The organism is Aureimonas phyllosphaerae (genome assembly GCF_900113065.1).
Taxonomy (GTDB): Bacteria; Pseudomonadota; Alphaproteobacteria; order Rhizobiales; family Rhizobiaceae; genus Aureimonas; species Aureimonas phyllosphaerae.
The window spans coordinates 57,672-112,881 of record NZ_FOOA01000005.1; the positions used below are offsets into that span (position 1 = coordinate 57,672).

General features: G+C 70.1%; 54 protein-coding genes (2 of these 54 only partly in view). 20 read left to right on the forward strand and 34 right to left on the reverse strand.

From position 1 onward, the window contains the following. From gltB to BM175_RS08620, 3 genes are all read left to right on the forward strand, one after another. Positions 1–645 carry the end of a glutamate synthase large subunit gene (gltB, locus tag BM175_RS08610; protein WP_244545941.1) on the forward strand. 4,014 nt of this gene lie to the left of the window's left edge, so the window shows 645 of its 4,659 coding nt (coding positions 4,015–4,659); its start codon lies beyond the left edge, outside the window; its stop codon occupies positions 643–645. A gap of 218 nt (positions 646–863) precedes the next feature. After that, positions 864–2,318, forward strand: a complete 1,455-nt coding sequence (locus BM175_RS08615) for a glutamate synthase subunit beta (protein WP_090962042.1) — start codon at positions 864–866, stop codon at positions 2,316–2,318. Positions 2,319–2,382: 64 nt separating this feature from the next. Beyond that, positions 2,383–3,102 (forward strand): ceramidase domain-containing protein, encoded by a 720-nt coding sequence (locus BM175_RS08620; RefSeq protein WP_090962045.1) that lies wholly within the window; start codon positions 2,383–2,385, stop codon positions 3,100–3,102. A gap of 63 nt (positions 3,103–3,165) precedes the next feature. Here BM175_RS08620 and BM175_RS08625 read toward each other — a convergent pair whose 3' ends face one another. Next, the gene (locus tag BM175_RS08625; RefSeq protein ID WP_090962048.1) at positions 3,166–3,936 is read right to left on the reverse strand and encodes a L,D-transpeptidase; all 771 of its coding nucleotides are present in this window, start codon (positions 3,934–3,936) and stop codon (positions 3,166–3,168) included. Positions 3,937–4,174: 238 nt separating this feature from the next. Between BM175_RS08625 and BM175_RS08630 the strand changes: the two genes are divergently transcribed. Both BM175_RS08630 and BM175_RS08635 read left to right on the forward strand, forming a co-directional pair. Next, a complete protein-coding gene (locus BM175_RS08630; protein WP_090962051.1) occupies positions 4,175–4,579 on the forward strand; it encodes a MerR family transcriptional regulator in 405 nt (134 codons plus the stop codon). Positions 4,580–4,664: 85 nt separating this feature from the next. Beyond that, positions 4,665–5,162: an MmcB family DNA repair protein gene (locus BM175_RS08635; protein WP_090962054.1), complete on the forward strand. Its 498-nt coding sequence runs from the start codon at positions 4,665–4,667 to the stop codon at positions 5,160–5,162. A 7-nt stretch (positions 5,163–5,169) separates the two neighbouring features. On the opposite strand, the gene BM175_RS08640 is transcribed toward BM175_RS08635, so the two are convergent. From BM175_RS08640 to BM175_RS08655, 4 genes are all read right to left on the reverse strand, one after another. Continuing rightward, positions 5,170–5,730 carry an ActR/PrrA/RegA family redox response regulator transcription factor gene (locus BM175_RS08640; protein WP_090962057.1) on the reverse strand — a complete coding sequence of 187 codons (561 nt, stop codon included), beginning with the start codon at positions 5,728–5,730 and terminating at the stop codon, positions 5,170–5,172. Positions 5,731–5,828: 98 nt separating this feature from the next. Continuing rightward, positions 5,829–7,226, reverse strand: a complete 1,398-nt coding sequence (locus BM175_RS08645; protein ID WP_090962341.1) for an ActS/PrrB/RegB family redox-sensitive histidine kinase — start codon at positions 7,224–7,226, stop codon at positions 5,829–5,831. A 68-nt stretch (positions 7,227–7,294) separates the two neighbouring features. After that, a complete protein-coding gene (gene hrpB, locus BM175_RS08650; protein ID WP_090962060.1) occupies positions 7,295–9,772 on the reverse strand; it encodes an ATP-dependent helicase HrpB in 2,478 nt (825 codons plus the stop codon). A 44-nt stretch (positions 9,773–9,816) separates the two neighbouring features. Continuing rightward, a complete protein-coding gene (locus BM175_RS08655; RefSeq protein ID WP_244545933.1) occupies positions 9,817–10,494 on the reverse strand; it encodes a DUF1345 domain-containing protein in 678 nt (225 codons plus the stop codon). Between the two features lie 140 nt (positions 10,495–10,634). Here BM175_RS08655 and BM175_RS08660 point away from each other — a divergent pair, with 140 nt between their 5' ends. Then, positions 10,635–11,396, forward strand: coding sequence for an SDR family NAD(P)-dependent oxidoreductase (locus BM175_RS08660; RefSeq protein WP_090962347.1), 762 nt, complete (start codon positions 10,635–10,637; stop codon positions 11,394–11,396). A gap of 12 nt (positions 11,397–11,408) precedes the next feature. On the opposite strand, the gene BM175_RS08665 is transcribed toward BM175_RS08660, so the two are convergent. The 8 genes from BM175_RS08665 to dnaK all read right to left on the reverse strand — a co-directional run bounded on the left by BM175_RS08665 (position 11,409) and on the right by dnaK (position 20,985). Then, positions 11,409–11,981 (reverse strand): HdeD family acid-resistance protein, encoded by a 573-nt coding sequence (locus tag BM175_RS08665; RefSeq protein ID WP_090962063.1) that lies wholly within the window; start codon positions 11,979–11,981, stop codon positions 11,409–11,411. 58 nt (positions 11,982–12,039) lie between these two features. Further along, entirely contained in the window at positions 12,040–12,621 is a 582-nt protein-coding gene (locus BM175_RS08670) for an NADPH-dependent FMN reductase (protein ID WP_175526804.1), read from the reverse strand. Continuing rightward, the gene (locus tag BM175_RS08675) at positions 12,618–13,232 is read right to left on the reverse strand and encodes a class I SAM-dependent methyltransferase (RefSeq protein ID WP_090962069.1); all 615 of its coding nucleotides are present in this window, start codon (positions 13,230–13,232) and stop codon (positions 12,618–12,620) included. The genes BM175_RS08670 and BM175_RS08675 overlap by 4 nt, the downstream gene beginning before the upstream one ends. 59 nt (positions 13,233–13,291) lie before the next feature. After that, complete coding sequence (locus tag BM175_RS08680) at positions 13,292–13,927, reverse strand: class I SAM-dependent methyltransferase (RefSeq protein ID WP_244545934.1); 636 nt, start codon at positions 13,925–13,927, stop codon at positions 13,292–13,294. A gap of 40 nt (positions 13,928–13,967) precedes the next feature. Then, positions 13,968–15,107 carry a molecular chaperone DnaJ gene (dnaJ, locus tag BM175_RS08685; protein ID WP_280141101.1) on the reverse strand — a complete coding sequence of 380 codons (1,140 nt, stop codon included), beginning with the start codon at positions 15,105–15,107 and terminating at the stop codon, positions 13,968–13,970. Positions 15,108–15,285: 178 nt separating this feature from the next. Then, positions 15,286–16,374: an acyltransferase family protein gene (locus BM175_RS08690; protein ID WP_090962075.1), complete on the reverse strand. Its 1,089-nt coding sequence runs from the start codon at positions 16,372–16,374 to the stop codon at positions 15,286–15,288. 101 nt (positions 16,375–16,475) lie between these two features. Next, positions 16,476–18,671, reverse strand: a complete 2,196-nt coding sequence (locus tag BM175_RS08695; RefSeq protein WP_090962076.1) for a methyl-accepting chemotaxis protein — start codon at positions 18,669–18,671, stop codon at positions 16,476–16,478. 169 nt (positions 18,672–18,840) lie between these two features. Further along, entirely contained in the window at positions 18,841–20,985 is a 2,145-nt protein-coding gene (gene dnaK / locus BM175_RS08700; RefSeq protein ID WP_280141094.1) for a molecular chaperone DnaK, read from the reverse strand. A 213-nt stretch (positions 20,986–21,198) separates the two neighbouring features. Here dnaK and BM175_RS08705 point away from each other — a divergent pair, with 213 nt between their 5' ends. Genes BM175_RS08705 through BM175_RS08715 form a run of 3 tightly spaced genes read left to right on the forward strand, consistent with a single transcriptional unit; the run spans position 21,199 to position 23,479 of the window. Further along, positions 21,199–22,041, forward strand: coding sequence for a hypothetical protein (locus BM175_RS08705; RefSeq protein ID WP_090962080.1), 843 nt, complete (start codon positions 21,199–21,201; stop codon positions 22,039–22,041). Continuing rightward, on the forward strand, positions 22,038–22,433 hold the full coding sequence (locus tag BM175_RS08710; protein ID WP_090962082.1) for a phage holin family protein: 396 nt from the start codon (positions 22,038–22,040) through the stop codon (positions 22,431–22,433). The genes BM175_RS08705 and BM175_RS08710 overlap by 4 nt, the downstream gene beginning before the upstream one ends. After that, positions 22,430–23,479 (forward strand): DUF3618 domain-containing protein, encoded by a 1,050-nt coding sequence (locus BM175_RS08715; RefSeq protein ID WP_090962084.1) that lies wholly within the window; start codon positions 22,430–22,432, stop codon positions 23,477–23,479. Before BM175_RS08710 ends, BM175_RS08715 begins: the two co-directional genes overlap by 4 nt. A gap of 63 nt (positions 23,480–23,542) precedes the next feature. On the opposite strand, the gene BM175_RS08720 is transcribed toward BM175_RS08715, so the two are convergent. Together BM175_RS08720 and BM175_RS08725 are read right to left on the reverse strand one after the other, a co-directional pair. Then, positions 23,543–26,173: a transglycosylase domain-containing protein gene (locus BM175_RS08720; RefSeq protein ID WP_090962085.1), complete on the reverse strand. Its 2,631-nt coding sequence runs from the start codon at positions 26,171–26,173 to the stop codon at positions 23,543–23,545. Between the two features lie 276 nt (positions 26,174–26,449). After that, positions 26,450–27,280, reverse strand: coding sequence for a MipA/OmpV family protein (locus tag BM175_RS08725; RefSeq protein WP_090962350.1), 831 nt, complete (start codon positions 27,278–27,280; stop codon positions 26,450–26,452). A gap of 238 nt (positions 27,281–27,518) precedes the next feature. Between BM175_RS08725 and BM175_RS08730 the strand changes: the two genes are divergently transcribed. Together BM175_RS08730 and BM175_RS08735 are read left to right on the forward strand one after the other, a co-directional pair. After that, complete coding sequence (locus tag BM175_RS08730; protein ID WP_090962352.1) at positions 27,519–28,490, forward strand: Bug family tripartite tricarboxylate transporter substrate binding protein; 972 nt, start codon at positions 27,519–27,521, stop codon at positions 28,488–28,490. 76 nt (positions 28,491–28,566) lie between these two features. Next, on the forward strand, positions 28,567–28,914 hold the full coding sequence (locus BM175_RS08735; RefSeq protein WP_090962087.1) for an arsenate reductase: 348 nt from the start codon (positions 28,567–28,569) through the stop codon (positions 28,912–28,914). Positions 28,915–28,928: 14 nt separating this feature from the next. Here the strand turns inward: BM175_RS08735 and BM175_RS08740 are convergent, their stop codons facing one another. The 3 genes from BM175_RS08740 to BM175_RS08750 all read right to left on the reverse strand — a co-directional run bounded on the left by BM175_RS08740 (position 28,929) and on the right by BM175_RS08750 (position 31,160). Further along, positions 28,929–29,618: an endonuclease III domain-containing protein gene (locus BM175_RS08740; protein WP_090962088.1), complete on the reverse strand. Its 690-nt coding sequence runs from the start codon at positions 29,616–29,618 to the stop codon at positions 28,929–28,931. Between the two features lie 71 nt (positions 29,619–29,689). Next, positions 29,690–30,598: a methylated-DNA--[protein]-cysteine S-methyltransferase gene (locus tag BM175_RS08745; protein WP_090962355.1), complete on the reverse strand. Its 909-nt coding sequence runs from the start codon at positions 30,596–30,598 to the stop codon at positions 29,690–29,692. A gap of 82 nt (positions 30,599–30,680) precedes the next feature. Continuing rightward, entirely contained in the window at positions 30,681–31,160 is a 480-nt protein-coding gene (locus tag BM175_RS08750; RefSeq protein ID WP_090962090.1) for a DUF2244 domain-containing protein, read from the reverse strand. A gap of 75 nt (positions 31,161–31,235) precedes the next feature. Here BM175_RS08750 and nth point away from each other — a divergent pair, with 75 nt between their 5' ends. Next, the gene (nth, locus tag BM175_RS08755; RefSeq protein WP_183193301.1) at positions 31,236–32,081 is read left to right on the forward strand and encodes an endonuclease III; all 846 of its coding nucleotides are present in this window, start codon (positions 31,236–31,238) and stop codon (positions 32,079–32,081) included. Here nth and BM175_RS08760 read toward each other — a convergent pair. Beyond that, positions 32,042–32,839, reverse strand: coding sequence for a sulfate transporter family protein (locus tag BM175_RS08760; protein ID WP_090962093.1), 798 nt, complete (start codon positions 32,837–32,839; stop codon positions 32,042–32,044). The two genes, nth and BM175_RS08760, sit on opposite strands and share 40 nt — an antisense overlap. A 140-nt stretch (positions 32,840–32,979) precedes the next feature. Between BM175_RS08760 and gshB the strand changes: the two genes are divergently transcribed. Then, on the forward strand, positions 32,980–33,918 hold the full coding sequence (gene gshB / locus BM175_RS08765; protein WP_090962095.1) for a glutathione synthase: 939 nt from the start codon (positions 32,980–32,982) through the stop codon (positions 33,916–33,918). Between the two features lie 99 nt (positions 33,919–34,017). Next, a complete protein-coding gene (locus tag BM175_RS08770) occupies positions 34,018–34,677 on the forward strand; it encodes an SH3 domain-containing protein (RefSeq protein ID WP_175526805.1) in 660 nt (219 codons plus the stop codon). 51 nt (positions 34,678–34,728) lie between these two features. Here BM175_RS08770 and BM175_RS08775 read toward each other — a convergent pair whose 3' ends face one another. Then, positions 34,729–35,427, reverse strand: coding sequence for a hypothetical protein (locus tag BM175_RS08775; RefSeq protein ID WP_090962099.1), 699 nt, complete (start codon positions 35,425–35,427; stop codon positions 34,729–34,731). Between the two features lie 172 nt (positions 35,428–35,599). On the opposite strand from BM175_RS08775, the gene BM175_RS08780 reads away from it, so the two are divergent. Further along, positions 35,600–37,132 (forward strand): YifB family Mg chelatase-like AAA ATPase, encoded by a 1,533-nt coding sequence (locus BM175_RS08780; RefSeq protein ID WP_090962101.1) that lies wholly within the window; start codon positions 35,600–35,602, stop codon positions 37,130–37,132. 207 nt (positions 37,133–37,339) lie between these two features. On the opposite strand, the gene BM175_RS08785 is transcribed toward BM175_RS08780, so the two are convergent. The 8 genes from BM175_RS08785 to BM175_RS08820 form a co-directional block, all read right to left on the reverse strand. Further along, positions 37,340–38,338, reverse strand: coding sequence for an adenosine kinase (locus BM175_RS08785; RefSeq protein ID WP_090962103.1), 999 nt, complete (start codon positions 38,336–38,338; stop codon positions 37,340–37,342). A gap of 29 nt (positions 38,339–38,367) precedes the next feature. Then, positions 38,368–38,745 (reverse strand): YraN family protein, encoded by a 378-nt coding sequence (locus BM175_RS08790; protein ID WP_090962105.1) that lies wholly within the window; start codon positions 38,743–38,745, stop codon positions 38,368–38,370. Then, positions 38,742–39,665, reverse strand: a complete 924-nt coding sequence (gene rsmI, locus BM175_RS08795) for a 16S rRNA (cytidine(1402)-2'-O)-methyltransferase (protein ID WP_090962107.1) — start codon at positions 39,663–39,665, stop codon at positions 38,742–38,744. Before rsmI ends, BM175_RS08790 begins: the two co-directional genes overlap by 4 nt. After that, positions 39,662–39,988 carry a YnfA family protein gene (locus BM175_RS08800; RefSeq protein ID WP_090962109.1) on the reverse strand — a complete coding sequence of 109 codons (327 nt, stop codon included), beginning with the start codon at positions 39,986–39,988 and terminating at the stop codon, positions 39,662–39,664. Before BM175_RS08800 ends, rsmI begins: the two co-directional genes overlap by 4 nt. Then, the gene (gene hemW, locus BM175_RS08805) at positions 39,985–41,184 is read right to left on the reverse strand and encodes a radical SAM family heme chaperone HemW (protein WP_090962111.1); all 1,200 of its coding nucleotides are present in this window, start codon (positions 41,182–41,184) and stop codon (positions 39,985–39,987) included. Before hemW ends, BM175_RS08800 begins: the two co-directional genes overlap by 4 nt. Beyond that, positions 41,181–41,834, reverse strand: a complete 654-nt coding sequence (gene rdgB, locus BM175_RS08810; protein WP_090962114.1) for an RdgB/HAM1 family non-canonical purine NTP pyrophosphatase — start codon at positions 41,832–41,834, stop codon at positions 41,181–41,183. The genes hemW and rdgB overlap by 4 nt, the downstream gene beginning before the upstream one ends. A gap of 32 nt (positions 41,835–41,866) precedes the next feature. Then, positions 41,867–42,586: a ribonuclease PH gene (rph, locus tag BM175_RS08815; protein WP_090962115.1), complete on the reverse strand. Its 720-nt coding sequence runs from the start codon at positions 42,584–42,586 to the stop codon at positions 41,867–41,869. 110 nt (positions 42,587–42,696) lie between these two features. Continuing rightward, positions 42,697–43,440: an alpha/beta fold hydrolase gene (locus BM175_RS08820; protein ID WP_090962117.1), complete on the reverse strand. Its 744-nt coding sequence runs from the start codon at positions 43,438–43,440 to the stop codon at positions 42,697–42,699. A 181-nt stretch (positions 43,441–43,621) separates the two neighbouring features. On the opposite strand from BM175_RS08820, the gene hrcA reads away from it, so the two are divergent. Beyond that, positions 43,622–44,749 (forward strand): heat-inducible transcriptional repressor HrcA, encoded by a 1,128-nt coding sequence (hrcA, locus tag BM175_RS08825; protein WP_090962119.1) that lies wholly within the window; start codon positions 43,622–43,624, stop codon positions 44,747–44,749. 233 nt (positions 44,750–44,982) lie between these two features. Beyond that, entirely contained in the window at positions 44,983–45,612 is a 630-nt protein-coding gene (grpE, locus tag BM175_RS08830) for a nucleotide exchange factor GrpE (RefSeq protein WP_425285267.1), read from the forward strand. 193 nt (positions 45,613–45,805) lie between these two features. On the opposite strand, the gene folD is transcribed toward grpE, so the two are convergent. Beyond that, positions 45,806–46,708, reverse strand: a complete 903-nt coding sequence (folD, locus tag BM175_RS08835; RefSeq protein WP_090962123.1) for a bifunctional methylenetetrahydrofolate dehydrogenase/methenyltetrahydrofolate cyclohydrolase FolD — start codon at positions 46,706–46,708, stop codon at positions 45,806–45,808. A 161-nt stretch (positions 46,709–46,869) separates the two neighbouring features. On the opposite strand from folD, the gene BM175_RS08840 reads away from it, so the two are divergent. Genes BM175_RS08840 through BM175_RS08850 form a run of 3 tightly spaced genes read left to right on the forward strand, consistent with a single transcriptional unit; the run spans position 46,870 to position 49,149 of the window. After that, positions 46,870–47,649 carry a 3-hydroxybutyrate dehydrogenase gene (locus BM175_RS08840; protein ID WP_090962357.1) on the forward strand — a complete coding sequence of 260 codons (780 nt, stop codon included), beginning with the start codon at positions 46,870–46,872 and terminating at the stop codon, positions 47,647–47,649. 23 nt (positions 47,650–47,672) lie between these two features. Continuing rightward, positions 47,673–47,810, forward strand: a complete 138-nt coding sequence (locus tag BM175_RS08845; protein WP_090962125.1) for a DUF3096 domain-containing protein — start codon at positions 47,673–47,675, stop codon at positions 47,808–47,810. Positions 47,811–47,856: 46 nt separating this feature from the next. Beyond that, the gene (locus BM175_RS08850) at positions 47,857–49,149 is read left to right on the forward strand and encodes an NAD(P)/FAD-dependent oxidoreductase (protein ID WP_090962128.1); all 1,293 of its coding nucleotides are present in this window, start codon (positions 47,857–47,859) and stop codon (positions 49,147–49,149) included. A 4-nt stretch (positions 49,150–49,153) separates the two neighbouring features. Here the strand turns inward: BM175_RS08850 and cobO are convergent, their stop codons facing one another. The 5 genes in view from cobO to BM175_RS08875 are tightly spaced (at most 4 nt apart) and all read right to left on the reverse strand, a layout consistent with a single transcriptional unit that may run on beyond the window. Further along, a complete protein-coding gene (cobO, locus tag BM175_RS08855; RefSeq protein WP_090962130.1) occupies positions 49,154–49,795 on the reverse strand; it encodes a cob(I)yrinic acid a,c-diamide adenosyltransferase in 642 nt (213 codons plus the stop codon). Further along, entirely contained in the window at positions 49,792–53,505 is a 3,714-nt protein-coding gene (gene cobN / locus BM175_RS08860; RefSeq protein WP_090962132.1) for a cobaltochelatase subunit CobN, read from the reverse strand. The genes cobO and cobN overlap by 4 nt, the downstream gene beginning before the upstream one ends. Before the next feature lies 1 nt (position 53,506). Then, positions 53,507–54,583 (reverse strand): cobalamin biosynthesis protein CobW, encoded by a 1,077-nt coding sequence (gene cobW, locus BM175_RS08865; protein ID WP_090962134.1) that lies wholly within the window; start codon positions 54,581–54,583, stop codon positions 53,507–53,509. Positions 54,584–54,587: 4 nt separating this feature from the next. Continuing rightward, entirely contained in the window at positions 54,588–55,100 is a 513-nt protein-coding gene (gene cobU, locus BM175_RS08870; protein WP_090962136.1) for a bifunctional adenosylcobinamide kinase/adenosylcobinamide-phosphate guanylyltransferase, read from the reverse strand. Beyond that, positions 55,097–55,210, reverse strand: the end of a protein-coding gene (locus tag BM175_RS08875; protein WP_090962138.1) for a CbtA family protein. Its footprint extends 600 nt past the window's final position; 114 of the gene's 714 nt are visible here — the last part of the coding sequence; its start codon lies beyond the right edge, outside the window — the gene reads right to left on this strand; it ends in the stop codon at positions 55,097–55,099. The genes cobU and BM175_RS08875 overlap by 4 nt, the downstream gene beginning before the upstream one ends.

Below are 55,210 nucleotides of genomic sequence, written 5' to 3' on the forward strand. Positions count from 1 at the left end.
GACTATGTCGGCAAGGGCCTGTCGGGCGGCAAGATCATCGTCCGGCCGCGCGCCAACACGCGCATCGTGCCCGAAGAGTCGATCATCGTCGGCAACACGGTGCTCTACGGCGCGATCGCCGGGGAGTGCTACTTCCGGGGCGTGGCGGGCGAGCGCTTCGCCGTGCGCAACTCGGGCGCCATCGCGGTGGTCGAGGGCGTGGGCGACCACGGCTGCGAATACATGACCGGCGGCGTGGTGGTGATCCTCGGGCATACGGGCCGCAACTTCGCGGCCGGCATGTCGGGCGGCATCGCCTATGTCTACGATCCCGAGGGCAACTTCGCCAAGCGTTGCAACATGGCGATGGTCGAGCTGGAGCCGGTGCCGGAGGAGGACGATCTCCTTGAGAAGCTGCACCACCACGGCGGAGACCTCCAGCACAAGGGACGCGTCGACGTCTCGTCCAACATGACCGGCCACGACGACGAGCGGCTGTTCCAGCTGATCTCCAACCATTTCCACTACACGGGCTCGACCCGCGCCAAGGAAATGCTGGATCACTGGGAGACCTACCGCCCGAAGTTCGTGAAGGTCATGCCGGTGGAGTACCGCCGCGCGCTTCTCGAAATGGAGCGCATGCGCATGGGCGTCGCGGCCGAGTAGGCCGCCGCCTTCCGGAGCCCGCGAAACGTCGGGCCGCCCCTCGCGACGAGGCCGGCGGCCCGGTCGCGGGTCCCGGCTCGCGATCGCGAAGTTTGGACGCGTTCTATCCTCGCGGAAATTGGTGTAAGGCGAGCCCGGTCGGCAGACGTCCGATCGCTCGCATGAGGGGTGGGTTCGCGCGCTAACGTAGAGCGCCGCCGCCCGGACGGAGGGGCATTATGGGCAAGGTCACGGGCTTTCTCGAGATCGACCGGCAGACGGCGAAGTATCAGCCGGCGTCCGATCGCATCCGGCATTTTCGCGAGTTCACGCTGCCGATGTCCGACGAGGAGGTCGGCAAGCAGGCGGCGCGCTGCATGGACTGCGGCATTCCCTTCTGCCACGGGCCGACGGGCTGTCCCGTCCACAACCAGATCCCGGACTGGAACGACCTCGTCTATTCCAACGACTGGGAGGGCGCGATCCGCAACCTCCACTCGACCAACAACTTCCCCGAGTTCACCGGCCGCATCTGCCCCGCCCCGTGCGAGGAAGCCTGCACGCTGAACCTTGAGGACACGCCGGTCGCCATCAAGACGGTGGAGCAGGCGATCGCCGACAAGGCCTACAAGCTCGGCCTCATCAAACCGCAGCCGGCCGAGACCAAGACCGGCAAGCGCGTCGCCGTCATCGGCTCGGGGCCTGCCGGCATGGCCGCCGCCCAGCAGCTCGGCCGCGCCGGCCACGAGGTGCATGTCTTCGAGCGCGAAAGCCGCGCCGGGGGGCTCCTTCGCTACGGCATTCCCGACTTCAAGATGGAGAAGCACTTCATCGACAAGCGCGTCGAGCAGATGGAAGGCGAGGGCGTCACCTTCCACTACGGCGTCAATGTCGGGAAGACGAAGCCGCTCGAGGAACTGCGCGCCGAGTTCGACGCCGTGCTCTACTGCGGCGGTGCCGAGCGCCCGCGCGACGCCGGCATCCCCACCAACGGCCTCTACGGCATCCACGACGCCATGCCCTACCTCGTCCAGCAGAACCGCCGCGTCGGCGGCGAGCCGGTCGAGAGCGCGGGCTGGAACGCCGGCGAGATCTGGGCCGGCGGCAAGCATGTCGTCGTCGTCGGCGGCGGCGACACGGCGTCGGACTGCGTCGGCACCGCCTTCCGGCAGGGCGCGGTGAAGGTCACGCAGCTCGACATCCGGCCGCAGCCGCCGAAGATGGAGAACAAGCTCGAGGTCTGGCCCTACTGGGCGACCAAGATGCGCGTCTCCTCCTCCCAGGCCGAGGGCGCTATGCGCGAGTTCCAGGTCGCGACGCTCGAGTTCATCGGCGAGGACGGCCAGCTCACCGGCGTCAAGTGCGCCGAGGTGGACGAGCGCCGCAAGCCGATCCCTGGCACCGAGTTCGTGATCCGCGCCGATCTCGCCTTCATCGCAATCGGCTTTGCCGGCCCCTTCACCGACGCGCTGGTGGCCGAGGCCGGCGAGGCGCTGGCGATGAAGCGCGACGCGCGCGGCAACGTCGCCGTCCAGGCCGACGATAAGGCCTATGCGACCTCGATGGACGGCGTCTATGCCGCCGGCGACGTGCGCCGCGGCCAGTCGCTGGTGGTCTGGGCAATCCGCGAGGGCCGGCAGGCCGCGCGCGCGATCGACCTCGCGCTCACCGGCCAGACGACGCTGCCGCGCTGACGCCGATCCCTGGCGCCGGGTCCGCCCGGCGCCCGTTCGCCTGCGTCGGCCAAGGGGAGGCGAGATGGACTGGTTCGCGCCGATCGACGCCTATTGCGAACGGCTCGGGCCGGGCGTCTGGGCCGAGCCCCTGAACGCCGCGACCAACCTCGCCTTCCTCCTTGGCGCGGCAGTCGCGTGGCAGGCGTGGCGACGGGCGTCCCGTCGCGACGGCGTCACGCTCGCCTTCATCCTCCTCGTCGCGGTGATCGGGCTCGGCTCGTTCCTCTTCCACACGCTCGCCAACGGCTGGTCGCTTCTCGCCGACGTCATCCCGATCGCCGTCTTCATCTACGGCTTCTTCGCGCTCGCGCTGTTCCGCTTCGTCGGTCTTCGACCGGCGCTGGCCGTCACGGGCACGATCGGATTTGCCGTCGCGGCGCAGGTCGTCGAGCGAATGGCCGGACCCGTCCTCGGCTCCTCCGCCTCCTACCTGCCGGCCTTGCTGGCACTCGGCGGCATCGGCGGCGTGCTCCTTGCCCGGCGCCACGGCGCCGGCCGGTGGCTGCTCGGGGCCGCTGCCGTCTTCGTCCTGTCGCTGACCTTCCGCACGCTGGATGCGCCGCTCTGCGATGCCCATCCGCTCGGCACGCATTTCCTCTGGCACGTCCTCAACGCGGCAACGCTGACGCTCTGCCTCCTCGCGGCCATCCGTTACCCCGCCGAGTCCGAAGGACTTCGGCCCGCCGGGCCCGCAGGACCTCGGACTACCGGCAGCGCATCTGATCCGGTCCGCCGCCCATGAAAAAGGGCCGGGCACTTCCCCCGAAGCGCCCGGCCCACGGCGTCCCCCGCCGTGAAACTTAGATTAGCTCTGCGGAGCCTTCATGCGGCGTTCGGCTAGGCGTTCCTTGCCCTGGAGCACCACGACGCGGGCGTTCATCGGAACGCGCTCGTAGAGATCCACGATGTCCTGGTTCATCAGGCGGATGCAGCCCGACGAGACCGACTTGCCGATCGACCACCACTCCGGCGTGCCATGCAGGCGGTAGAGCGTGTCCTTGTTGCCCTGATAGAGATAGAGCGCGCGGGCGCCGAGCGGGTTCATCAGGCCCGGCTCCATGCCGACCTCGTTGCCGTAGGGCTTGAGTTCGGGGCGACGCGCGATCATCTCGGCCGGCGGAAACCACTTCGGCCAGTGCTGCTTGTCCTTGATGTCGGCCTCGCCGGCCCAGGAGAAGCCGGCCTTGCCGACGCCGATGCCGTAGCGCATCGCGGTGCCGCGGGGCTCGACGACGTAGAGGAAGTGGTTGGCCGTATCCACCACGACGGTGCCCGGCTCCATGCCCTCGCTCGCGTAGAACACGCGCTGGCGGCGATATTTCTCGTCCACCTTGGAGATCGGGATGGCGGGCAGCTTGAAACCGCCGTCCTCCATCGCGGCATAGGCCGTCAGTTCGACCGGGCCGAGCGGACCGCCGGAGACGATCGTCTCGGCCGGTGCCACGTAGGCCTGCGCCATCGGCACCGGGGCCGGATTGAGCGAGGCGCGCTGCTGGGTCTGCGTGGTGCAGGCGCCGAGCGTGGCGAGGGCGGCGAGCGCGACGCCGAGAAGGAGGGTGTTCGAGCGGGTCTTCATGGAGCGTCCGGTGCGACTGCGAGGGCATGACGGCCAGGCATGACGGGCTCCCAGGACAGGCAGTCCCCCATCGGAGGCCACCCTCTGGTACGCCGCGGCGAGTCGCCTGGCAACGCGGTCAGTAGACCCTAGTATGGTTAAGATTGTCCTTGTTGCCGCACCACAACAGTTGACGCGGGGGAGACCCGTTCCACTTCAGGTTGACGGGGCGAAGTTCGAGCAAAACCGGGGACTTCGGATGAATATCGGCGAAGCTGCACGTCGTTCGGGCCTGCCGCCCAAGACGATCCGCAACTACGAGGACCTCGGTCTCGTGTCGCCGGCGCGCGCGCCCAACGGCTACCGCGACTATTGCGATCGGGACGTGCATATCCTGCGGTTCCTGCAGCGTTCGCTCTCGCTCGGGTTCGACGTGTCGGAAACCCGCCGGCTCCTCGCCGCCTATGCGCCGGGCGCCCGTCGTGACGAGGCGCGACGGCTGGCGGAGCGGCGTGCGGTCGAGATCGATCGCAAGATCCTCGAACTCCACAGCCTCCGCCGCGCGCTGGCCGACCTGATGGACGAAAGGGACGAGCCCTGCGGCTGGCCGGTGCTCGAAGAGGTGCCGAACGAGGGAGCCCGCGTGGCACGACCTGCGCTCTGAGAGCCGGCCGCGCTGGGCGAGTGTTTCCGATTCGTTTCGCCGCACCCCTTGATTCGGCTCCGCTTTCCCCGCTACTCCGGCAGCCATGCCGATCGTTTCTCCCTTCCGCCGCGATCCTCTCGTCGACGGCCGCCAGTCCGAACGGGCCATGCTGGTGCGTCGCGGCGTCCAGCGCCTGATGATCCAGATGCGCGTGTCGGTCCTGCCCGAAATCCCGCTCGTGTCGGGCCGGCGTGCCGATCTTCTCTGTCTGTCGGAAAAGGGGGAGTTCTCGATCGTCGAGATCAAGTCCTCGATCGAGGACTTCCGGGTTGATCGCAAGTGGCCGGACTACCGGCTGCATTGCGACCGACTGTATTTCGCGACGCATCCGGGCGTGCCGGTCGACATCTTCCCGGAGGACTGCGGGCTGATCCTGTCGGACGGCTACGGCGCCGAAATCCTGCGCGAGGCGCCGGAAACGCGGATGGCGTCGGCCACCCGCAAGGCGCTGACGCTGCGCTTCGCGCGCCTCGCCTCCGACCGGCTACTCCAGGCGGAGTGGGTCGCCAATCCCTACATGACCGGCGACGCCGCCGACTAAACGCGCCTCAGCGCGGCGCGCGCTTGGCGAGGATGCGCTGCAGCGTGCGGCGGTGCATCGACAGGCGGCGCGCCGTTTCCGACACGTTGCGGTCGCACATCTCGTAGATGCGCTGGATGTGCTCCCAGCGGATCCGGTCGGCCGACATCGGATTCTCGGGCGGCTCGGCCTTGATTTCGGGATCCCGCGTCAGCGCGGCGATCACCTCGTCGGCGTCCGCGGGCTTGGCGAGATAGTCGATCGCCCCGAGCTTCACCGCGTTCACCGCGGTTGCGATGTTGCCGTAGCCGGTCAGCACCACGGCGCGCGCGCCCGGCCGCTGGCGTCGCAACGCCTCGATCACGTCGAGCCCGTTGCCGAGCCCGAGACGCAGGTCCACCACGGCATAGGCCGGGGCGCCGGTCTTCAGCGCGGCCAAGCCTTCGGACACGGTTTCAGCGGTGCGGACCTCGAATCCGCGTTGTTCCATCGCGCGGGCGAGACGCCCGACGAACGGACGGTCGTCGTCCACGAGAAGCATCGTCTTGTCGTCGCCCGCCTGCGGGGCAGCCATCTGATCTGTCGCCATGAGATCGTTCCTTCCTTGACAGGAAAGATACGTCGTCCGGGCGGCTTATCAACTGGCGTGCGAGACGATCGGTCGCGCAAATCTTGCCAAAAAGGGTGTCAGGCCAACTGTGGCGGCAGGTCGAACGCCTCTTCTTCGCGATCGGTCTCGCCGACGGGTTCGATCGTCAGGCGCCCGAAGCTCTCGACCGGCCACGACACCGTGATACGGGCGCCCGAGCCCTGCGCCTCGCTGCGGTTCTCGAAGCGGATGCGCGCGCCCGAGCGCTCGATCAGCGTCTTGGCGATGAACAGGCCGAGGCCGAGTCCGCCGCCCGACTGGCGCTGCTCGGCGTCGCGCACCGACATGTAGGGATCGCCGATCCGCTTCAGGACGTCGGGCGGGTAGCCGGGACCGTCGTCGCAGATCTCGATCGCGATGCGGCCGCTGTTCCAGGACAGGCCGATCTCGACCTCGCCGCTCGCAAAATCCACCGCGTTCTCGATGAGGTTTCCGAGACCGTAGATCACGCCGGCATTGCGCCGCATCACCGGTTCGGGGCCGGATGCCTCCTGCACCCGCACGCGGATGTCGACGCCGAAATCGCGGTGCGGGGCGACGGCCTCCTCGATCAGCGAAGACAGGGGCATCTTGGCCAGATGCTCCTCGGACGTCGACGACAGGCTCGCGAGCTGCCCGAGAATGGCACGGCAGCGGTCCGACTGGCTGACGAGAAGCTCGATGTCCTCGCGCAAGGTGGCGTCGTCGGGGGCCGCGCGGCGCATCTCCTTGGCGACGAGCGCGATCGTGGCGAGCGGCGTGCCGAGCTCGTGGGCGGCGGCGGCCGCCAGCCCGTCGAGCGCCGACAGGTGCTGCTCGCGCTGGAGCATGAGTTCGGTTGCCGCGAGCGCGTCCGACAGCGCGCGGCTCTCGGCCGCCACGCGGTAGATGTAGAAGGTCGAGAAGATCAGCGTCGTGACCAGCGCGAACCACATGCCGCCGAGATAGGGGAAGGGCAGCTGCAGGCTGTGGCCGGCCGGCCAGGGGATCGGATGGTGGAGGAAGGCGATCGCGGTGGCGCACAGGACCGCGAGGACGCCGATCCCGACCGCGATGCGGGCCGGCTGCGTTGCCGCCGCGATCATCGCGGGAACCACCAGGAAGACCGCGAACGGGTTCTGGATGCCGCCGGTCAGGAACAGGAGGCCCGTCGGCTGCACGACGTCGAAGACGAGGATCAGCGAGGTCCGCCGCTCCGACAGGCGCTCGGCCTTGGAGTAGCGGGTGGACAGCCAGACGTTGAGCGCCACCGACACGCCGATCAGGAGAAAACAGGCCCAGACGGGATAGGGGTACCAGAGGCCCCAGGCGACGAAGACGCAGGCCGCCGACTGGCCGGCGATCGACAGCCAGCGCAGACGCGTCAGCGTGGCGAGACGTACGCGCTGCCCTTCGCGCGACAGGCGGCGTTCGGGCGGCAGGTCGGCGTCGAGGTCGAGGCCCTTGGCGATGGTCATCATGACAAGCGAATTAGGTGCCGTCCCGCATCCGCACAGGTGCGGCGCGGCAGCACAGCGCTGCCGTGTCAGCCGCGCGGCTTTGCCCGGTTGGTGGCGGGCGCCGTGGTCGGGTCCTCAGGCCAGGGATGGCGCGGGTAGCGGCCGCGAAGGTCCGCGCGCACGTCGGCCCAGGAGCCCTTCCAGAAGCCCGGCAGGTCGCGCGTGATCTGGATCGGCCGGTGCGCCGGCGACAGGAGCTCGAGGATCAGTGGTAGGTGCCCGCCCGCGATCGCCGGATGCCGCGACAGGCCGAAGAGTTCCTGGACGCGCACCGCGAGCACCGGCCCCTCCGCCTCATAGCGGATCGGCAGGTGCGAACCGGTCGGCGCGGTGAAGTGCGAGGGGGCGAGGTCGTCGAGCCGCCGCGCCTCGCCGGGCGGCAGGCGGGCGAGGAGCGCCTCGCGCAGCGCTCCCTCGCCGATCTGCGCAAGGGTTGAGACACCCGGCACGAAGGGCAGGAGCCAGCCTTCGAGGTCGGCCAGCAGCGCCTCGTCCGTGAACGCGGGCCAGCCCGACTCGGCGCCGTAGGCCGGATGGAGGAAGCGCAGCCGCGCCAGAAGCCGCTCGCCGTCCTTGCCCCAGGGCAGGCGCGCTAGACCGATGTCGCGAAGGCCCGCCATCAGCGCGCGTCCCGTCGCCTCTCCGGCAGGCGTCGGCAACGGCGCTTCGGCAAGGACCGCGCGGCCGAGGCGGCGCACGCGGCGCGCCCGCACCGAACGGCTCGCCGGATCGAACTGAAGCGTGTCCTCCTCGACGATCCGGGCCACGAGTAGCGCGTCGAGGCGCGCCTTGTCGATCGCCGCGGCGCTGCGGATGCGGCCCGTGCGCTGCGCGGCGCCGGTCGAAACGCCCTGGAGGTCGGCGACCACGAGCGCCGGCTCGCGCGATAGGGCATGCTCCCGTTCCAGCGTCCCCCCGCGCCCGTTCGACAGGAGGAAGCTGCCGGGCGCGCCGCGCGCCAGCGCCACGCGGTCGGGATAGGCGAGCGACAGGAGCGCGCCGGGATCGTCGTCGTCCAGATGGTCGCCGAGATCGGACGGCGCCATGCCGGCGATCCGGCCGGCGAGCCCCTCGGCCGCGCGGGCACGGGGCGAGCGATCGGCCCGCCACAGGCGTAGGCGCTCGGCAAGGTCCACGGAGGGGCCGCCGAGGCCGGGTTCGCTCAGGAGGACGGCAAGGCGCGCCGCGATGCGCCGGGGCTCGCCGGGGGCGGCGCCCACCACCATGCGCGCGAGGCGGGGCGCCAGCGGCAGCGCGCGCATCGCCTCGCCGGTCGCGGTCATCCGGCCGGTCTCGTCCAGCGCGCCGAGGTCGCGCAGGAGCGCGCGCGCTTCCGCGATGGCCAGGCCGGGCGGCGGATCGAGGAAGCGCAGCGAGGCGGGATCGGAGACACCGAAGGCGAGGGCGTCGAGCACCAGTGCGGAGAGGTCGCTGACCAGGATTTCCGGCCGGTCGAAGGCGTCGAGCGCCGCGGTCTGCTCGGCGCGCCACAGGCGGATCGCCTCGCCGGGCGCCGTTCTCCCCGCGCGGCCTGCCCGCTGGTCGGCCGAGGCGCGCGACACGCGCACGGTCTCCAGACGCTGCAGCCCCGTCGCCGGTTCGAAGACCGGGGCGCGCTTGAGGCCGGAATCGACCACCGTCGTCACGCCGTCGATGGTGATCGAGGTTTCCGCGATCGTGGTGGCAAGCACGACCTTGCGACGGCCGGCCGGCGCCGGGCGAATGGCGAGGTCCTGCGCCGCCCCTTCCAGCCGGCCGTAGAGCGGGGCGAGGATCACGTCGGCGGCCACCCGGCCCTCCAGCCGCTCCAGCGTGCGTTCGATCTCGCGCTGGCCGGGCAGGAAGGCGAGGATCGAGCCGGAGCCTGCGCGGAGCTCCTCGCGGACGGCCGCGGCGACGGCGTCCTCCACGGCTTCGCCCGGGGCGCGGTCGCGATGGCGGATCGTCACCGGAAAGGCGCGGCCCTCGCTCTCGATCACGGGCGCATCGCCGAGAAGCGTCGCGACGCGTGCGCCGTCGAGCGTCGCCGACATGATGAGGAGCTTCAGGTCCGGCCGCAACGCCTCGCGAATGTCAAGCGCGAGCGCCAGCGCGAAGTCGCCGTCGAGCGAGCGCTCGTGAAACTCGTCGAAGAGGATCGCCGCGACGCCGGACAGTTCGGGGTCGGACAGGATCATGCGCGTCGCGACGCCCTCGGTCACCACCTCGATGCGCGTCGAGGCCGAGACGCGGGTGTCGAGGCGCATCCGCCAGCCGACCGTCGCGCCGGGTGCTTCGCCGAGAAGATCGGCCATGCGCGTGGCGGCGGCGCGGGCGGCGAGGCGCCGGGGTTCGACGAGGATAATCCGCCCTGTGGCAATGTCACCGAGAAGATGCAGCGGCACCAGCGTCGTCTTGCCCGCGCCAGGCGGCGCCACGAGCACGGCGGCGCCCTGGTCCCCGAGCGCTTCGCTGAGGTCGGGAAGGACGTCGGAGACGGGGAGGCGGGGCAGGCTCGCACGCATGGCTCGTCTTGCCCGAGCCGCCGACGCCTTGTCCAGCGGCCGCGTCAGATCACGCTGGCGCCGACGTTGACGGCCAGCGCCAGCACGGTCGTGTTGAACAGGAAGGCGAGGATCGTGTGGGCGAGCACGAGCTCACGCATGCCCTTGGTGGTCACCTCGACGTCCGAGGTCTGGCAGGCGGCGCCCATGGTGAAGGCGAAATAGAGGAAGTCGCCGTAGCCCGGCGTCTTGTCGCCGCCGGGAAAGTCGAGGCCACCCTCGGCATTCGGCCGGCCATAGAACTCGCCGGCATAGTGCAGCGCCATCATCACCTGCGTCACGACCCACGACAGGAGAATCGTGAAGCCGGCAAGCGTCAGGCGCCAGGGGTTGGGGTCGTGGTCGCCGATGCCGTGCAGTTCGGCGGCGATGGCGCCGAAGCTGGCAGCGATCGCAAGGCCTGTGAGAAGAAGGATCGCGCGCCGCCCCTCGTCCTGCCGGCGGGCGCGGCGGCGCAGGTCGCCGGCATCCTCGGACTTCACCATCATGCGGGCGATCACGGCGAGGTAGAACAGGACGCCGGCATCCCAGCCGATCAGGATGCGCGTCGACAGGTCGAGCGAGCGGGGGCTGAGAAGTGCGAGCGCGACCGCGACGCCCGCTGCGATCAGGAGGCGCGGCCGGGCGCGCATGCCGCGGATGAAGGCGCGGTGAAAGGTGTGGGATCCCGGTTTGCCGCTCATCGCTCAAGTTGCCTTCCCGATGCCTTGCCGGCTGAAACACTCGCCGCGCAATGATGGTTCGCACGCTTGGCGCGGATCGGTTAAAGGATGATCCGATCCGCCGCCAGATCCCGGACGGCGCAGCCTTCGCGAGTGACACGATGTCCGATGCCGCCACCCCCGCCGACGCCCGTCCGACGCTGGTGCTGACCGGTGCATCGCGCGGCATCGGCCATGCCACGGTGAAGCGCTTCTCGCGCGAGGGCTGGCGCGTTATCACCTGCTCGCGCCAGGATTTCGCCGCCGACTGCCCGTGGCCGGCCGGCCCCGAGGATCACATCAAGGTGGACCTGTCGGACCCCGAGGACGTCGGCTATGCCGTGTCCGAGATCCGCCAGCGGCTGCAGGCGAACGGCGGCAAGCTGCAGGCGCTCGTCAACAACGCGGCGATCAGCCCGAAGGCGGGCAAGGGCGCGCGGATGGATTCGATCCGCACCCCGATGCATGTCTGGCGAGACGTCTTTCAGGTGAACTTCTTCGCGCCCATCATGCTGGCGCGCGGCCTTCACCAGGAACTGGCGAGCGCGAACGGCGCGATCGTCAACGTCACTTCCATCGTCGGCAGCCGTGTCCACCCGTTCGCCGGAACGGCCTATGCGACGTCGAAGGCCGCGCTCGCCTCCCTGACGCGCGAGATGGCGGCCGATTTCGGGCCGGACGGCATCCGCGTCAACGCCATCGCGCCGGGTGAGATCGACACCGCGATCCTGTCGCCGGGCACCGAGAAGATCGTCGAACAGATTCCCATGCGGCGGCTCGGAAAGACCTCCGAGGTCGCCGACATCATCTACTTCCTGTGTTCGGGACAGGCGTCCTACGTCAACGGCGCCGAGATCCACATCAACGGCGGCCAGCACGTCTGACCCCGGCCGGCGCTATCGCGCCCGCAGCGCCGCGAAGAGGAGGCTGGTGCCCGAGCTGATCAGCGAGATGCCGAGGAACAGGCCGATCGCCCAGATCGCGGTGCCGGGAAGGCCGATGACGAGGAAGAGCGCGAGGCCGATATTGATGATGCCGGCCAGCGCCAGCAGCCAGAACTGGCCGCCCGACACGCGGAACGCATTGGCCATGGCGAAGGTCGCAAGGCCAAGGAGCAGGAAGTAGACCGCGAGAAGCGTGGTGAGCGCGACGGCCCCCGCGAAGGGATCGGCGAGGATCAGGATGCCGAGGAGCAGCGTCACGACGCCGATCAGAAGCCCGGTGCCCCGCCCGCCGAACTCGCGGCCGGCGCGGACCGTGGCGACGAGCCCGACGATCCCGAGGATCACCAAGAGCCAGCCGAAGAACAGCGTCGAGGCGAGGGTCGCGGCAAACGGCACGAGGATCGCGAGCGCGCCGGCTGCGATCATCAGCACCGCCTGCACTGTGTAGCCCTTCCAGTGGCTGTGCAGGTGGCGCTGGACGTCGCGCTCGAGGTCTCCGGATTGGGTTAGGCCTGCACGCGACATCCGGAAACTCCTCGGCGATGAATAGCCGCCGAACGTTCCCCTCGGGTTAAGGTTCCGCTCAGGCGCCCTGCCGGCCGAGCGCGCGGGACGTGTCGAGCAGGCGGTCGACGAGATCGTCGAGCCGGGCGCGGTCACCGGCCTCGGCGAGGCGGCCCTTTGCGTCGAACGCGGCTTCGGCGGCCGATAGCCGGAACTCGGCGGTCAGCACCTCGGCACCGAGGGCGGCCAGCGTTGCCCGCATCTGCCAGAGCGCCGACCGTCCGTCCTCGCGCCCGGAGCCTGCCGAGGCCAGCGCCACGACGAGCCGGGCGAAGGGCGGGCGCGCCGCCCGGTCCATGTCGGCTGCCGCCGCCACCCAGTCGAGCGCGTTCTTCAGGGTGGCTGGCGGGCCGGCGTTGATTTCGGGAAGAGCGATCAGGAGCCCGTCCTGCAGCGCCAGCCGCTGGGCGAGCAGCCTGGCGTTCTGCGGCGCCTCGCCGCCGCCCGGCCCCTCGAAGAAGGGGAGGGGATAGTCGGCGAGGCTCGCGCCCGTCAGCGCGACGTCCGTCAGGGACAGGGCCCGCGTCGCTTCCAGCGCGAGGCGGGCCGAAGGGGAGCCCGGCGCAGTGTCGCCGGTGAGGACGAGGATGCGCGGGATCAATGCAGCGGACGCGCCCCGGCCTGGCTGTAGATCCAGACGCGGGCCGGCGGGATGTTGTCCCAGACGATGTCGGAGGAGGACACGTCGAAGAGGCCCGGCACCGCCTTCACCGGTGGCTTCCAGAGATAGGAGAGTTGGGTCAGGTTGCCGCCCGGCCGCAGGCGCTCGAAATAGCGCGAGAACAGCGCCTGGCGCTCGGCCTGCGGGAACTTCACGATCGGGATCGCAAAGAGGATCGCCGCGAACTTCGTCGCCCCGCCGTCATTGAGCGTCGCATCGAGATCGAACCCGTCGCCGCGGATGACGTTCACGGCCGGGAAGCGCTCCTTGAGGGTGCGGGCGAACTCGGCGTCGTATTCGATGGAGGTGATGCGGCCAGGATCGACGCCTGCGTCCAGAAGCGCGCGCGTGACGCAGCCGAGGCCGGGCCCGAGTTCGAGGATCGGGCCGTCGATGCCGGTCGTCGCCGAGGCGACCATCGTCGCGCAGTAATGCGCCGAGGAGGGCGCGACCGCGCCCATCTTGATCGGATTGCGGACCCAGGTTCCGAAGAACCGCGCCAGATCCCGGCGCCGTTCGCGTGCCGCGTCCTGTCCCGTGCGTGCGTCCATCGTGCTCTCCCGTCTCGCGCGCGGCCCGCCGGGCCGCTTCGACGTCGATGCCTAGCAGGTCATTTTGGCATTGCGACGAAGGTCGGCAAAGCGCGATCGCGCGCCGTGTCCCGATCTCGCCGATAGGTGATGACGCGGGCCGGCGGCAGGTTGCGCTTGATCCAGGGCGACACGGTCGAGCCGGCGTCGATGCGCTCGGCGCGGACCGGCGGCGCGAAGGCGTAGGAGAACTGGATGAAGGGCGCGCCCGGCGGCAGGAGGTCGAGATAGCGGGCGATCGCGCGCGCCCGCTCGGGCTCGGCCCTCGTCATCAGCGGCAGCGAGGAGACCACGGCGCGCAAGGGGCGCTCGTCGAGCAGCCGGGCGAGGGCGGCGGGCGGCTCGTAGGCGTCGCCCTGCAGGACGTGGACGCGCGGGAAGCGGGCGCGCAGGAGCGTGCAGAACTCCGGCGAGTATTCGAGGCAGACGAGGCGCTCCGGTTCGATCCCAGCTTCCAGGAGGCAGCCGGTGACGACGCCGGTGCCGGGGCCGAGCTCGACCACGATCCCATCCGCCGGCTCGTCCGGCACGGCCTCGGCCATGCGGCGGCCGAGCGCACGCGAGGAGGGCGAGACCGCGCCCATCTTTAGCGGGCTCTTCAGCCAGCTGCGGATGAAGGCCGCGTCGGCCTGACGCCGCAAAGGATGCTCGTCCACGTCCACAACATCCTCCCCGATGCCGCCCTGTCCGGCTGCCTCAGTCGCTGAGGCCCTCGAAGAATTCCTTCATCCGGGAGAAGAAGCCCGTCGACTGCGGCGAGTTCTCGGAGGAGGAGATGTCCTCGAACTCCTGCAGGAGCTCGCGCTGGCGGCGCGACAGGCTCTGGGGCGTCTCGATCGAGATCTGGATGAAGAGATCGCCGGTCTGCGTCGAGCGAAGCACCGGCATGCCCTTGCCCTTGACGCGGAACTGCTTGCCGTACTGCGTGCCCTCGGGAACCTTGACGCGGGATTTGGCGCCGTCGAGCGTCGTGACCTCGAACGAGCCGCCGAGCGCCGCCGTCGTCATCGAGATCGGCACCTTGCAGAAGAGGTCGGCGCCGTCGCGCTGGAAGAACTCGTGCGGCTTCACCGACAGGAAGATGTAGAGATCGCCCGCCGGTCCGCCGCGCAGGCCCGCCTCGCCCTCGCCGGCCAGCCGGATGCGCGTGCCGTCCTCGATGCCGGCCGGGATGTTGACCGAGAGGTTGCGCTCCTCCGGCAGGCGCCCGTCGCCGCCGCACTTGCCGCAGGGGTCGGCGATGATCTCGCCGCGACCCTGGCAGGTGGGACAGGTGCGCTCGATCGAGAAGAAGCCTTGCGCAGCACGCACGCGCCCGACACCGCCGCAGGTCGGGCAGGCTTTCGGCGCCGTTCCCGTCTTGGCGCCCGTGCCGTGGCACTGGTCGCACTGGATGGTGGTCGGCACACCGATCTCGGCAGTCTTGCCGGTGAAAGCCTCCTCGAGGCTGATTTCCATGTTGTAGCGAAGGTCGGAACCGCGCTCACGCCCCGACTGGCCGCCCTGGCGTCGTCCGCCGGCGCCGCCGCGCCCGCCCATCATCTCGCCGAAGATGTCGTCGAAGATGTCGGCCATCGAGGAGGCGAAGTCGCCCCGGCCCGCACCGCCGCCGTTCTGGAACACGGCATGGCCGAACCGGTCGTAGGCAGCGCGCTTCTGCGGATCCTTCAGGACCTCGTAGGCCTCGCCGATCTCCTTGAACTTCAGTTCAGCCGCGGCGTCGCCCGGGTTCTTGTCCGGGTGATACTGCATGGCGAGCTTGCGGAACGCGGCCTTCAGGGTCTTGTCGTCGCAACCCTTCACGACGCCGAGCATCTCGTAGTAATCGACCTTCACGGACAAGCGTATCACCGTTCTCGTGCGCATCGGACCAGCCGTCCGGTGCAGTCATGACGTGGAGACGGAAAGTCCAGCGAAGTTCCGTCGCGGGCCCGATGTAGGCGTGGAGGGCCCGCGTTACCATAGGACAGCGATCAGCAAAAGCGGATGGAGCTTGCGCGGACCCGTCGCGGCCTCAGGCCGAGGCGAGCGTCGGCGGCCGGGGCTTCGCGCCACGCTCACCCGCCAGCCGGCGCCCGAGCGGTCCCTCGACGAAGCGCGCTGACAGGAAGGCGAGCGCGATCGTCGCCAGCATCGGGACCGGCAGGAAGGCGTAGAAGCTCATGATCTCCTGCGGCTCCAAGATCCGCTTCCAGAGGAAGGACAGGAGCACGATCTCGCAGGCCGCGTGGAGGATGTAGATGCCGAAGGACAGGCGCAGGAGCGGCATCGCCGGCTCCAGCCGCTCGGTGGAGCGGGGCCGCGCGCCCTCCGACAGGCCGATCAGGAGGATGGCGAGGAAGAGGAGCGCGAGCGTCAGGTGGACGAACGCGGGGATCGCCATGGTGAGGAGCGCGGCGGCGAGCGCAAGCAGTCCCGGCATGTGCGAGGTGACGGCGAGCGCGCGCCGCGCAACGAGGGCGGCGGCGAGCGCGCCCGCCGTGAAGTCGGCAAAGGCGCGGTAGGCGCCGAACGTGTCGGCATTCGTCCAGTGCCCACTCGGAAAGACGCCGGCATAGCTCCAGACCTCGAGCACCGCGATCCAGCCGAACAGGAGGAAGGCGAGGCCCGCGATGCCAGCGCGCCGCCAGACGAGAACGACCGCCGGAAACAGGAGGTAGCAGAAGAACTCGGCGCTGACCGACCAGCTCGGATAGTTGAAGGTAAGCCGGTCCGTCGTGCCCCAGGCGTGGACCGCGAGGACATGCAGCGGCAGGTCCGCCATGTTCCAGCGCGGCAGGTCGTGCAGCGTGACGAGGCCGAGCGCGCCGGCCGCGCCGATCGAGCCGAAGAACAGAAGCGTCAGGAAGTGGAGGGGATAGAGGCGCGCGAGACGCCGGCGCAGGAAGCGTCGGTAGTCGCCCATCGTGTTCATGCGCGGCGCATAGCGTGCGGCGATCACGAAGCCGGAGATCATGAAGAAGGCGTCGAGAAGCGGCAGGAGATGATGCAGGGCGTCGGTCGCGATCGCGGCGTGCGTGCCCGGCGCGAAGAACATGAAGTGATAGGTCATCACCAGGATCGCGGCGGAGAAGCGCCAGCAGTCGAAGATCCGGTAGTGCATCGGCAGGTCTCGCTGCGGCAGGGCGACGGCAAAGCCCCGCTCGTCCCAGGACGACGCGGGGCAGGGGGGCGGAACGGGGGCGGGAGCCCCTCGGCCTTGGTTCAGGCGGCCCGGCGGGCCGGCGCGTGACCGTGGAAGGCGCGGGGCCCCTCCTCGCCGATCTCGAACTGCGCGACGAGATCGCGCAGATCTCCGGCCTCGCCCCGCAGCGCCTGGCTGGAGGCTGCCGCCTCTTCCAGCATCGCCGCGTTCTGCTGGGTGATCTGGTCGATATGGGAGACGGCCGTGTTGATCTCGCGGATGCCGGTCGACTGCTCGGCCGCCCCTTGCGCGATGGCCGTGACCTTGCCGTCGATCTCCAGGACCTTGGCGGCGATGCCCTGGAGCGAGGCGCCGGCCCGCTCGACGAAGGTCACGCCGACCTCGACCTCGTGCGAGGCGCGGGCGATGAGGTCCTTGATCTCCTTGGCAGCCTCGGCCGAGCGCTGGGCGAGCCCGCGCACCTCCTGCGCCACCACCGCGAACCCGCGTCCCGCCTCGCCGGCGCGCGCCGCCTCGACACCGGCATTGAGGGCGAGGAGGTTGGTCTGGAAGGTGATCTCGTCGATCACGCCGATGATCTTGGCGATGCGCGACGAGGAGTCCTCGATCGCGCGCATGGCGTCGATCGCCTGCGTGACGATCTCGTCGGAGGCCTGCGCGGCGGCGCAGGCGCCCTTCACCGTCGTGGATGCCGATACGGCGTGACCCGCGCTCTCGTTGACGCGCAGCGTGATGTCGGCGAGCGCGGCCGAGGTCTCCTCGAGGCTCGCCGCCTGGCCCTCGATCCGGCGCGCCATCTCCTGCGCGGCCGCGCTGATCTCGCCGGTGCCGCCGTCGATGCTGGTGACGATGCCGGAGACTGTCCGCATCGTCGACTGGAGCTGGCCGACCGCCGCGTCGAAATCGGCGGCGAGCTTGGCATAGGAGCCGCCGATCTGGCCCGACAGGCGGCAGGTCAGGTCGCCGGCCGACAGCCGGGCAAGGCCGCTGCCGACGAGCCGCACGACATCGGCCTGCTCGGCCGCGGCGCGGGCACGTTCTTCCTCGCCCTCGCGGCGCGTCGTCTCGGCCCGCACGCGCTCCTGCGCGGCGACGGCCTCGGCCTGACGGCCGGAGGCGAGTTCGTGGCGAAAGCCTTCGAGCGCAGTCGCCAGCGCGCCCGCCTCGTCGCGGCTGCCCTGTCCCTCGACGGGCCGCGTGTAGTCGCCGGCGCTGAGAGCCTCGACACCCGCCAAGAGCCGCTGCAGCGGACGGCGCACCACGCGGTGCGAGGCCATGGCCAGGACGCCGAGCGAGATGGCGACGACGAGAAGACCGCCGCCGATCAGAAGAAGGCGCTCCTCGCGAACTGGGCCGGCGACGACCGCTTCGGGAACATCGACCAGCGTCGCCCAGGTGAGATCGAAGCCCGGCACCTGGAACGGCAGGGCGACGCGGGTCGTGCCGTCGGCCAGCGTTCCGAGAACGCGCGGCTGGCCGTCGGCGGCCGCCTTCGCGAGATCGGCTGCGCCGATGTCCTCGTAGGGCTTGGTGCGCATGGCCGCACCGGGCGCGACCAGCCACTTGCCGTCGCCGCTGACCAGAAACACCCGGCCGGTGCTGAAGGGCTGCAGGGCCGAGACCGAGGCGGCGAGTTCCTGCATGCCGACATCGATGCCCGCGACGCCGATCAGCTTGCCGCCCGACATGACGGGATAGGCGGCCGACGACATGAGGACGCCGGTCTCGGAGAGATAGGGAGCGGTCAGGTAGCCTTTGCCGCGCGCCACCGGCTCCTTGTACCAGTCCGCGTCGTATTTCGCGGTGAAGGTGCTGTACTCGGCGCCGCCGTTCGCGCCCTTGGTCCAATAGGGGGTGAAGGCGCCGTCCTTGTTGGAGCCGGCCGCCGCGGGATCGCTCGTCCCGTCGATGCCGCCCGGCGCTTCCGCCATCCAGGAGCCGAAGAGGTTGGGGTAGGAGCCGATCGCGGGCTTCAGAAGCGCGACATAGGCGGCGCGATCCCTGAGGCCCGCCTCGTGCATCGCGCCGATCGCACCCGCCGTCGCGTTGCCCACCGCCGTCGCCTGACCGAGGCCGATGCCGATCGTGTTGGCGACGATGCGCGCCTCCGCGGTCGCTCGGTCCAGCGCCATCGCCTCGATCCGGTCGGCCGAATTCATCGAGATCAGCGTGAAGGCCCCTGCGAGGACCAGTGTCACCGCGCTTCCCGCAGCCAGGATCAGCTTGGCAGACAGGGAACTGGACAGCGATTTCATGGCATCCTCGGGGCGAGATGTCAGAGACGGGTGCCGACGACTCTGGAGGATGACTTATAAAATTTCGTTGTGCGGCGCCAAACGGCGAAAGGTTCCGCACGGCAGCATGAAAAAGGCCCCGGCGGTGCATCCCGCCGGGGCCTTTCGTTCGAAGCGTTCGAGAGGTCGATCAGGCCGACTTCTTGCGCTCGTCGTCCTGCACTTCCTCGAAGTCCGCGTCGACCACGTCGTCGCGACCGCCCTGCGCGGTCGAGGCATGCGGCTGGGCCACCTCGTCCTCGCCGGCCTGGCTCGCCTCGTACATGGCCTGACCGAGCTTCATCGAGGCCTCGGCGAGCTTGTCCGACTTCGCCTTGATGGCGTCGGCATCGGCGTCGGCCTTGTCGAGCTCGGCACGCAGGTCCGCGATCGCGTCCTCGATCGCCTTGCGGTCGGCCTCGGACACCTTGTCGCCGTAGTCCTTGAGCGACTTCTCGGCCGAGTGGACGAGGCTCTCGCCCTGGTTCTTGGCCTCGACCGCGGCGCGGCGCTTCTTGTCGGCGTCGGCATTGGCCTCGGCTTCCTTCACCATCTTGTCGATGTCGGCGTCCGACAGGCCGCCCGACGCCTGGATGGTGATGCGCTGCTCCTTGTTGGTGCCCTTGTCCTTGGCCGACACGTTGACGATGCCGTTGGCGTCGATGTCGAACGTCACCTCGATCTGCGGCACGCCGCGCGGTGCCGGCGGGATGCCCTCGAGGTTGAACCGGCCGAGCGACTTGTTGTCGGCCGCCATCTCGCGCTCACCCTGGTAGACCTGGATGGTCACGGCGTTCTGGCCGTCCTCGGCGGTCGAGAAGACTTGGGACTTCTTGGTCGGGATCGTCGTGTTGCGGTCGATGAGGCGCGTGAACACGCCGCCGAGCGTCTCGATGCCGAGCGACAGCGGGGTCACGTCGAGAAGGAGCACGTCCTTCACGTCGCCCTGGAGAACGCCGGCCTGGATGGCAGCGCCCATGGCGACGACCTCGTCCGGGTTGACGCCCTTGTGCGGCTCCTTGCCGAAGAAGTTCTTCACGACCTCCTGGACCTTGGGCATGCGCGTCATGCCGCCGACCAGCACCACCTCGTCGATGTCGGACTGGGTGAGGCCGGCATCCTTGAGGGCGGCCTTCATCGGGCCGACCGTGCGCTGCACGAGATCGTCGACGAGGCTCTCGAACTTCGAGCGCGTCAGCTTCAGCGTCAGGTGCTTCGGACCGGAGGCGTCCGCCGTGATGAACGGCAGGTTGATCTCGGTCTGCGAGGCGGACGACAGCTCGATCTTGGCCTTCTCGGCCGCTTCCTTCAGGCGCTGAAGGGCGAGCTTGTCGTTCTTCAGGTCGATGCCCTGGTCCTTCTTGAACTCGGACGCGAGGTAGTCGACGAGGCGCATGTCGAAGTCCTCGCCGCCGAGGAACGTGTCGCCGTTGGTCGATTTCACCTCGAAGACGCCGTCGCCGATCTCGAGCACCGACACGTCGAACGTACCGCCGCCAAGGTCATAGACCGCGATCGTCTTGCCGTCGTTCTTCTCGAGGCCGTAGGCAAGGGCCGCGGCCGTCGGCTCGTTGATGATGCGCAGGACGTCGAGGCCCGCGATCTTGCCGGCGTCCTTGGTCGCCTGGCGCTGGGCGTCGTTGAAGTAGGCGGGAACGGTGATGACGGCCTTCTCGACCTTCTCGCCGAGATAGGCTTCCGCCGTCTCCTTCATCTTCTGCAGGATCATGGCCGAGACCTGGCTCGGCGAATACTTCTCGCCGTGCGCCTCGACCCAGGCGTCGCCGTTGTTGGCGTTGACGATCTTGTAGGGGACGAGGCCCTTGTCCTTGGCGACGGTCGGGTCGTCGTAGCGACGGCCGATCAGGCGCTTCACCGCGAAGAGCGTGTTCTCGGGGTTCGTCACCGCCTGGCGCTTGGCCGGCTGGCCGACGAGACGCTCGTCGTCGTTCGAGAAGGCGACGATCGAAGGCGTCGTGCGCGCGCCTTCCGCGTTCTCGATCACCTTCGCGGTCTTGCCGTCCATAACGGCGACGCAGGAATTGGTGGTTCCGAGATCGATGCCGATCACCTTCGCCATTGTCTGTCTCTCCTTATTGAGCGTGTGGCCCGGACCCTCGATCGAGGCGTTCCGCGTGGCCGCACCTTGGATGGGATTTCGGTTCGCCGAGGGGCTCTCGAAAACGGCCGCCCCGGCGGGCTGAGGGCTATATATGAACGGGCTTTGGGGGGCGCAAGACGGTCTCGAACCTCGACCGCACGGCTTCGTCCGACCCCCGGCGGGCCGACGGAGCATAGGTGGCTAAGCCGTTTAACCCGCAAGTCGCAGAAACCATCAGCCGGGGTGAATGTTGGCTTTCCTGAGCGGTCGGGGCGCATATGCCTGCCCGGCCGCCCCATCGCCGTCGCGAAAGGAGGCCGCCCATGAACAGCATCATCTACCTCATCGGCTTGATCGTCGTCGTCCTCGCCATCCTGTCGTTCCTCGGCCTCAGGTAGGGAGAACCTCATGTCCGATCCATTCCAGACCGGCTCACGAGCCGAGACCGATCGCCAGACCCTGTCCGACGCGGCCCGGCGCGAGGGCCAATCCATTCGTGACACAGCGGCGCACGCCGGCGAGACGCTGCGCCGCGAGGGCGCGAGCCTCGGCGACAGCATGCGCGAGCGCGCGAGTGCCAGCGTCGAGCAAGGCAAGGCGGCCGCCGCCTCCGGCCTGTCCGACTTCACCGCCGCGATCCGCAAGGCCTCCGAGGAACTCGGGGCGCGCGACCAGTCGATGGCCGCCGGCCTCGCCCGCCAGGCCGCGTCCGGGCTGGAGCAGGCCGCCGAGGCGATTGATGGGCGGAGCGTTCAGGACATCACCCGTTCGGTCGCCGACTTCGCCCGGCGCCAGCCGACGGCATTCCTCCTTGGAGCCGCGCTGGCCGGCGTCGCCCTAGGACGCTTCGTTCGGGCATCGAGCGACCATGCCGGTCCGCTCGGTTCGGACACCGGCCATGGCGCTCGCTCCGGCGACGACTGGCGCCGCGACGACAGCCGCTCCCGCTTTCAGGGCAACTCGTACGGATCCGGCGCGTCGTCGCCGCTCGGCGAGCGGTCGGGACACGACGACAGGGGGTCGGCGTCCGATGCCGCGCTGAACCGTCCGGGCGCGTCGGGCTCAACGGCGACGAGCGGTCTGACCTCCACCCCGACCGCCGCCGCTTCGTCGCAGGCCGACGCGACCGGCTACCGCGCGCCGCAGGATGCGCCGCAGACCTCCGCCCTCAACCAGCCCGGCGTATCCGGCTCATCCAACACGGCCGGCCTGTCCCATTCCTCGAACCCCGGTACGGGAGAGCGTCCATGAGCGTCGATCCGCAGCAAAGCCGTTCGGTCCCCGACCTTCTCAGCGATCTCCTGCGCGAGACCACCGAGCTCTTTCGCACCGAAGGCAAGCTTATCCGCGCGGAGATTTCCGACAAGGTCGCCCAGATCCAGCTGGCCGGCGGCTCGCTGGTGGCCGGCGCGATCTGCCTCCTCGTGTCCCTGATCGTCCTGTCGGGGGCCCTCGTGGTGGCACTTGGGAAGATCATGGATCCAGCCTGGGCAGCGCTTCTCGTCGGCGTCGTGATCGCCGTGATCGGCGTCGTTCTCCTCGCCGCCGGCAAGAAGAATCTTGAGGCCGTGAACCTCGCGCCCGAGCGCTCGCTCGGCCAGTTGCAGAAGGACGGCCAACTCGTGAAGGAGCAGACGCGATGAGCACGGAAACCGATCGCCTCGCCCGCGAGGCCGAGGAGCGCCGCTCCAACCTCGACGCCACGCTGGAAAGCCTGAAGGGCAAGCTGTCGCCCGGTCAGATCGTCGACGAGGCGATGGGCTACCTGCGCGAAGGGCAGGGCGCCGACATGGCGCGGACCCTCAACCGGCAGGTGCGCGACAACCCGCTGGCACTCGGCCTCGTCGGCGCCGGCATCGCCTGGCTGATGCTGGGGCAGGGCGCCAAGGACACGGCGCGCGACGCCGGCCGCCGCCTGCGCGACAGATACGACGACACGTTCGACCGCGGCGATCGGGACTGGAGCCCCGACCGCTGGGCGGCCGACGACCGTGACAACCGGTTCGAGAGCTACAACAGCGGCTACGAGGCGGATCGCACGCGCGGCGTGACCTCCGGCCCCTATCCCGGCGGCAGCGGATCGTCGTCCTCGGGCATCGGGTCCTCGGTGTCCGGCGCCGCCTCGTCTGTCGGTTCGGCGGCCTCGAGCGCGGCGGGCGCCGTCGGTGATGCCGCCCGCAAGGCGGGCGATACGATCTCGCATGCGGCCTCCTCCGCCTCCGACAGCGCTTCGCGCCTGTCGCACGACGCACGCGACGCTGCCGCCAGGGCGCGCGAAGCGTCCTATCGCGGCCTGTCGCATGCTGGCGACAGCGCGAGCTACTACGGGCGGCGCGCGCGCCGCACGTTCCTCGATACGCTGCATGAGGAGCCGCTGGTGCTCGGCGCGGTGGCCCTGGCGGTTGGCGCGGCGATCGGCGCAGCGCTGCCCTCCACGCGGACCGAGGACGAGTGGCTCGGCCAAACGCGCGACCGGCTGCGCGACCAAGCGCTCGATTCCGGGCGCGACGTGCTCGACAAGGCCGGCACGGTCGCATCCAAGGCCTTCGAGGCGGGAAGCGCGGAAGCCGAGGCGAAGGGGCTGAAGCCGACGGGCGAAGGCGAGACGATCGCGCAGAAGGTGTCGTCCGTCGCGCAGGCCGCCTACGGCACCGCCCGCGACGAGGCCAAGAAGGAAGGGCTGGCCTGACGCCAGCACACTTCGGAACATTGGAAGGGCCGCCGGCACGTCTGCCGGCGGCCCTTTTTCATGTCATCCGCCGAACAGGCCGCGGAACAGCGAGCGGTCGCTGGCTCGGCCGCCGGGAGCCGGTCCCTCCAGCACCGCGTCGGGCGGCAGCTGGTCGGGGCTCACCGCGATCGCCGGTCCTTCGAGCACGGCATCGGGCGGCAGCTGGTTGCGGCCCACCGTGCGCGGCGGACCGATATCGGCCGGCGGGCGCATGCGGGCCGGCTCGCCGTAGCCGTATTCCGGCGGCGGACCGCCGTACTCGTCGTCGCCATAAGGATCCTCGCCTCGCGGCGGCGGTCGGCGCGCGTAGTCCGGCTCGGTGGGCAGGTCGCGATAGCCCGGCGTCGAGCGGTACTGCGGCTCGTATTGTGGCTCGCGGCGCGGGCTCCGCTCGGCATAGCCGTCCTGGCCGGGCACGACGCTGCCGGGCGCAGCCACCGGCGGCAGGTCGCCCGTCGCCTGCTGCGAGGCCTCGCCCTCGAAGCCCGGCCCAGGCAACTCGTTGCTCTCGTAGACCGGGTTGCCGTCGGCGTCGTAGCCGATGATGCGGTCGCCGTAGCCCGATGCCATCGGCTGGTTGCCGGGCTCGCCGATCCGGTAGTCGCCCGGCAGCGGCATCGCCGGCAGCCCCTCGTGGGCGGCGGTCATGAACGCCTTCCAGGCGTCCGCGGGCAGCGAACCGCCGGTCACCTGGCGCATCGGCTTGCCGTTGTCGTTGCCGAGCCAGACGCCGGTGGTGAGGTTGGCGGTGAAGCCGACGAACCAGGCGTCCTTGAAGTCCTGCGTGGTGCCGCTCTTGCCGGCCGCCTGCCAGCCCTTCAGCGCGGCGCGCCGGCCGGTGCCAGAGGTGATGACCCGCGTCATCATCGCGTTCATCATGCCGACGATATCGGCGGTGACGATCACCGGCGGCACCGCGTCGTCGCGCTGGTAGAGCACCTTGCCGGACACCGTCGTCACCTTGTTCACGAGGTGCGGCGTCGCCTGGTAGCCGCCGTTGGCGAATGTCGCATAGGCGCCGGTCAGCTCCAGAAGCGAGACTTCCGACGTGCCGAGCGCCAGCGAGGCGTTGTCGACGAGCGGCGACTGGATGCCCATGCGCTTGGCCGTCTCGATCACCGCAGCGGGGCCGACCTGCGCGGTGAGCTGGGCGGCGATCGTGTTCAGCGAGCGCATCAGGGCGTCCGCCACCGTCACCGGACCGCGGAAGCGGTTGTCGTAGTTGGACGGCGACCAGTTGCCGATCTTGACCGGCGCGTCGTTCATCACCGTCTCCGGCCGCACGCCGTATTCCAGCGCCGTCTCGTAGACGAAGGGCTTGAAGGCCGAGCCCGGCTGGCGCTTGGCGTCCACGGCGCGGTTGAACTGCGAGGCGGCGTAGTCTCGCCCGCCGACGATGGCGCGGATCGCGCCGGTGCCGTCGATCGAGACGAGCGCCCCTTGCGTGACGTTCTGCGTCGCGCGGTCGATCGTGCCGGCGATCGCCTTCTGGGCTTCCTTCTCCAGCGTGAGGTCGATCGTGGTGTCGACCACGACGTCCTCCTTGATCTCGCCGCCGACGAGAAGCGGCAGGTCGCGCATCACCATGTCGGCCGCGTAGTGCTCGGGGCCGGTCCAGAAGCTCTTCGCCTTGGTGGGCTTGGAGGCGAGCGCGTCGTCGAACTCGGCCTTGGTGATCTTGCCTTCCTCGAGCATGGCCTGCAGCACGACCCCGGCGCGCGCGCGCGCCGCCTCCGGGTCGCGCGCCGGCGACAGGCGCGAGGGCGCCTTCAGGAGGCCGGCGAGCGTCGCCGACTCGATGAGGTTGAGCTCGTCCGCGTTCTTGTCGAAGTAGCGCCGCGCGGCCGCCTGGATGCCGGTCGCGCCCGAGCCGAAGTAGACGCGGTTGAGATACATCTCCAGGATCTGGTCCTTGGAGAACTTGGTCTCCAGCCAGAGGGAGAGGATCGCCTCCTGGATCTTGCGCTGGAGGGTCTGGTCCGGCGTCAGGAAGATGTTCTTGGCGAGCTGCTGCGTCAGCGTCGAGCCGCCCTGCACGGTGTCGCCGGCCGCAAGGTTCTCGGAGAAGGCGCGCAGGATGCCGACCGGGTCGACGCCCCAGTGTGAATAGAAGCGCCGGTCCTCGATCGCCATGACCGCCTGCGGCACGTAGGGGCTGATGCGGTCGAGCGCGACGGCCTCGCCGCCGGTCGTGCCGCGGTCGGCCAGGAGGTCGCCCGAGACCGAGACGATCTTCACGTTGGGCGGCCGGTCCGGGATCGCCCAGGCCTCCTGCGGCAGCTTGATCGCGAAGTAGCCGATCAGCGCGAGGCCGGCGATGCCGCCCCAGAAGACGAGCAGGAAGGAGAGGCGGAAGAGGTGCCCGACGAAGGAGCGCCGGCGCCGCGGCCGGCCGCCGAAGAAGCCGCGACCGCCCTCGTCGTTGCCACCGCCACCGCCCGACCCGCCGCCCGCGCCACGACGCCCGCCGCGACCGCCCGATCCGAGGTCCTTGACCCGGCGCGTCGCTTCGCCGTCGATCTGGCGCCCGCGCGACGGGCGGCCGGTGCTGGCGACGGCCCGGTCGTCGGGCGAGATGCGGATCTCGTCCTCGCCACCGCCCGATCCGCCGAAGCTCGGCTCGATTCGCTCGCCCTTGCGCCTCGCGGCCATCGCGACTGTCCCCTCGTCTTGACCGGCGCCGTTCGAGGCCGATGTCATGCAACCCGTGGGGCCCAGCGCCTGAACGCGCGCTGAACTTGCCAAAGCCGCAAGCACGGGTGCGCCCTGCCTGTCCCCATGGGTGGCCGTGCAGAGTAAATACGGCGATTTAACGGGGCGTTAACGAAGGCTGACGGGCCGTTAAGGCGATCCGCCGCCCCCGATCGCGGCCACGAAAAACCCGCCCGGACGGCCGGGCGGGTGACAGGACGCGACCGGGCGCCGTGATCAGAACAGGTCGATCGAGAAGCGCTTGGAGATGCCGAACCCGGCGAAGAACTGGTCCTCCGAACCGACCTTGACGATCGGCGAGTCGGCGGCGTCGCCGACCATGCGCTCGTAGGCGGCGTTGGCGTTGAGGAACCAGTCGGGGCGGAACTCGTAGCGCGCCGAGGCGGCCGCCCCGACCGACTTGAAGCCGCCGCCGGCATCATAGGCGGCGAGGCGCCCGCCGGACGCGATCGATTCCAGCGGGCGCACCGAGAAGTAGGTGCTGTTGTAGTTCGAGTCGGCGAAGGTCGTGCGCGGCCCGAGCTTGAACTCCCACTGCTCGGTCGGGCGCGAGATGAAGTCGATGCCGGCGCCGCCGACGAAGCCCTCGCCCTCGTTGAACGCGTAGCGCGCTTCGCCGTACAGCTCGATGTTGAGCGTGTCGTAGACCGGGAACTCGTAGCCGGCGCGAAGGCCGAGCTGGTAGCTGCGGTCGAGCGCCAGCGTGCCGTTCAGCTCCGGGTAGTCGTTGGCGTTGCGCTTGTCGATGAAGCGGAACGAGGGGCCGATGCGAAGGCCGCCCTGCTTCTCCTCCGGCGAGCCGATCGCAAAGAGGCCGGGAATGTTGAGATACTGGAGCGAGACGATCGGGTAGCCGGAGATGTCGTAGTCGTCGGCGCCCTCGTAGGCCGGCTGCGTCGAGATGCCGGCGCCGAGCTCGATGATGAGGTCGGCATTGTTGACGATCGCGACCTCGCTCGTGTCGACGGTCTCGTAGTCGGCGGCGAGCGCCGGCGCGGCGGCGAGGACGGTGGTGGCGAGAAGACCGGCGAGGAGGCGATGCGTCATGATGGGAACTCCGGCGGCGCAACGGGCGCCCTCGGCCGACATCTTTCGCACCAGGGGGGCGGTTTCAATCGTCTCCCTTTCGATCTTGCGACTTCCCGGAGGCGGCGTGGCCCGTGGGTCACATGACACAAACGCGTGAACGTTCGATTCAATCGATATCAACGGATCGGCGCGATTGCAGGCGGCCGGCCGGCCGTTCATCCTCCCGCGCGCCCCGACGGGCGCCAAGGGAGGTTGCATGAAGACTTTGACCGCCATCGCCGGAGCCCTCGCGCTCCTCGCCGCCACGGCCATCGGCGCTGCCGCGCAGGACTATCCGAACAAGCCGGTGACGCTGGTCGTGCCGTTCGCGGCCGGCGGCTCGACCGATCTCGTTGCGCGCACCATCGCGCAGAAGATGAGCGAGACGCTCGGTCAGCAGGTGCTCGTCGACAACAAGGGCGGGGCCGGCGGCAATCTCGGCGCGACCTTCGTCAGTCAAGCCCAGCCCGACGGCTACACGATCCTCATGGGCACGATCGCGACGCACGCGCTCTCGGCCTCGCTCTACGCCAAGCCGCCCTTCGACCCGATCGCCGACTTCACGCCGATCGTCTGGCTGGTGACGGTGCCGAACGTCCTCACGGTCAATAAGGACTATCCCGCCAAGACGGTGCAGGAGCTCGTCGCGCGGCTGAAGGAGAAGCCCGGCGAGGAGGTCTATTCCTCGTCCGGCAACGGCACGCCACTCCATCTGTCGGGCGAGCTCTTCAAGTCGATGACCGGCACCGACATGGTGCACGTACCCTATCAGGGTTCGGGCCCGGCGCTGGTGGACGCCGTGTCGGGCGCCGTCCCGATCAACTTCGACAACCTGCCGTCCTCGACGGAATTCATCCGCTCGGGCGCGCTCCGGGCGCTGGCCGTCACCACCAAGGAACGCGCCGCCAACTTCCCCGACATTCCGACCATGGAGGAGGCGGGCGTGCCGGGCTATGAGACCAACACCTGGAACGCGTTCTTCGGTCCGAAGGGGATGTCGCCCGAGGTCGTGGCGGTTCTCAACAAGGCCGCCAACGAGGCGATCCAGGACGAGACGGTGAAGAAGCGTCTGGCCGAGGTCGGCGCGACGACGGTCGGCGGCACGCCGGAGGAACTCGCCGTTCACGTCAGGGACGAGATCGCCCGCTGGAAGCCCGTCATCGAGCAGGCGGGCGCCAAGATCGAGTAAGAGGGCGGCTCACCGTCCAGCCGCAACCGGAGAGGGCGACGCCGTTCGCCCTCTCTTCGCATCATCGAGAGTTCCCATGTCCCTGACGCTCCACGGCATCCGCAACTGCGACACGGTCAAGAAGGCGCGGGCCGTTCTCGACACCCGCGGGGTCGAGCACCGCTTCCGCGACTTCAAGGCCGATGCGCCGGGCGAGGCCGAGTTGCGGCGATGGTGCGCGGCGGCCGGCTGGGGGACGCTCCTGAACCGCGCCGGCACGACCTTTCGCAAGCTGCCGGAGGCCGAGCGCGCCGACATGACGGAGGCGAAGGCCATCGCCCTGATGCTCGCGCACCCCAGCCTCATCAAGCGGCCGGTCGCCGAAACGGGCGAGACCATCCTCGTGGGCTTCAAGCCGGACACCTACGCCAGCGCCTTCGGCTGATCCGGGGCGGGCCGTCAGGCGTCGCGCGCGGCGGCGAACCAGCGGCAGATGTCGTTGAGAAAACACGTCTCGCAGCGCGGCCGGCGCGACAGGCACACCGTCTTGCCGAACTGCAGCAGCCAGAAATGACCGTCGCGCCGGGCCCAGTCCGGCACCAAACGCTCCAGCGCTGCGGCGGTCTTGTCGGCGGTGCGCTCATTAGTGATGCCGGTGCGGTTGCAGACGCGAAAGACGTGCGTGTCGACCGCGATCACATCCTCGTCGAAGGTGAAGCTCATGACGATGTCGGCGCATTTGCGCCCGATGCCGGGCAGCGCCATCAGCCCTTCGCGCGTCTGCGGCACGACGCGGTCGTGCTCCTCGATCAGCGCGGCGCACAGGCGTCTGATGCTCTTCGCCTTCATGTTGTAGAGGCCGCAGGGCTTGATCGCGCGGGCGATCTCCTCCTCCGACAGCTTCAGCATCGCGTCCGGGGTCTTGGCGAACGCGAACAGCGCCTTGGCGGCGGCCGCCGTGTTCACGTCGCGGCTCTGCGCCGACAGGAGGCAGGAGACGACGGAGCGGAACGGGTCGGGCTGGTCCTTCGGCCCCTTGGCGCTTGGGGTGCGGCCCGGCATGTGCTCGCGCAGCCGCCGGAAGGCCTCCTCGCGCTCGGCCTCGCCGAGTGCCCCGTGCCCCGTGTCCTTCTCCACCGCTGCGTCCATGCCGGTCGTCCTCCACGCGTCGTCGGGGTGGGGGACGCTCCGGGCCGCCGACGGGTTCCCCGCTGCGGCGATCAGCCCGCGGACGTCATCGCGAACTCCCAGCCGAGCATCGCGCGCTTGCGCGTCAGGCCCCAGTGGTAGCCGGTCAGGGCGCCCGACTTGCCGACCACGCGGTGACACGGCACCACGAAGGAGATCGGGTTGCGCCCGACGGCCGCACCGACGGCGCGCGAGGCCTTCGGCGCGCCCATCTCGGCGGCGATCCCCGAATAGGTGTGCGCCGCGCCGAACGGGATGGCGAGGAGCCGCTCCCAGACCCGCACTTCGAAGTCGGTGCCGATGAGGACGATGCGCAGCGGCGCGCCGGCGCCCCACTCGTCCGGCCGGAAGACGCGTGCGAGGCGCCGGGCCGCGCCCTCGTCGCTGCGCACGCTGGAGGCCCGCGGCCAGCGGCCGAGGAGATCGGCGAGAGCGTGCGCGTCGCCGCCGCGTTCCTCGTCCGAGAAGGCGAGACCCGCCAGCCCCTGCACTGTCCAGACGGCCAGCGCGCGGCCGAAGGGCGTGTCGGCAAAACCGTAGGACAGGGACAGGCCCTCTCCGCGCGCCTTGTGGAGCCCGGGGCTCATCGCCTCGTGCTTCACGAAAAGGTCGTGCAGGCGCGACGGACCGGACAGGCCGACCTCGATCGCCGTGTCGAGAAGCGGCAGCCCGTCGCCGAGAAGGCGCCGGGCGTGATCGATGGTGACGGCCTGCAGGAACGCCTTGGGGCTGAGGCCGGCCCAGCGCCGGCAGGCGGCCTCCAGCCGCTGGGGCGTCACCCCGCAGGCCTCGGCCACCGCGTCGAGCGAGGGCTGGCTGCGGTATTCCGCCGAGATGAACTCGATCGCCGTGCGCACCAGCGGATAGTCCGAAGGCGGGGGAACCTCCGCGAGGCCATCGAGCGGCTCGGCCGGACCGGGGGAGGGCGAGTGGTGGGTCATCGGATCGCTCCGCGCGTCATCTTCGACGCGACGATGGACCATGACCGATCCCGCGGCCACCCGTTTTCCCGGTCGTCCCGCGTCAGCCGCGCTTCGCCTCGTTGAGCGCGCGGTTGAAGGCTTCCGCAAAGCTCTCGCGGTCCTCCGGATTGAGGAAGGCGCCGATCTCGGTCTGCCGCCCTTCGCCCGCGACCGCCATGTGGGTGACGCCGGCCAGTTCGTGCCGGCGAACGAGGAAGCGCGTCCAGAACGGGTTGTAGCGGTCCTCCTGCACCGCGCCGCGCGGCGAGGTCTTGCGGATGGTCAGTTCGGTGCGCGACACGCGGACCTCCTCCGACGCGCGGGCCGAACGGAAGCTCGCCCTGAGCGCCACCCAGAGGAGCAGGACGTCGAGCCCGAAGAAGCCGACGACCGGCCAGGCGCCGTGGGAGACGAACACCGCGCCCGACAGGAGGCTCAAGCCTCCGAACAGGGCCATGGTCACGTTGAAGCCGCGCTTTCCCAGCGAGCGGTAAGGCGTCAGAAGGGCATGGAAGACGGTGCGATCGGCGCTGTCGGTCATCTGCGTCTTGCCTCGCAGGCTGGATCCGTTCCAATGGGCGGCGGCTCCCCGAGCTGCCGAGGCGATAATAGGGCTCTGACCATGGCGGAAAAAGCGCCTGCGACCAAGCGCGCGCGAAAAGCGCCATCGACGGGCGCGAGCAAGGCCGCACCCGTGGCCAAGGCCGTCCGTGCCAAGGCGCGCGCGAAGGCGCCGAAGATCCCTTACACGCCGGACGAGGTGGCCGAGATCTTCCGCCGCCTCGCGGTCCAGCGCCCGCACCCCACCTCGGAACTCGAGCACGTCAACACGTTCACGCTGCTCGTTGCCGTGGTCCTGTCGGCGCAGATGACGGATGCGGGCGTCAACCGGGCGACGCGCACGCTCTTCGCGCGCGCCTCGACGCCGGACGCGATGGCGGCGCTCGGGGAGGACGAGGTCCGCGAGGCGATCAAGTCGGTCGGCTTCTTCCGCACCAAAGCGAAGAACGTCCAGCGGCTATCGGAGATCCTGCGCGACCAGCACGGGGGCGAGGTGCCGCGCGACCGGGCGAGCCTCGAAGCCCTGCCGGGCGTCGGGCGAAAGACCGCCAACGTCATCCTGAACACGGCCTTCGGCGAGGAGACGCTCGCGGTCGACACGCATATCCTGCGCATCGGCAACCGCATCAAGATCGCGCCCGGCAAGACGCCGGAGGCGGTGGAGGACGGGTTCCTCAAGATCATCCCGGACGGGTTCCTGCGCCACGCCCATCACTGGCTGATCCTGCACGGACGCTTCGTGTGCAAGGCGAGGAAGCCGGACTGCGCGGTCTGCATCATCGCCGATCTCTGCCGGGCCGACGAGAGGTGGTGCGACACGGCGGCGCCGCTCGTCGCCCTGCCCGACGCCTCGCCGGGGCCTCAGCCCCTGCCGCCGGGTGCGAAGCGTCCGGGCGGCTGAGCCGCGACGCCCGGCGCGCCTTCGATCGTGCCTGGCGTGACGCCGTCGATCGGCAGGCCGCCCTCGCGCTGCGACACGCGCTGGTGGAGATGCACCATCATCGCCGCGGCGAAGAGCGGGGTCAGAAGGTTCAGGATCGGCACCGCCAGGAAGGCCGCCAGAAGCAGGCCGGCGGCGAAGACCGTGCCGCCGTAGCGCGAGCGAAGCGCGCGGACTTCCTCCTCCGATCGGTAGCGAAGCGCTGCGAACTCGAAATACTCGCGGCCGAGAAGGTAGCCGTTGATCACGAAGAAGGCGCCGAAATTGACCACCGGCACGAGAAGCAGCGCGAAGGCGAGGAGGTTGCCGAGGATCACGACGCCGAAGAACTTGACCGACAGGACGATCGAGCGCCCGAGCGGCAGCGCGCGGCCGACGGCATGGCCGGGATAGTCGCCCTGCTCCACGACCTCCGCGACGTCGTCGAGGAAGAGGCCCGCGATCACCGCCGAGACCGGCGCGATCAGGAAGGCGAGAAGGAAGGCGAGCGCGATGCCTGCCGCCCAGCCTGCAAGGGTCCCGGCATTGTCGACCCAGGCCGGCATGTCCGGCGAGAACTGCGAGAAGAACGGGATCACCTCGGCCTCGAACAGCCAGCGCACCGCGAACCAGAGCGCCACGAGGACGACGGCAGTGAGACCGAGCGATTTCCAGAGCGCGGCCCGGAAGGGCGGTGAGAAGACGTCGCCGAGGGCGCGGCCAGCCGAGGCCAGGATCATCGCTGAGGCTCCATCGTGTGTTCGGGAACAGGAGATGGGACGGCGGAGCGCCGCCAGCAATGGCACGCCCCAAGTGGACTTGCGCGCCCATCCCCGCTACCTCGCGCGAGAAGACGCCCTTTCCAGCCGAGGAAGCCGCCATGTCGCTCAAGGTCGCGGTCCAGATGGACCATGTGTCGGGAATCACCATCAAGGGCGATTCGACCTTCGCCCTGTGCCTGGAGGCCGAGCGGCGGGGGCACCAGCTCTTCCACTACACGCCCGACCGCCTCTCGCTGCGCGACGGGCGCGCGACGGCCCGCGTCGAGACGCTGAACCTCGTCGAGGAGCAGGGGAAGCATTTCGTGCTCGGGGCCCAGGAGAAGGTGGACCTCGCCGACATGGACGTGGTGCTCTTGCGCCAGGACCCGCCCTTCGACATGAACTACATCACCTCGACCCACATCCTGGAGCGGGTTCACCCGAAGACGCTGGTGGTCAACGATCCGGCCTGGGTGCGCAACATGCCGGAGAAGATCTTCGTCACCGAGTTCGCCGACCTGATGCCGGAGACGATCATCACCAAGGACCCGCAGGAGGTCGCCGACTTCCGCGCCGAGTTCGGCGAGATCGTGATGAAGCCGCTCTACGGCAACGGCGGGGCCGGCGTCTTCCACCTCACGAAGGAGGACCGCAACCTCTCCTCCTTCATGGAGACCTTCGCGCTCCTCTTCCGCGAGCCCTTCATCGTGCAGCGCTACCTGAAGGACGTGCGCAAGGGCGACAAGCGCGTCATCCTCATCGACGGCGAGCCGGTCGGTGCGATCAACCGCGTACCGTCCGAGACCGACGCGCGCTCCAACATGCATGTCGGCGGGCGCGCCGAGCCGACCGAGCTGACGGAGCGCGAGCGCGAGATCTGCGCGCGCATCGGCCCGACGCTGAAGGCGCGCGGCCAGGTGTTCGTCGGCATCGACGTGATCGGCGACTACCTCACCGAGATCAACGTGACGTCCCCGACGGGCATCCGTGAGGTGAAGCGCTTCGGCGGCGCCGACATCGCCGCGCTCTACTGGGACGCCGTCGAGGCGAAGCGCTGAAGCCCGTTCCTGAACGCCCGATGAACAGGGCGTTCGGGAACCGTTCGACCGCGCCGTGCTTGAATGCGTTCATCGAAGCCTTGTGACCGGACGGCTCCCATGCCCCGCCTGACCTTCCTGAAATCCGCCCTCCTGATCGGTGCCCTCCTCGTGCCGGGCATTGCCAGCGCCGCGACCGCGATCGCGACCACCAACGTCAACCTGCGCGCCGGCCCGTCCACCGCCTATCCGCCCGTCAACGTGGTGCGCGGTGGCGAGGACGTGCGCGTCTACGGGTGCCTCGCCAACCGCTCGTGGTGCGACGTCGACTTCTACGGCCAGCGCGGCTGGATGTCGTCGAACTACCTCGCCTTCGTGCGCGGCGGCGTGCGCTACACCGGCGAGCGCTCGGTGCGCTACATCGGCGCGCCGGTCGTCACCTACTCGTTCGGCGACTACTGGGATCGCTACTACCGCGATCGGCCTTTCTATCGCGAGCGTCAGCGTTGGGACGGCATCTACGGTCCGCGCATCTTCGACCGCGGTGGTCCGCCGCGCCGCGACTGGCGCGACGGCCCTCCGCCCCCGCCCTATGCGCGCCGCGACGACCGCCGCTGGGAGGAGCGTCGCGACGAACGTCGGGACCGCTGGGAAGAGCGCCGCGAGGAACGGCGCCAGCGCTGGGAGGACCGGCGCGACCGCTACGAGGACGGCCCGCCGCGCTGGCAGCGCACCGATGCCGGCCCGTTCGATCCCGAGGGCTACGACCGCGATTACTGACCACAAAAAAGGGCGTCTCGGGGCGCCCTTCTTCGTTTCTGCACGGAGCCGTCAGACGCCCGCTGCGCCCTTCGCCAGCGGCTTCGGCGCGCCGACGCGGGGTGCCGCGGGAGCCGGCGCCGCTGCGGGGGCCGGAGGGGCCACCGGCGCTCCGATCTTCGGCGCGAGCTCCAGCTGCGCCGGCTCGCGGGTCACCTTCCCGTAGATGCGGCGCTCCAGGTCCTTGGCGAGTTCGCGCGCCATCGCCCGGTCGACCCGCGCACGGTCCTGCGCGACCGAGATCACCGCGCCGGCGATGCCGTTGATCGCGCCCTGGTCCGACGTGCGCGCGTCGAAGCGGGTGATCTCGGTGCCGTCCTCCGCGCGCAGCACGCCCTTGGCCGTCAGGTGGTTGGAATCGCCGGCGAGAAGCGAGGCGACCGGGTTCTTGTAGTGAACGTCGACCAGCGTCAGGTCGAGCACGGCCGGCTTGCCCGGATGGGCGCCGACGAGCTGGGTGGGCACGGTCTGGCGCACCTGCGGCAGAAGATCGGTGTGCGCCTTCAGCGTTGGGGCGGTATTGATGTCCACCCGCGTGATGGCCAGCGGGCCGGTGGTCTTGACGATGGGCTGGGCGCAGCCGGCGAGCAGGAGCGCAAGGCCTGCCGCAGCGAGAGGTCTGAACGCGAAAGATGAAAATCCCGGGAGGTCGAAGGAGAGCGACCTGTAGCGGCGACCGGGCCCGCCTAGTAGTTTGATTGTGACCGGCAAGCGCTTCGTCCGGTCAAGTTTGCGTGTCCCGCCATCGACCCGTCGAACACCGAGCGAAAACGCGCAGGAGTTGTGGAAGACGGTGTTTGTTCCCGCCTCGTTCTTGTCGCCGCTGCGGTGCTTCGCTAATCTTCAAAGGATTGGGGCGACAGGCGTTGGGGAACGGGCCGGCATGATCTCGCGCGTCAGGACCGTCGCCTTCCAGGGCGTCGACGCCATTCCGGTCGATGTCGAGGTGATGGTCGCGCCCGGCAAGATGGGAATGCAGATCGTCGGCCTCGCCGACAAGGCGGTGGCGGAAAGCCGCGAGCGCGTCCAGGCGGCGCTCCACGCGTCCGGCCTGTCGATGCCCCCCAAGCGCGTGACGGTGAACCTCGCGCCCGCCGACCTGCCGAAGGAAGGCTCGCACTACGACCTGCCGATCGCCCTCGGGCTGATGGCGGCGCTCGGCGCGCTGCCCGCCGAGAAACTCGCGGGCTACCTCGTCCTCGGCGAACTCTCGCTTGGCGGAACGGTCTCGCCGGTCGCGGGCGTCCTGCCGGCGGCGATGGCGGCCCACGACCTGTCGCTCGGCCTGATCTGCCCGGAGGCCGGCGGTCCGGAAGCCGCCTGGGCGAGCGTCGACATGCCGATCGTCGCCGCGCGCAGCCTGATCCAGATCGCCAACCACTTCCGCGGCACGCAGGTCCTCGGCCGGCCCGAGCCTGCCGTGCGCGCGTCCGCCGCGGACCTCCCCGACATGGCCGAAATCCGCGGGCAGGCGACCGCCCGCCGGGCGCTCGAGGTGGCGGCCGCCGGCGGCCACAACATGCTGATGTGCGGGCCGCCGGGCTCCGGCAAGTCGATGATCGCCGGACGCCTGCCCTCGATCCTGCCGCCGCTGGTGCCCGCCGAGATCCTCGACGTGTCGCGCATCGCCTCGATCGCGGGCGAGTTGTCCGATGGCCGGCTGTCGGATCGGCGTCCCTTCCGCGCACCGCACCACTCCGCCTCGATGGCCGCGATGGTCGGCGGCGGCCATCGCACGCGCCCCGGCGAGGTGTCGCTCGCCCATCGCGGCGTGCTCTTTCTCGACGAATTGCCGGAGTTCTCGCCCGCCGTACTCGATTCGCTCCGCCAGCCGATCGAAAGCGGGGAGAGCGTCATCGCGCGCGCCAACTACCGCGTCACATACCCCGCGCGGTTCCAGCTCGTCGCCGCGATGAACCCCTGCCGCTGCGGGATGGCCGGCGAGCCCGGTCATGCCTGCGCGCGCGGGCCCCGCTGCGCCTCGGACTACCAGGCCCGCGTTTCCGGCCCGCTGCTCGACCGCATCGACATCCGCATCGACGTGCCCGCCGTCTCGGCCGCCGACCTCCTGACCGTCGCCCCGTCCGAGCCGTCGGCCACGGTGCGCGCGCGCGTCGAGGCCGCTCGTCGGATCCAGTCCGCCCGCTACGAGACGCTGGGTCTTCCCGCCACGACGCTCAACGCCCACTGCTCTGCCGCCCTCGTGGAGCGGGTCGCCGCGCCCGATGCCGCCGGCTCGAAGCTCCTGCGCGAGGCGGCCGAGCGCATGGCCTTCTCGGCCCGCGCCTACCACCGCATCCTCAAGGTCGCCCGGACGCTGGCCGACCTTGCCGGCAGCGAGACCGTCGGTCGCCCGCACCTCGCCGAAGCCATCAGCTACCGCGTCGCCACCGAGCGCCCGGCGGTCGCGGGGTAGGGCTCGGTCGGGATGGCGGGGCTGCCGCCCCGATCCCCGCTCGGGAAGGAATTCCCGAACCCTTCTTTTCGTTTGACGATCTTTCCAAAGACGAAGGCGGCCTGCAGCCCCCTTCGTCTTTGGACTCTCTTCGAATGGAGAGGGGTTCCAGGGGAAATCATTTCCCTTGGCGGGGTCTGGGGCAGAGCCCCATCGTCCAAGTCGCACTCACCCCAGGATCGCCCGGACCTCCGGCAGGTCAGCGAGATGCGTCTGGGGGCGGGGGCCGATCTGCGCGATGATGTGGCCGGCGGCGATGGCGCCGAGACGGGCGGACTGGTCATGGGGGAGGCCGGCTGTGTAGCCGCGCAGGAAGCCGGAGGCGAAGAGGTCGCCGGCACCCGTCGTGTCGACGACGTCGGGAACGACGGTCGCGGGGAAGGCCTGTCGGCTGGCGCCTTCGACGACCACGCAGCCTTCGGCGCCGCGGGTGACGACGGCGAGGCGCTTGGCATCCTGGCCGAGGTGGTGCAGGGCTTCTTCCAGGATCTCGGTCTGGTAGAGCGCCAGCGCCTCCGGCTCGTTGGCGAAGACGATGTCGACGGTGCCGGATCGCATGAGGTCGAGGAACTCGGCGCGGTAGCGGTGGACGCAGAAACTGTCCGACAGCGTCATCGCGACCTCGCGCCCGTGGGTGTGGGCGATCCGGGCGGCTTCGAGGATCGCGTCCTTGGCGCGCGGCGGATCCCAGAGGTAGCCCTCGAAATAGGTGACGCGGGCGGCGGCGACGATCTCCTCGACCACGTCCTCGGGCGACAGCTCGATGCAGGCGCCGAGATAGGTGTTCATCGACCGCTCGCCGTCGGGCGTGACGAGGATCATCGAGCGGGCGGTCGGCGGCGTATCGGCGAGCGGCGCCGTCTCGTAGCGGATGCCGAGCGAGCGGATGTCGTGGGCGAAGATGCGGCCGAGCTGGTCGTCCGCAACCTTGCCGAAGTAGGCGCCGGTGCCGCCGAGCGAGACGAGGCCGGCCACCGTGTTGCCGGCGCTGCCGCCCGACATCTCGGTGGCCGGGCCCATCTTGCCGTAGAGCTCCTCGGCGCGGGCGGCGTCGATCAGCGTCATGGCGCCCTTCTCGATGCCGGCCTCGGCCAGGAACGCATCGTCGGTCCGCGAGATGATGTCGACGATGGCGTTGCCGATCGTCAGGAGGTCGTAGTCGGCCATACGGAGAGGAGCCTTCGGGTTTCGGGTGGTCAGGCGGGGGCCCAGGCATTGGGGATGTGGACCGGCCAGCGGCGGGGCAGGACGGCGACGATGTCGAAGCGCAGCGACAGGCGAGCATGGTCGCGCTGCTTCTGGAGCCAGAGGTCGGCGGCGCGCGCGATGCGGGCCTGTGCGGCGGGCGTGACCGCGTCCATGGCGGCTTCCAGGCTGGCGCGCGCCTTCACCTCGACGATCGCGACCGTATCGCCGCGCCGGGCGACGATATCGATCTCGCCGAGCTTCGTGCGGTGGCGCATGGCGAGGATGCGGTAGCCCTTGAGGCGGAGCGCCCAGGCCGCCAGCCACTCGCCGCGATGACCCTTGGCGAAGCGCGCGCGGCGCTCGGCGAGGCGATCGGCGGTCTTCATGGAGACTTCAGCGCCAGAGCGCGTTGGTAGAGATCGCGGCGGGAAAGGCCGGTCAGCTTCACCGCCTCCTGCGCGGCCTTGGCGGGCTTCATCTCGGCAAGGAGCCCGCGCAGGATGGCGTCGACGTCGGCCGGCGCGTCCGCCGCCTCGTCGGCTGGCGGGCCGATGCAGACGACGATCTCGCCGCGCACGCGCTCCATCACGGCGAACTCGGCGGCGAGGTCCGGCAGGGGCGCGCGGTAGATCGTCTCGAAGGCCTTGGTGAGTTCGCGGCAGACGGCGGCGGGACGCGGGCCCAGCACATCCGCCATGTCGGCGAGACTGTCGGCGATCCGGTGCGGTGCCTCAAAGAACAGGAGCGTGCCGGGAATGCGGGCGAGCGCCTCCAGCCGCGCCCGCCGACCGCTTTCCTTGGCGGGCAGGAAACCGGCGAAGAAGAAGGCGTCTGACGGCAGCCCCGAAGCGAGAAGCGCGGCGAGCGGCGCGGAGGCGCCGGGCACCGGAACGACGGGGAGGCCCCGCGCGATCGCCTCGCGCCCGAGCCGGTAGCCGGGATCGGAGACGAGCGGTGTCCCGGCGTCGGAGACGAGGGCGACGGAGCGCCCGGCAGCGAGCTCCCCGAGCAGCGCCTCGTCGGCGCTCTCGGCCGAATGCTCATGATAGGACCAGGCCCGGCGTCGGATGCCGTAGCGCTGCAGGAGCTTGCCGGTCTGGCGCGTGTCCTCGCAGGCGAGGACGTCGGCGCCCGCGATGATCTCCAGCGCGCGCAGCGTGATGTCGCCGAGGTTCCCGATCGGAGTGGCGACGAAATAGAGCGCCGGCTCGGGGCGGTAGGCGGGGAAGGCGGCGTCGCGGATCGTGAAGCCGCCGCGCTCCTCGCCGGTCGCGATCGTGGGCTCGGCGTCGGGCTCGTCGCTCATGCCGCCCTCGGCGCCCAGAGGATGACGGCCGCGCCCGCGAGGCAGAGCGCAGCGCCCACGAGGTCGAACCGGTCCGGCCTTGCGCCCTCCGCGCCCCACATCCACAGGAGCGAGGCGAGAATGTAGATCCCGCCATAGGCGGCATAGGCGCGCCCGGCGAACTCCGCGTCGACGCGCGTCAGGGCATAGGCGAAAAGTGTGAGCGCAACGACGCCGGGAGCCAGCCACCAGCGCGAGGCGTCGAGCCGCAACACCGCCCAGACCGCGAAACAGCCGGCGATCTCCGCCACGGCCGCGAAGGCATAGACGGCGAGCGTCGTCACGCGAGGTCCGCCACCACGGCGTCGAGCACCAGCATGCCGGTCGGCGTCGCGCGGATGCGGTCGGGCCCGAGACGCTCGACCATGCCGTGGCCGGCGAGCTCGCGGACCGTCTCGGCGTCGAGGTCGCGCCCGGACAGATCGCGCCAGCGCTTCAGATCCATGCCCTCGACGAGGCGCAGGCCCATCAGCATCAGCTCGTCCGCCTGCTCCTGCGCCTCGAGCGGCACGTCCTCGACGAAGCCGGCGTCCCAGTCCTCGACCATGCGCAGCCAGGTTTCCGGATGCTTCTCGTTGGATACGGCGTGGCGCGTGCCGTCCGGGCCGGGAAGGCGGGCGTGGGCGCCGGGGCCGACGCCGGCATAGAGGCCGTAGCGCCAGTAGGTGAGGTTGTGGCGCGATTCCGCGCCCGGCACGGCGTGGTTGGAAATCTCGTAGGCCGGAAGGCCGTGCGCGCGGGTGATTTCCTGCGTCGCCTCGTAGAGCTCGGCCGAAAGCTCGCCGTCCGGCACCTTCAGCTTGCCCGCCTTGTGGAGCGCGTGGAAGGCCGTGCCTTCCTCGATGGTCAGCTGGTAGAGCGACAGGTGGTCGGCGGCGAGCCCGATGGCCTGCGCGAGTTCGCCTTCCCAGTCCGCGACGCCCTGACCGGGGCGGGCATAGATGAGATCGAACGAGAGGCGCGGGAAGATCTCGCGCGCGAGGCCGATCGAGCCGAGCGCCTGGGAGACGTCGTGAAGGCGGCCGAGGCGGCGAAGGTCCCGGTCGTTCAGCGCCTGCACGCCGAGCGAGACGCGGTTGACGCCGGCTGCCCGGTAGCCGCGGAAGCGCGTCGCCTCGACCGACGAGGGGTTGGCCTCCAGCGTGATTTCGGCGCCGTCGGCCACGGTCCAGAGCGAGGCGATCTCGTCGAGGATCGCGCCCACCGTCGCCGGCTCCATCAGGCTCGGCGTGCCGCCGCCCAGAAAGATCGAGGTCACGGTCTCGCCGCCGGTGCGCCGCGCCTGTTCGGCGAGCTCGCGCCGGAAGGCGGCGACATAGCGCGCCTGGTCCACCGGCTCGTGGCGGACATGGCTGTTGAAGTCGCAATACGGGCACTTGGCGGCGCAGAAGGGCCAGTGCACGTAGACGCCGAAGCCGGGATCGCCGGCCGGCGGCGTGTAGGGCCGGATCGCCGACAGGGGGCGCAGGGCGAGACTCACGAGACCCCGAGCGCTTCCCGCGCGAAGAGCCGGAAGGCGCGGGCGCGATGCGACAGGGCCGTTTCCTGTCCGGGCACCCAGCCGTGCTTCTCGTGCGAGGGCATCTCGCCGAAGGTGCGCGTCTCGTTCTCGGGCAGGAAGCAGGGGTCGTAGCCGAAGCCGAGGCTTCCGCGCGGCGGCCAGACGATCGTGCCCTCGATCTCGCCGCGGAACTCGCGCGTCTGCCCGTCGGGGAAGGCGAGGCTGAGGACGGCGACGAAACGACCGGTGCGCCGGTCGGGCGTCGTGGCGCCGGCCGCCTCGAGCTTCTCCTCGATCTGGCGCATGGCCATGGTAAAGTCCTTGGCGGGTCCCGCCCAGCGGGCCGAGTAGATGCCGGGATCGCCGCCCAGCGCATCGACCGCCAGCCCCGAGTCGTCCGACAGCGCGGGAAGGCCGGTCGCGCGGGCGGCTGCCAGCGCCTTGATCCGTGCGTTCTCCTCGAAGGTCGTGCCGGTCTCCTCGGGCTCGGGCAGCCCCTTGTCCGCCGCCGAGACGACCTCGAAGCCGAGCGGCGCCAGAAGCTCGCGGAATTCCGCGATCTTGCCGGCGTTGTGGCTGGCGATCAGCAGCGGGCCATCGGCCGGGTCGAGGGGCAGGTCGTGCGTCATGGCGAAAACCGCTTCCGTTCGAGGGGCCCGGCTCAGGCGCCGAGCACCGCCTTCTGATGCTCGACGAGCTGTCGGATGCCAGCGTCGGCCAGCCCCAGGAGCGCGTCGAGCTCGGCGCGCGAGAACGGCTCGCCCTCGGCCGTGCCCTGGATCTCGACGATGCCGCCGCGCCCCGTCATCACGAAGTTGGCGTCCGTCTCGGCGGCCGAGTCCTCGAGATAGTCGAGATCGAGCACCGGCGTGCCCTGATGGATGCCGCAGGAGATGGCGGCGACATGGTCCTTGAGGACCGCGTCGCGCTTCACCATGCCGCGCGTCTCCATCCAGGCGAGGCAGTCCGACAGGGCAACGAAGGCGCCGGTGATGGCGGCCGTGCGCGTGCCGCCGTCGGCCTGAATCACGTCGCAGTCGACGGTGATCTGGCGCTCGCCGAGCGCCTGAAGGTTGACGACGGCGCGGAGCGAGCGGCCGATCAGGCGCTGAATTTCCTGCGTGCGGCCGGACTGCTTGCCGGCGGCCGCCTCGCGGCGCATGCGCTCGCCCGTGGCGCGCGGCAGCATGCCGTATTCGGCCGTGACCCAGCCCTTGCCGGTGTTCTTCAGCCAGCCGGGGACGCGCTCCTCGAGGCTGGCGGCGCAGAGCACGTGCGTATCGCCGAACTTGACGAGGCAGGAGCCCTCGGCGTGGCGCGAGACGCCGCGCTCCAGCGAGACGGGCCGCAATTCGTCGTTCTGGCGTTTGGAAGGCCGCATGGAGTGTCCGCTCGGGCTGGGTAAGGTGTTGCGGTCTCCTTAACGCATACCATCGGCGACCGGAAGCGGCGGCGCCGATTATGCGCCGCCGGCCTCCGAACGAGCGCCCGTCAGCCCGCCCGTGCGGCGACCTCGGCGATCTCGCGCACGCACGTCTCGATCAGCCGCTCGCGCAGGGCGAGCGTCTGCCAGCCGTGGTCGCCGCCGGGATAGGACGTCAGCCGCGCCTCCGGCCAGACGGCATGGTAGCGCTCGGCATAGCGGAACGGCACCACCTCGTCGGCCTCGCCGTGATGGAGGAAGACGGGACCGCGATAGCTCGAGAGGCCCGCATAGGCGTCGTAGCCCTCCATGCCGCGCACGAAGGCGGGGCCGATCGCCTGGCCGTTCACGTCGAACGGCTCGCCGGCGAGGATCGAACCGTAGGGCCGTCCTAGGATTTTGCCGTCCGCCACCTCGTCGACGCTCGCGGCGGCTGGGGCGAGGAGGGTGAGGCTCGCGATCGCGTCGGGCCGGCGGCCGGCGAGCGTCGCCGATTCCATCCCGCCCAGCGAATGGCCGACCAGGTGCACCGGACGGGGCGCGAGGTCGCACATGGCCGACAACTGCGCCAGTTCGTCCGGCACGTTCACGTCGAAGAAGCGGCCGTCGCTCTCGCCATGACCGGCGCGGTCGAAGCTCACGACGTCGAAGCCCTCGGCGGCCAGCGCCCGCGCCAGTTCGACGAACATGCGGTTGTTGCCCATCCGGTTGCTGGAAAAACCGTGCGCCAGGAGGACGTGGCCGGCATGGCCGCCGGGGTAGCGTGTGCCGCGAAGCGTCAGGTCGCCGTGCTGGAGTTCGAGGGGTTCCATGGGGCTTCGCGTCCTGTCGGATTTCGGTCTCGTCTAGCTAGATCGGATCGCGCCCGAGGCCACCGTCGCGGTCCCGCGCGTCCCGATCGGCAGGACGGTGCGCAGGTCCCCCGATTTCCCCGCGCCTGCGCCATCGCGGCGCTTGGCCGGGCCCACGCCGATCCATATATTCGGGACCGTCATGAAGATCGGTCCCTCGCTGTCCCTCCCGCGCGATCCCCTGGATCGGCGCCTCGACCTCGGGCAGGCGCTCGACGAGCGCTCGCGCGAGATCTTTCGGCTGATCGTCGACAGCTATCTCGAATCGGGCGAGCCGGTCGGCTCGCGCAACCTGTCGCGCCTCCTGACCAACCAGCTTTCGCCCGCCTCGATCCGCAACGTCATGTCGGACCTCGAGGCGCTCGGCCTGATCTACGCGCCGCACGTCTCGGCGGGACGCCTGCCGACCGAGATCGGCCTGCGCTTCTTCGTCGACGCCTTCCTCGAAACCGGCGACCTGCCGGAGCGCGAGCGCCTTGAGATCGAGGAGCGCGTGCGGGCCGAAGGCGAGCGTCGTCCCGTCGACGCGCTTCTGACCGAGGCCTCGCAGCTTCTTTCCGGCCTGTCGCGCGGGGCGGGGATCGTGCTGGCCTCCAAGGCCGACATCCGGCTGAAGCACATCGAGTTCGTGCGCCTCGATGCGACGCGCGCGCTGGTCGTGCTCGTCGGCGAGAACGGCGAGGTCGAGAACCGCGTCCTCGAACTGACGCCCGGCATCACCGCCTCGCAGCTCGTGGAAGCCGCCAATTTCCTCAACGCGCACGTCGTCGGGCGCACGCTCGGCGAGGCGCGCGCCCGCATCGCCGCCCTGAAGGACGACACCGCCCGCGCGCTCGACCGCCTGTCGCAGGAACTCGTCGAGGCGGGGCTCGCCGTGTGGTCGGGCGAGGGTGCGGGCACGCCGTCCCGCCTCATCGTGCGCGGTCGCGCCAACCTTCTCGACAGCGTCACCGCGGCCCCCGACCTCGAACGCCTGCGCCACCTCTTCGACGATCTCGAATCGAAGAGCTCGATCATGGAGCTCATCGATCTTGCCGAAGCCGGCAACGGCGTGCGCATCTTCATCGGGTCGGAGAACAAGCTGTTCTCGATGTCGGGCTCGTCGCTGGTGATCGCGCCCTACAGCGACGGCGACGACCGGGTGATCGGCGCCGTCGGCGTGATCGGCCCGACGCGCCTCAACTATCGGCGCATCGTGCCGATGGTGGACTACACCGCCCGGCTCGTCTCGCGCCTTCTTTCGGGCACCGCGCCGCCCCGTCGGCCTTGATTTTCCGCCCGCCCCATTCGATATCCCGCACCGACCCATTCCCGGCCGCGACGGCCGTCGACCCATCGCGTCGACGGCGGGAACTGGCCCGATCTTCCCATGACGAAGGAGCGCCCTCTTCGATGACGAGCGACACCGACAAGACGGCAGGCGAACGCCAGGGCGAGGCGGCGACGACGGGCGGACAGGCCTTCTTCAAGGGCGGCGGCAGCGCCGGGGCGACCGCCGGCGACATGAACGCGCCGCACATCGAGACGCCGACGGGCGATGACGAAGCGGTGCCGACCTGGGGCGGCAACCACGCCACTGACGCCGACCGCGCCCGCGTCGCCGAACTCGAGACCGAGAATGCCGACGTCAAGGACCGCCTGCTGCGCCTTGCCGCCGACATGGAGAACCTGCGCCGGCGCACCGAGCGCGAGATCAAGGACGCGCGCCAGTTCGCGGTCGCCAACTTCGCCCGCGACATGCTCTCGGTGTCGGACAATCTCGACCGCGCCATCCAGGCCCTGCCGGCCGGGGCGCGAGAGAGCGGCGACGCCGGCTTCACCGCGCTCGTCGAGGGCGTCGAGATGACCGGCCGCTCCATGCTGTCGGCCATGGAGCGCCACGGCGTGAAGAAGCTCGAGCCGCTCAACCAGCGCTTCGATCCGAACTTCCACCAGGCGATGTTCGAGGTCCCGAACCCGGACCTGCCCGCCAATACCGTGGTGCAGGTCGTCCAGGAAGGCTACGCCATCGGCGAGCGCGTCCTCCGCCCCGCCCTCGTCGGCGTGTCGAAGGGCGGCCCCAAGGGCGCGGCTCCCACCGCCGGCGTCGACAGCAAGCCCGGCGTGCCGGACGAGAGCACCAAGGACGCCTGAGGGGGGCGGAAGGGGATTGCGGGGCTGCCGCCCCGGTCCCCGCTCGGGAAAGAATTCCCGAACCCTTCTTTCTTTTTGACATGAAAACGGGGGCCGCTGGCCCCCGTTTTCATGTCACCCAAGATGGGGGTCCAGGGGAATCATTCCCCTGGCGGGGTGCAGGGGCAGCGCCCCTGCTGATCCAGCGCGCCCCTCAGAACGTCGGCGGCGTCTCGCCGGCCGCGCGGTAGGCGGCGGTGACGGTGTTGGCCATGAGCATGGCGATGGTCATCGGGCCGACGCCGCCGGGAACGGGGGTGATGGCCGAGGCGATCTGGCTGGCGGGCTCGTGGGCGACGTCGCCGACGAGGCGGGTCTTGCCTTCGCCGCGCTCGGGCGCGTCGATCCGGTTGATGCCGACGTCGATGACGACGGCGCCCGGCTTGATGCATTCGGGCCCGAGCGCCTGCGGGCGGCCGATCGCGGCGACGAGGATGTCGGCCTCACGGCAAAGGGCGGGCAGGTCCTTCGTGCGGGAGTGGGCGACGGTGACGGTGGCGTTGGCGAGAAGGAGTAGCTGCGCCATCGGCTTGCCGACGAGGTTGGAGCGGCCGACGACGACGGCGCGCCGGCCCGAAAGGTCGTCGCCCAGCACCCGGCGCAGCATCACCATGCAGCCGGCGGGCGTGCAGGGCACGAAGGCTTGCCCTGCGAGGCCCGACGCGAGACGCCCGGCACTGACGACAGTGAGGCCGTCGACGTCCTTGTCCGGATGGATGCGACCAACGACGGCGTCGGCGTCGAGGCCCTTGGGCAGCGGCAGCTGCTGAAGGATGCCGTGGATGGCGGGATCGGCGTTCAGCCGGTCGATCAGGGCAAGGAGGTCGGCCTGCGGCACGTCGGCGGGCAGCGTGTGGGTGACGGAGTGGAAGCCGCATTCCCGCGCCATGCGCCCCTTGGAGCCGACATAGACCTGGCTCGCGGGGTCTTCGCCGACCAGCACCACGGCGAGCCCCGGCTTTACGCCCCTGCGCGATTCGAGGTCGGCGGCCGCCTGCTTGACCTTCGCCAGCACGTCCTCGGCCACCGCCTTGCCGTCGATCCTCGTCGCTGCCATCGAAACCGTTCCCTGTCCGAGCGCCATGTTGCGGCGCTTATAAAGCGGGAACGGCGGGCGCGCGAGTATCGAGGCGTCGTTTGGCGAGGACGGCGGGGCTGTTCGCCGGCTCCGGGGCTTCTATCATCTGCGGCATCGAGAGCCGGCAGGGGACGGGCGTCATGCAGCTTCAGGGACAGGTCGCGGTGGTCACGGGCGCAGGGTCGGGCATCGGCCGGGCGATCGCGCTGGCCTTTGCGCGCGAGGGCGCGAGCGTCGGCATCGCCGACATCGCCGCGGACGGCGCGCAGAAGGTCGCGGCCGAGATCGAGGCGGCGGGCGGGACGGCTCTGGCGGTGACGATGGACGTCACCGACGAGGCGATGGTGAACGCCGGCGTCGACCGGATCGCCGAGCGCTTCGGGCGTCTCGACGCGATGGTGGCCAATGCCGGGATCCAGATCGTCCACCCGATCGAGGAGTTCCCCTACGAGGAGTTCCGACGCGTGGTGGACATCCACCTCGGCGGCTCGTTCCTGCTCACCAAGGCCGCCGTGCGGCACATGTATCCGAAGAAGCGCGGTGCGCTGATCTACATGGGCTCGGTGCACAGCCACGAGGCCTCGGCGCTCAAAAGCGCCTATGTCGCCGCCAAGCACGGCATCCTCGGCCTCGCTCGCACGATGGCGAAGGAGGGCGGCAAGCACGGCGTGCGCTCCAACGTCATCTGCCCCGGCTTCGTGCGCACGCCCCTCGTCGAGAAGCAGATTCCCGAGCAGGCGCGCGACCTCGGCATCTCGGAGGAGGAGGTCGTCAAGAACGTGATGCTCGGGCGCACCGTGGACGGTGAGTTCACGACGCTGGAAGACGTCGCGGCGCTCGCCGTCTTCCTCGCCGGCTTCCGCTCGGCCGCGCTCACCGGCCAGTCGATCACCGCCAGCCACGGCTGGTACATGGGCTGACCCCAAGGCTTTCGGAGGCGACCATGGATATCATCACGATCCAGCCGATCGGGGCGCTGATTGCCGGCGTCCTGATCCTCTTGATGCCGCGCCTCCTGAACTACATCGTCGCGATCTACCTGATCGTGATCGGTATCACGGGGCTGATGGGAACCATCTAGCCCCGCAGGTCTTCGCGTTGCGGAACGCAACGGACGAGGAACGGGCATGGTGGATCGGGCGACGGGACGGCGGGTGCTGATCCTGGGCGGCGGCGCGGGTGGGCTGGAACTCGCCTCGCAACTGGCGGGCAGGGACGGCGTCGAGGTGACGCTGGTCGATCGCGAGATGACCCACCTCTGGAAGCCGCGGCTCCACGAGTTCGCCGCCGGCACCGTGTCCTCGACGCTTGCCGAGATTTCCTTCTACATGCTGGCGCGCATGCGCGGCTTCCATTTCGAACAGGGCGAGGTGCGGGCCGTCGACCGGACCGGCGGCCGGGTCGAACTCGCGCCGATGCACGACGAGGAAGGGCGCGAGCTCGCGCCCGCGCGCTTCCTCGCCTACGATCTTCTGGTGGTGGCGCTTGGCGGCGTCACGCCCGACTTCGGCACGGAGGGCGTCGCCGAGAACGCCGTACGCCTCGACCGCCCCGAAGACGCGGAAGACTTCCGCACGCGCTTTGCCGGCGTGATGATCCGGGCGCGCGCGAGCGGAATGCCGGCCGAGGTCGTGATTGTCGGCTCGGGCGCGACGGGCACCGAACTTGCCGCGCATCTTCGCAACTCGGAGACCGGCTTTCTTCTTCGCGGCGGCAAGGCGAAGGCCGAGCGGCTGCTCGGCATCACCATCCTCGAATCCGCCGACGTCATCATGCCCGGTATCGACGACGCCCTGCGCGCCAAGCTCGTCGAGCGCCTGAAGGACCTCGACGTGAAGACGGTGACCGACGCCAAGGTCGCGGAGATTGAGCCCAACGCCGTGCGCTCGGTCTCGGGCGAGCGCTGGCCGGCCGACGTCGCGGTCTGGGCGGCGGGCCTCATCGGGCAACCGGTCCTGAAGCGGCTTGCCGACTTCGAACTCGACGACAAGGGCCGCATCCGGGTCGACCGTACCTTGCGTGCCACGGTGGACGAGCGGATCTACGTGATGGGCGATGCAGCGAGCATGGTGCCGAAGGGCAGCGAGAAGCCGTTGCCGCCGACCGCACAGGTCGCCTCGCAGCAGGCCGACTACCTCGCCGAGACCATCCCGCTGCTTCTCAAGGGCCAGCCGGTCGAGCCCTTCGAGTATCGCGACCGTGGGCGGCTCGTGCAGCTCGGCCGCGCCGGAACGGTGGGGCGCATCGGCTCCGGCCACGGCGACGACTTCCTGATCCACGGCCAGTTCGCGACCGCGGCCTACAACGCCCTGCAGCGCCAGCACCAGTGGAAGGTGCTGGGGCGTCTGCGCGGCACAGTCGCGATCTTCGCCGACATGCTGTCGCCGGCCAAGGGCCCGGCGCTCAAGCTGCACGGCTGACGCGTCAGAACTCGATGCCGCGTTGCGCCTTGATGCCGGAGCGGAACGGGTGCTTGACCATCTCCATCTCGGTGACGAGGTCGGCGAACTCGATGAGTTCGTCGCGGGCGTTTCGCCCGGTGACGACGACGTGCTTCATCTCGGGCTTGTGGTCGCGCAGGAAGTCTACGACCTCCTCGACCGGAATGTATTCGTAGCGCAGGACGATGTTGAGCTCGTCGAGCACCACCATCTGATGCTCATCGTCCGCGATCATCGCCTTGGCGCGGTCCCAGGCCTGGCGCGCCGCGGCGATGTCGCGTTGGCGGTCCTGCGTCTCCCAGGTGAAGCCGTCGCCCATCGCGGTGATCGTCACCTCGCCGGGGAAACGCTCCAGCGCCTGACGCTCGCCGGTCTCCCACTTGCCCTTCACGAACTGGACGATGCCGACCTTCATCCCGTTGCCGAGGGCGCGGAAGACGAGGCCGAAGGCGGCGGTCGACTTGCCCTTGCCCTTGCCGGTGTGGACGATCACGAGTCCCTTTTCCTGCGTCTTCGTCGCAAGGATCTTGTCACGCGCCGCCTTCTTCTTCTTCATCTTCTCGGCGTGGCGCGCGTCAAGTTCCTCCTCGGTCATCGCGGCAAGGAGCGGGGATTTCTCGCTCATGAATGGTGATCCTCCGTTGCGAGAGTGAATTGTGCCGAGTTGGAGCGCGGACGCCAGAGGCCGCGCGCGATCGCCTCCCGGAAGCGTGCCCGCATCTCGGCGAGCGCTGCCGGATTGTTGGCTTCCAGGAAGGCCGCGACCGTCTCGTCCTCGAGATAGGCGGTATGGACGAGGTCGAAGTGACGGTCGGCCACCGCGTTCGTGGTGGCGGCGAAGGCGAAGAGATAGTCCACCGTCGCCGCCATCTCGAAAGCGCCCTTGTAGCCGTGGCGCATGACGCCCGCGATCCACTTCGGATTGACGACGCGCGCCCGCACGACGCGCGCGATCTCCTCGTCGAGGGTTCGGATCACCGGGCGCTCCGGGCGCGAGTGGTCGGTGTGATAGGCCGCGGGCGCGCGACCCGACAGGTGCTCGACGGCAGCACTCATTCCGCCTTCGAACTGGTAGTAGTCGTCCGAATCCAGAAGGTCGTGCTCGCGATTGTCCTGGTTCTGGATCACCGCCTCGATGGCCCCAAGCCGCGTCTCGAAGGCGGCGCGCTCGGGTGCGCCCTCCGTGTCCGCGCCATAGGCATAGGCGCCCCAGTGGAGGAAGGACTCGGCGAGGTCGCCGCGTGTCTGCCAGCCACCCTCGTCGATCAGTGCCTGAAGGCCTGCGCCGTAGGCACCGGGTTTCGAGCCGAAGACGCGGTAGCCGGCCTGCCGCCGAGCCTCGCCGGGCTCGAGCCCTTCGCGTTCCAGCGCGCGCGCTTCCCGCGCCATGCGGGCGGCGATCGGATTGTCGCCCTCGTCCTCCTCCAGCGCGCCGACCGCACGGCAGGCCCGATCGAAGAGGGCGATCTGGTCGGGAAAGGCGTCGCGAAAGAAACCGGAGACGCGCAGCGTCACGTCGACGCGCGGGCGGCCGAGGACCGCGGGCGGCAGGATCTCGAAGCCGGTGACGCGCCCCGACGCGCGGTCCCACGTCGGCTTGGCACCGATCAGGGCGAAGCCTTGCGCGATGTCGTCGCCGCCGGTGCGCATGTTGGCGGTGCCCCAGCAGGTAAGGCCCGCCGCGCGCAGCCATTCGCCGTGGTCCTGCAGGTGGCGCGTGACGAGGAGCTCGGCGGACTTGCGGCCGAGGGCCCAGGCCGCCTCCGTCGGCACGGCGCGGGTGTCGACGGAGAAGAAGTTGCGGCCCGTCGGCAGTACGTCCGGCCGTCCGCGCGTCGGCGCGCCCGAGGGGCCGGGGGGCACGAAGCGGCCGTCGAGACCGGTGAGCAGGCCGGCGATCTCGGCCTTGCCGCAGGCGGCGACCGCCGGCTTCAGGCGCGTCTCGATCTCGCCGAGAACGGCGCGGGTGGCCTCCCAGTTCAGCTCGGGGTCCTCCGTTCCCGCGACGAGGCGCGAGGACAGGAGTTCCAGCCGCTCCACCGTATCCCCCACCGTCCGCCAGGGATCACCGGATTGCCGCTGGAGAGCGGCGGGGCGTTCGCCCTCCCAAGGCGCACCCATGGAGCCGTCCAACGGGTCGAACCCGTCGAGCCCGCAGTCTCGCCCGAGCGCGCGCAGAAGCGAGGCGTCGCCGTCCCGGTCGCCGCGCGGCAGGCGCGCGAGGGCGACCGCGAGATCGTCGAGGAGCCGGCCGTCCGGAGCGCGCCCGAAGACGTGCAGCCCGTCGCGGATCTGCATCTCCTTCAGGTCGCAGAGCCAGGCGTCGAGCTTTTCGAGCGCGGCGTCGTCCGGCTCGCTCCCGGACAGACCGGCGTCGCGCCCGAGCCCGGTTTCTCCAAGCATCTCGACGATTTGCCGCTTCAGGAGCGCGGTGCGGCGGGGGTCGCCCTGCGCCGCCTCGTAATATTCGTCGACGAGGCGTTCGAGGTCGCGCGCGGGCCCATGGCTTTCGGCGCGCGTCAGCGGCGGGGTGAGGTGGTCGACGATCACGGCAGCGGAGCGGCGCTTGGCCTGCGTCCCCTCGCCGGGGTCGTTGACGATGAACGGATAGAGATGGGGCAGTGGGCCGAGCACGGCCTCGGGGAAGCAGGCGTCCGAGAGGGCAAGCGCCTTGCCAGGCAGCCATTCGAGATTACCGTGCTTGCCCATGTGCACGATCGCTTGCGCGCCGAACGTCTCGCTGAGGTAAGCGTAGGTGGCAAGATACCCGTGCGGCGGTGCGAGGTCCGGCGCGTGGTAGGTCTCCTTCGGGTCGATGTTGTAGCCGCGCGCCGGCTGGACGCCGACGATGACCTCCCCGAACCGGGCAAGCGGCAGGGCGAAGCCGTGGGCGGCGTCGAAGAACGGATCGTTTTCCGGCGCGCCCCAGCGCTCGGCCATCGCCGTGCGGGCCGCGGCCGGCAGGGCGTCGAAGACGCGGCGGTAGTCGGCGAGCGGCAGCGTCTCGCGGATCTCACGCGCGTCGCGTCCGGCATTGGTCGGTCCCGCCTGGAGATGGGCGATCAGCGCGTTGCCGTCGTCCGGCAGGGGGCCGGTCCGGTAGCCTGCCGCCTGCATCGCGCGGAGAACCTCGATCGTGCCGGCCGGGGTGTCGAGCCCGACGCCGTTGCCGATCCGACCGTCGCGGTTGGGGTAGTTGGCGAGAAGGATGGCGATCCGGCGCTCAGGCGCCGGCGTCCGCCGCAGCGCCGCCCAGCGCGCGGCGAGCTCCGCCGTGAAGGCGATGCGGCCGGGCTCGGGGCGATGGGCGACGATGTCGCTCTGCGTGCGCTCGTGCCAGTCGCCGGCCGACTTGAAGGCGAGGGCGCGCGTGAGCACCCGCCCGTCGACCTCCGGCAGGGCGACGTTCATGGCGAGATCGCGCGCCGAGAGCCCCTGCGACGACGCGTCCCAGGCTTCGCGCGTCGTGCCGGCGAGGACGCCCTGGAGCACGACCGCACCGCCCTCGTCGAGGACGGTCGACACGAAGCGGCGGCCGGGCGCGGATGTGGCGAACCCTGTGAGATTGATCACGACGTCCGGCGCGCGCGGCGCGAAGAGCGCGCGTAGCGTCTCCGCGCTGACGGGGTCCTTGAGCCCTGAGACATAGGCCGGCAGGACGTCGAACCCTTTAGCCTCCAGCGCCTCGGCCAGAGCCTCCACCGTCTCCGTCTGCCCGCTCTGGACAAGGGCGCGGTAGAAGACGACGGCGGCCAGCGGCCGGGCGGCGACCGGCGCGGGCGCGCTTGGGCGCTCCAGTCGCCCGGCCTTCAGGATCGGGCGGGCCGGCGCCTCGTCCGGCGCGTTTCCATCGGCGAGCGCAAGGCACGCCCGCAGGAAGGCGTCGGCATTGACCGCCCCGCCTTCGCGCAAGTAGGCCCAGAGCCGCTCGCGCTCGGGCTCCGCGAGCGTCGAATAGGCGTCGAGACCGGGGTCGGGGCGGTCGTCGCCCGGCAGCACGCAGAGCGCAAAGCCATGGCGCCGCGCCGCCGCGCTCCAGGCCTCGCAGCCGTGCCGCCAATAGGCTGCGCCGCCAAGAAGCCGGATCACCACGAGGCGCACATACGGCGCGAGGGCCCCGACATGCGTGTCCACCGACATCGGGTGCGCGAGGCGCAGAAGGTTGGCAAGGCGGAGCGCCGCCCCGTCCAGCGCCAGCCGATCGGCGGCAAACGCCAGCGCGGCGAGCTCGGTGTCGGCCGCCGACAGGACGAGGACGCGCCCCGGCGTCTGCCCGAGGTTCACCGCCTCGCGCCCGTCCTGGATCGTCCCGCGCTGGAGGCTGAGAAGGTGCAAGCTACTCGGCCGCCGCGGCCGGCGCCTCCGCCAGCGCCGCGATGCCCTCGCGGATCGCCGCCTCGCCGTCCTCGATCGCGTCGTGGAGGCCGATCACGACGAAGCGCGAGACGCGTGCCTCACCGGACGCGAAGGGCCGATCGAAATAGGTCTCGATCCGGCCGCCGACGGCCTGGACGACGAGGCGCATCGGCTTGGCCCGGATCGCGGCGAAGCCCTTGAGACGCAGGACGTCGTGCCGCGCGATGACGTCCTTCAGACCCGCCGTCAGCGCCTCGACGGAGGCATACTCCCCGCCCTCCGCAACGAAGCTTTCGAAGTCCTCGTGATCGTGGCTGTGGCCGTCGGCATGGTGGATCTCATGGTGCGAGCGGCGGTCGGCGATGAGGTCCTCCGTGCCGGCCTTGAGGCCGAGAAGGACGTCGGCGGGCAGGCGCCCGTTCTCGGCGGTCACGACGCCGAGCTTGCGGCCGGCTTCCGCCTCGACCTTGGCGCGGACGGCGCGCAGCGCCGCGGCATCCACGAGGTCGGCCTTGTTGAGGACGAGGAGGTCGGCGGCGCGGATCTGGTCCTCGAAGAGCTCCTCCAGCGGATTGTCGTGGTCGAGGCTCTCGTCGGCCTCGCGCGCGGCCTGGACCTTCGCCTCGTCGTCGGCGAAGCGCCCGGCGGCCACCGCCGCCGCGTCGATCACGGTGACGACGCCGTCGACCGTGACGCGCGCCTTGACCTCGGGCCAGTTGAAGGCGGCCACCAGCGGCTGCGGCAGGGCCAACCCCGAGGTCTCGATCACGATGTGATCGAGCCGGTCGGCCCGCTCAAGAAGCTTTTCCATCGTCGGGATGAAGTCGTCGGCCACGGTGCAGCAGATGCAGCCGTTGGTGAGCTCGACGACGTCCTCCTCGCGGCAGGTCTCCACACCGCAGCCCTTCAGGATGTCGCCGTCGACGCCGAGATCGCCGAACTCGTTGATGATGAGCGCGATGCGACGGCCGTCGGCGTTCTGGAGGAGGTTGCGGATCAGCGTCGTCTTGCCGGCTCCGAGGAAGCCGGTGATCACGGTGGCGGGAATCTTCTGCATGGGATCAGCCCTTGAGCTTGAGCGGCAGGCCGGCGGCGACGAAGGTCACCACGTCGGCGAGGGCCGCGACGCGTTGGTGGAGCCGGCCGGCATGGTCACGGAAATCGCGCGCCATCCGGTTGTCCGGGACGATGGAGAGGCCGACCTCGTTGGAGACGATCACGACGAGGCCGGGAAGCGGCGTGCGCAGCGCCTCGGCCAGCGCATCCGAGGCGGCGGGAATGTCGCCGTCCTCCAGCATCAGGTTGGTGAGCCAGAGGGTGAGGCAGTCGACGAGGATGGCCCGGTCGTCGCGCGCCTCTCGCTTGAGGGTCTCGGCGAGCGCCAGCGGCTCCTCGATCGTCTCCCACGGGGGCGGGCGACGCTCGCGGTGCTCTTGGATCCGCGCCCGCATCTCGGCGTCGAACGCACGGCCCGTCGCGAGATAGAGGGGGTGGAGGCCGCTGCCGAGGACCATGTCCTCGGCCAGCGCGCTCTTGCCCGAGCGCGCCCCGCCGAGGACGAAATGAAGGCTCATGCCGGAACGGCGACGGCGCGCCGGGCCCGATCGAGCCCAAGGCCGAGCAGAGCGCCCGTCATGGCCCACAGGGAGGCCGACAGACTGAGCGATGCGACGGCGAACTCGGC

Bases quoted from the DNA above. Each gene is read 5' to 3' on its own strand.
- BM175_RS08640 (WP_090962057.1), bottom strand. From the start codon at position 5,730: ATGGCGACAGATCAGATGGCTGCCCCGCAGGCGGGCGACGACAAGACG.
- BM175_RS08790 (WP_090962105.1), bottom strand. From the start codon at position 38,745: ATGAAGACCGCCGATCGCCTCGCCGAGCGCCGCGCGCGCTTCGCCAAG.
- BM175_RS08785 (WP_090962103.1), bottom strand. From the start codon at position 38,338: ATGGCCGACTACGACCTCCTGACGATCGGCAACGCCATCGTCGACATC.
- BM175_RS08750 (WP_090962090.1), bottom strand. From the start codon at position 31,160: ATGACCGACAGCGCCGATCGCACCGTCTTCCATGCCCTTCTGACGCCT.
- BM175_RS08730 (WP_090962352.1), top strand. From the start codon at position 27,519: ATGAAGACTTTGACCGCCATCGCCGGAGCCCTCGCGCTCCTCGCCGCC.
- BM175_RS08655 (WP_244545933.1), bottom strand. From the start codon at position 10,494: ATGAGCGGCAAACCGGGATCCCACACCTTTCACCGCGCCTTCATCCGC.
- BM175_RS08820 (WP_090962117.1), bottom strand. From the start codon at position 43,440: ATGGAACCCCTCGAACTCCAGCACGGCGACCTGACGCTTCGCGGCACA.
- BM175_RS08705 (WP_090962080.1), top strand. From the start codon at position 21,199: ATGTCCGATCCATTCCAGACCGGCTCACGAGCCGAGACCGATCGCCAG.
- BM175_RS08845 (WP_090962125.1), top strand. From the start codon at position 47,673: ATGGATATCATCACGATCCAGCCGATCGGGGCGCTGATTGCCGGCGTC.
- BM175_RS08840 (WP_090962357.1), top strand. From the start codon at position 46,870: ATGCAGCTTCAGGGACAGGTCGCGGTGGTCACGGGCGCAGGGTCGGGC.
- BM175_RS08715 (WP_090962084.1), top strand. From the start codon at position 22,430: ATGAGCACGGAAACCGATCGCCTCGCCCGCGAGGCCGAGGAGCGCCGC.
- rsmI (WP_090962107.1), bottom strand. From the start codon at position 39,665: ATGAGCGACGAGCCCGACGCCGAGCCCACGATCGCGACCGGCGAGGAG.
- BM175_RS08770 (WP_175526805.1), top strand. From the start codon at position 34,018: ATGCCCCGCCTGACCTTCCTGAAATCCGCCCTCCTGATCGGTGCCCTC.
- cobU (WP_090962136.1), bottom strand. From the start codon at position 55,100: ATGAGCCTTCATTTCGTCCTCGGCGGGGCGCGCTCGGGCAAGAGCGCG.
- BM175_RS08850 (WP_090962128.1), top strand. From the start codon at position 47,857: ATGGTGGATCGGGCGACGGGACGGCGGGTGCTGATCCTGGGCGGCGGC.
- BM175_RS08660 (WP_090962347.1), top strand. From the start codon at position 10,635: ATGTCCGATGCCGCCACCCCCGCCGACGCCCGTCCGACGCTGGTGCTG.
- BM175_RS08745 (WP_090962355.1), bottom strand. From the start codon at position 30,598: ATGACCCACCACTCGCCCTCCCCCGGTCCGGCCGAGCCGCTCGATGGC.
- BM175_RS08690 (WP_090962075.1), bottom strand. From the start codon at position 16,374: ATGCACTACCGGATCTTCGACTGCTGGCGCTTCTCCGCCGCGATCCTG.
- BM175_RS08695 (WP_090962076.1), bottom strand. From the start codon at position 18,671: ATGAAATCGCTGTCCAGTTCCCTGTCTGCCAAGCTGATCCTGGCTGCG.
- BM175_RS08665 (WP_090962063.1), bottom strand. From the start codon at position 11,981: ATGTCGCGTGCAGGCCTAACCCAATCCGGAGACCTCGAGCGCGACGTC.
- folD (WP_090962123.1), bottom strand. From the start codon at position 46,708: ATGGCAGCGACGAGGATCGACGGCAAGGCGGTGGCCGAGGACGTGCTG.
- BM175_RS08760 (WP_090962093.1), bottom strand. From the start codon at position 32,839: ATGATCCTGGCCTCGGCTGGCCGCGCCCTCGGCGACGTCTTCTCACCG.
- BM175_RS08725 (WP_090962350.1), bottom strand. From the start codon at position 27,280: ATGACGCATCGCCTCCTCGCCGGTCTTCTCGCCACCACCGTCCTCGCC.
- BM175_RS08645 (WP_090962341.1), bottom strand. From the start codon at position 7,226: ATGACCATCGCCAAGGGCCTCGACCTCGACGCCGACCTGCCGCCCGAA.
- BM175_RS08675 (WP_090962069.1), bottom strand. From the start codon at position 13,232: ATGGACGCACGCACGGGACAGGACGCGGCACGCGAACGGCGCCGGGAT.
- BM175_RS08780 (WP_090962101.1), top strand. From the start codon at position 35,600: ATGATCTCGCGCGTCAGGACCGTCGCCTTCCAGGGCGTCGACGCCATT.
- cobO (WP_090962130.1), bottom strand. From the start codon at position 49,795: ATGAGCGAGAAATCCCCGCTCCTTGCCGCGATGACCGAGGAGGAACTT.
- gshB (WP_090962095.1), top strand. From the start codon at position 32,980: ATGTCGCTCAAGGTCGCGGTCCAGATGGACCATGTGTCGGGAATCACC.
- BM175_RS08710 (WP_090962082.1), top strand. From the start codon at position 22,038: ATGAGCGTCGATCCGCAGCAAAGCCGTTCGGTCCCCGACCTTCTCAGC.
- grpE (WP_425285267.1), top strand. From the start codon at position 44,983: ATGAACGCGCCGCACATCGAGACGCCGACGGGCGATGACGAAGCGGTG.
- BM175_RS08720 (WP_090962085.1), bottom strand. From the start codon at position 26,173: ATGGCCGCGAGGCGCAAGGGCGAGCGAATCGAGCCGAGCTTCGGCGGA.
- BM175_RS08620 (WP_090962045.1), top strand. From the start codon at position 2,383: ATGGACTGGTTCGCGCCGATCGACGCCTATTGCGAACGGCTCGGGCCG.
- dnaK (WP_280141094.1), bottom strand. From the start codon at position 20,985: ATGCTCCGTCGGCCCGCCGGGGGTCGGACGAAGCCGTGCGGTCGAGGT.
- BM175_RS08635 (WP_090962054.1), top strand. From the start codon at position 4,665: ATGCCGATCGTTTCTCCCTTCCGCCGCGATCCTCTCGTCGACGGCCGC.
- hrpB (WP_090962060.1), bottom strand. From the start codon at position 9,772: ATGCGTGCGAGCCTGCCCCGCCTCCCCGTCTCCGACGTCCTTCCCGAC.
- BM175_RS08630 (WP_090962051.1), top strand. From the start codon at position 4,175: ATGAATATCGGCGAAGCTGCACGTCGTTCGGGCCTGCCGCCCAAGACG.
- BM175_RS08615 (WP_090962042.1), top strand. From the start codon at position 864: ATGGGCAAGGTCACGGGCTTTCTCGAGATCGACCGGCAGACGGCGAAG.
- rdgB (WP_090962114.1), bottom strand. From the start codon at position 41,834: ATGACGCACGACCTGCCCCTCGACCCGGCCGATGGCCCGCTGCTGATC.
- BM175_RS08735 (WP_090962087.1), top strand. From the start codon at position 28,567: ATGTCCCTGACGCTCCACGGCATCCGCAACTGCGACACGGTCAAGAAG.
- hrcA (WP_090962119.1), top strand. From the start codon at position 43,622: ATGAAGATCGGTCCCTCGCTGTCCCTCCCGCGCGATCCCCTGGATCGG.
- rph (WP_090962115.1), bottom strand. From the start codon at position 42,586: ATGCGGCCTTCCAAACGCCAGAACGACGAATTGCGGCCCGTCTCGCTG.
- cobW (WP_090962134.1), bottom strand. From the start codon at position 54,583: ATGCAGAAGATTCCCGCCACCGTGATCACCGGCTTCCTCGGAGCCGGC.
- BM175_RS08625 (WP_090962048.1), bottom strand. From the start codon at position 3,936: ATGAAGACCCGCTCGAACACCCTCCTTCTCGGCGTCGCGCTCGCCGCC.
- BM175_RS08740 (WP_090962088.1), bottom strand. From the start codon at position 29,618: ATGGACGCAGCGGTGGAGAAGGACACGGGGCACGGGGCACTCGGCGAG.